Here is a 57,671-nt window from a genome sequence, read left to right on the forward strand (position 1 = left end):
GGCGCTTCGCGCCGCCCATCCTTACCTATTTAGCACTACCCCGTTTTCTAAAATCGCTGTAAGTTTTCAAAAGTAAAAAAGATCCAACGTTGTGGCGCAAAGCGCCACAACGTTGGATCTTGGCTTTTAATGTCTATTTTGATATTGGGAAGGGCTTATCTAGAGATTACAAACCACTAACGGCACGTTCTAGATTAGCGCGAGATTGGTTATAACCAATGATTGCTTGGACTCGGTTGACATCAGCGCGGGTGAGGTCAGACTCGGCGGTGATCACCTCTAGCTGTGTGCCGACACCAGCATCAAGGCGCAAACGGGCAAGTCGCAATGCCTCTTCTGCCTGCTTGACGGCGATCGCGGCGGTTTCGATCTGTTGAAAGCGCGATCGCTGATTGATGTACGCCTCTTCCACATCATAACGAGCTTGGCGGGCTGCCTGCTCAAATCTCACTTCTGCAAGGGCTTGGTCGGCTTTGAATTGGTTCACCTGTGCCGATGCTCTGCCCCCATCATAGAGACTCCAGTCTAGCCTTGCCCCTAACTGATAGCCCGTACCAATACCACCACCACTACTAAATTCGGAGGCAGTATTAAAATTGGCAAATACACTTACCTGTGGACCTAATCTGGCGAGCGCAGTACTAGCGCGATCGCGGGCAACCTCACGCTCTAGCTTACGGATATCCAGTTCAGCACGATTTCTGACCGCTAAGAGAATAGTCTCCTCTATGGGCAGTTTCCACTCAGACACAGGGGCAATCTTATCGGCGGCGGTGATTTCTAAAGTCGCGGGATAGTTAATCTGACGTGCTAACTCTCGCCTTGCCACTAACTGAGCCGCTTCCGCATTGAGTAGTTCTTGCTTGGCATTGGCAAGTTGCACTTCCGATTGCAAAACGTCAAATTTAGTGCCAACCCCTGCCCTTTCCCTCGATTTGGTATCCTCAAGGCTTTTTTGCGAATTTTCTACTGCTTTTAGCCGAATCCGAATCGTTTCATCGGTATTTTGCAAATTGTAATAGGCTGTAACGATGCTGAGGCGTACTGCTTGTTTCGCCCGACTTAGTTCTGATTCGGCAATCCGCAAATTGTTTTCAGAGGCACGGATCGAATTGTCATTTACCCCCGAATCAAAAATATTGTAATTAATGCCTAATGTGCCAGATAGGGGGTTGCTAATGGTGTTGTTGGATAGATTGTTGTTGTTGTTGCTGAGGCGGGTTTGGGCAGAGTCGTTGTAGCTATATTGCAATGAACCTGACACAGTGGGCGATCGCCCTGCTTCTGATTCTTGCAGTACTGCTCTCGCTCGCTCTACGGCAATCCTTGCCTGAATCACATCGGAATTATTCTTCTCAACTAAGTTCAGTAACTCCTCAAGGGTGACGGGGTTAGAACGCTCTAGCTTAACTTGGCTAGGCGTGGTGGGTACAACTAAGGTCTGGGCGGGATCAAGCTTGCCTGAGTTCGTGACTGTGGCATTGGGATCGATCCGCGCAGGCTCAGTAGAGGAGCTAATGACAACTGGTGGCTTAACTACGGTGGTGTCAGGCTCTAGCACCACCTCACTCACAGGATTAAGTTCGAGATTAAAATCAGGATTAAAAGCTATTGGTAATTCTTGAGCATTGGCTGTCCAAGCTGGAATCAGAAGCGACAAACTCGCACCAAATGTCAACCAACTCGAAGATATTCGCATAAATTTAGTCTGTCACTCCTCAGATTTATCAATAGCTTATAACGTAATTCAATTAGTGCATCTTCCGATAGCCACTACATCACAATCATCGTGCAATTGGTTGAACCTTTATTTTCATATAACACTTTAACATGATGTAGTTATACAAAATTTGGGAATTTTAATATACACTCAGTCTTTGGAATTTTAAACACCTGTAGCGCTTTTAGTGAATACCATATGAATATTATTGCATCTCTCACAAATTCTCTAACTTGGAAGGGCGACGCGCTGGCGATCGCGGTGTTTGCAAATCCTAAATCGCCCAAAGATGCGGCATCTCCTGAAATTGCTTCTGAAACTGCCTCTGAAACTGCCACCAAAGGTTTTGAATTAAGTGATGCTCTCAAAAAACTCGATATGCAGGTCTTGGGCTGCACAATCAGCGATCTGGTGACTGAAGGTGAATTTACGGGCGATCGCGGTGCTAGTGTGAGCGGTCGAGTGGGGATTGATTTTGCGGTGCGTAAGGTGATTTTGATTGGTTTGGGGGAGCCTGCCAAAGCCAGTGCCGATGATTGGCGCAGGGCTGCGGCGATCGCGGCTAAATGGGCGCATAGGGAAAAGATCAAAAGCTTAGCCCTCGCTTTTCCTAATTACAACCAAGATGTGGCGGTCACAAGTCAGGCGATCGTAGAAGGTATCCTATTAGCAACCCATCAGGATAAACGTTTTAAATCCAAGGATAAGCAGCCTTTACTGTTAACACAGGTGGAAATTTTAGAAACTGATCCCAATCTAGCAACACCAGCGATCGCCAAAGCTAAGCAAATTATTGATGGCGTAATCTTAGCGAGAGAGTTAGTATCTGCCCCTGCCAATGTGGTTACGCCGATTACCTTAGCGGACACAGCGCAGGCGATCGCCGCCGAGTCAGAATATTTTACCGCCAAAATTTTAGAAAAGGCGGATTGCGAGGCTCTGGGCATGGGCGCATTTTTGGGGGTTGCCCAAGCTTCAGAACTGCCGCCTAAGTTTATTCACCTCACCTATAGTCATGGCATACCCAAACACAAACTGGCGATCGTGGGTAAGGGCTTAACCTTTGATTCGGGTGGGCTGAATTTAAAAACGGGTGCAGGTAGCAGTATTGAACTAATGAAAACCGATATGGGTGGTTCGGCGGCTGCGTTGGGGGCAGCGAAGGCGATCGCCCACCTGCAACCAAAGGATATCGAAGTTCACTTCATCGTTGCTGCCTGTGAAAATATGGTTAGCGGTCGCGCCATGCACCCAGGGGATATTTTGACCGCCTCCAATGGCAAAACCATTGAGGTTAATAACACAGATGCCGAAGGACGCTTAACCCTAGCCGATGCCCTCGTCTATGCCGACAAACTGGGTGTGGAGGCGATCGTCGATCTGGCAACCCTCACGGGTGCTTGTGTGGTGGCTTTGGGTGAAGATATTGGCGGGATGTGGGCAAATGATGATGCTTGGGCAGAGGCGATCTCTGAGGCGGCGAAAAATTCTGGTGAAAAATTCTGGCGGATGCCCCTTGAAAAGCCCTACTTCGATCAACTTAAATCCGTGGTGGCAGATTTTAAAAATACGGGTTCCCGCGCAGGTGGTGCAATCACGGGCGCATTATTTTTGCAACAATTTATCGACAAAACCCCCGCTTGGGCGCATCTTGATGTGGCAGGTCCCGTTTGGAGCGATCGCGAGTCAGGTTACAACAATGCTGGTGGCACTGGTTTTGCTGTTCGCACCCTCGTGAATTTGATTAGCGCTTACAGTGCTTAGAATAGATCGGTTCGGTGGGCGAAGCCCGCCGAACTGATGTTGGGTTCGAGCGCAAAGCGCTATAAATACCGCAAACAAGCTACGATAACAAAGACATCAGCAAAATCTAGAAATCGATCAAAAATTAGTATGGTAGAGCGTCCTATAAAAAAGGCAGACCGTCAGCCTAAACCTGAAGACAATGACGGCAATCAAGCCAAAGAATCCGACAATAGGCGCTCTGACCGCAGTGGAGGCAAAGAGTCGCGGGAAAAAAGAGGTAAGCGTGATTCCCGTAAGGAAGAGGTGAAAGCTCCTGTAAATTTGGCGCTCATGCGTGGACCTAAACCCACTAAACCCAAACCCGAAGCGATCGCTGAGGAAGAAGTAGTTGCGGAAGAAGCTGCCGTTGAAACTGTTGAAGTTACTGAAGAAGCATAAAGATAGCTAATTCGGTAAATTTATCAATTGTTTCTGCTCACAACCAAAAAAGTCGAAGATCTACATCAATTAACCAAGATCTTCGACTTTTTCTGTAAATATACTGATGGATTGAAAACCAAACCCAGTATGGGTTTTTAAATAAAGTAATGGCTACGCCATTTCCTTATTTTGGTATTAACCTATAATGCTGTCAAAACACCTCACGATCTAATCCCCATGTCCCAAGATCTGCTGACTCAGATTTATAACTCCTTTGATCCGTTTGAGCCATTGCCTGCGGGTGATCCTGCCTATGTGGACTGTGCAGAGGTGCGGGGCGATACGAATATTTTGGTGGACTTGGGGAATAAGTTGTTGCGATCGCAGCGCATGGTTTGTCAGCTATACACAGGGCATCGGGGCGGTGGTAAATCGACAGAACTTTTACGGCTAAAGGATCATTTAGAAAAAAATGGCTGTGTGGTGGTTTATTTTGCGGCGGACGAGGATGATATCGATCCTGAAGATGCGGAATATACGGATATTTTGCTGTCTTGCACAAGGCATTTATTGGAAGGACTGAAAGATGCTGACCCTAAGCCGATTTTGGGATGGTTGGGCGATCGCTGGAACGATCTTAAGGATTTGGCACTAACAGAAATTAGCTTTGATAATTTGAGTATTGAAGCGCAAATCACGCAATTTGCCAAGTTAACAGCCAGTATTCGGGCAATTCCTTCGGAACGACAAAAGATTCGTGACAAGGTAAATCCCCATACGATTACGTTGCTCAATGCCCTGAATGAATTTATTGAGGATGCGAAGCAGAAACTACCTAAGGACAAAACTCATTTAGTGGCGATCGCGGATAATCTTGACCGTATTTCGCTAATTCAGAAAGAACATGGGCACACAAACTATGATGAGATTTTTTTGGATAGAGCGCAACAGTTGCAGGGGTTAAATTGCCATGTGATTTACACAATTCCGATTTCGATGGTTTATTCGAGTCGGGCTTCTGATCTGCGCGATATTTATGGCGATCCGCAGATTTTGCCGATGGTGATGGTACAGACCCCTGAAGGGGAAACCGATGAGGTGGGGACTGCTAAAATTATCGAAATTATTACGAAGCGGATTCAGCGACCTGAGATTAGTTTAGTCCCTGATATTTTTGCCAGTAAAGAAGGCTTGCAGAGACTCTGTTTAATGAGTGGTGGTCATGTGCGGAATTTGATGCTATTAGTACGATCGGCGATTGATTACATTGACGCTTTGCCCATTACAGATAGAGCGATCCAGCGTAGTATTACGCAAGCAAGGGATACATTTCGCCGCACGGTGGAGCAAGAGGAATGGCAACTTCTGGCCAAGGTGTCTCATGACAAACAAATCGATAATGCTGAGGATTACCGTAAATTGTTGTTCAATCGTTGTGTGTTGCATTATGTCTACTTTGATGATGATGGAGAACTTCAGCCTTGGTATGATGTGCATCCCTTGATTAAGAGTATTCAGCAGTTTAAGGATGCGGTAGAAAATTTACGTCAAGATAAAACTGAACAGCAGTGAAAAATGATGAAGTCAGAAGCGATTGATTGGGAGCAAGATTTACCGTTAGATGCTGATGAAGCATATCAATCGCTAGTGCGATCGCTTAGGCGTACTGACGGCTTTGCGTTGTTGTTTGTACGTTGTTCTCCAATTCAGGGCGAACAAATTATTACTGATATTGGTAATGATTTAAAAGATAAAAATATTCAAGTATTGGAATTAAACGAATCCATTGATAATCTCTATGACCGTATTGCCGCTTTAGATGATCTGGAGCATCTGAATATTCTCTTTATCAAAGGGATCGAGCAGTCGATATTTGCCTACGAAGATCGGGAAGTCCATGATATTAATCTTAGAAGCCGCAGTTTGCAATATGGCGGCACATGGCAGAATGTCCCCCGTGTTTTAGGTCATCTCAATCTCAGTCGCGAACGCTTTCGTGACAATTTTAAATTTTGTATTGTCTTCCTTTTACCAGAGTTTGCCCTGCGCTATTTCATTCGCCGCGCCCCCGACTTCTTCGATTGGCGATCAAATATCTACGACTTCCCCACTGAAAAGTCTCTGGTTGATCAAGAATCTTTGCGTTTAGTTTCAGGTGGAAGTTTTGATGAGTATGAGCAATTAACGAATGAGCAACGCATTACCAAGCTGTGTCAAATTAAATCCTACATTGATGAAAGTGCGGATTCCACACAAATATCAGAACTTTGGGCTGAGAAAGGATTAATCCATGCATCTGCAAAGGAATACGAAGAAGCAATCACTTCCTATGACCAAGCTTTACAAATCAAACCTGAAGACGACTACACATGGATGTACCGAGGTAATGCTTTATCTGATTTAGGAAGAAACGAAGAAGCAATCACCTCCTATAATCAAGTCTTGCAAATCAATCCTGAAGACTATGAAGCATGTTACAACCGAGGCAATGCACTATTTAATTTAGGAAGATACGAAGAATCTATATCTGCCTATGACAAGGTACTTCAAATACAGTCTGACTTCTACAAAGCATGGCACAATCGAGGCTTTGCACTATCTTATTTAGGTAGAGACGAAGAATCGATTTTCTCCTATGACCAAGCATCGCAATTCAGTCCTCACAAACACGAATCATTTAACATGCGTGGTAATTCTTTATCCGATTTAGGAAGATATGAAGAAGCGATTTCCTACTATGACCAAGCCTTGCAAATCAAACCTGACTATCACAAAGTATGGAATAACCGAGGCAGTGCGCTAGGTAATTTAGGAAGAGACGAAGAAGCAATAGCATCTTTTGACCGAGCCTTACAAATCAAACCTGACTACCACGAAGCATGGAATAACCGAGGCAGTGCGCTAGGTAATTTAGGAAGAGACGAAGAAGCGATGGCATCTTTTGAGCAAGCCTTGCAAATCAAACCTGACTACCACGAAGCATGGTACAACAGAGGTATTGTGCTAGGTGAGTTAAGAAGATACGAAGAAGCAATCGCTTCCTATGACCGCGCCCTCCAAATCAAACCTGACAAATACGAAGCATGGTACAACAAAGCCTGTGCTTATTCTCTGATAAATGCGATCGAACTTGCCTTAGAGAATCTGCAAAAAGCAATTCAACTTAATCCTGATGAGAATAGAGAAATGGCAAAGACCGACTCGGATTTTGACAATATCCGCCACGATCCACGCTTTCAAGCCTTGATACAATAGGAGAAAAACACATGATTACAACTACAGAAATCCTTCAAACCATTCCCAAACTCTCTCAAGAAGACTGCTTCCAAATAGCAAAAATACTTTTACAAGGACTGCTAACTCAAACAAACCCCACCCGCACCCAAATCAACCAACAACTCAAAATCGCCGCCTTACTTGCCGTTGACGACTACACCAACGATCCAGAGATCCATCAATTCATATCATAGGAAAATTAAAATTATGGTTCAACTTCTCCGAATCTCTGAAGAAACAAGCCTTGAAAAACTAGAGCAAGACTTTCTTTTACAACGTAGCGACGATCGCAACTTCTTTTTAGAATGGCAACAGGATTTACCAAATCTGACAGAAAGCGATCCCGAAGACTTGCAACGGATTACCGAACTTTATGACCGCATTAATCGGCGATCGGTGGTTTCAGAAAATATCATCAAAATGGCGATTTTATCCCCATTACTCGATCTTGCAGGATTTTATAGCTCCCAATTTGCGATCGCTGATGAAGAATCCATCGAAATCACCACCAATGACGGTGAAACCATCTATCGAGGACGCATTGATATTCTCGTAATCCAACAAAGTCTGTGGGTACTAGTCATCGAGTCCAAAAGTAGCAGCTTCTCCTTACACAAAGCACTGCCCCAAGCCCTAGCCTATATGTTAGCAAGCCCCAACTCAACCAAACCTACTTTCGGTTTAATCACTAATGGCGGCGAATATCGCTTTTTAAAACTAAATCATCCCAATTCACCTACCGAACCACCACAATATGCTCCATCTTCTCTATTTTCTATTTCACCCCCAGACAATCATCTTCCGACTGTATTACAAATTTTGCGCCGCATTGCCAAAATAATTGCACCTTGACCAGCAAATAGAAAAAGCATCAGAACTTCAACAAATTAAATAACTTGTATGTGCGATCGAGCCAAGCGCACAAATATTTCTCTATCTCAGCGCGATCTCCTGCGCCATCAAATCTATAAAATTGAATGGGAAACAGGAACAGTAATTAGTGCGATCGTCAGAATGTTTATTTAATCCAAATAGTTTTAATGTTCACAAATTCCCGAATCCCTTCGACCCCAAGCTCGCGCCCAAAGCCCGATCGCTTGATGCCACCAAAGGGAACGCGGGGGTCAGACTTGACCATACCATTGACAAAGACTGCTCCTGCTTCGAGTTGCGCGATCGCCTGTTCGATCTCTTGAGCATCATTAGTCCAAATACTCGCACCTAAGCCAAAGTCCGTGCTGTTTGCCAAGGCGATCGCCGCATCCAGATTTTCTACGCGAAATACCGCAGCCACAGGACCAAAAAATTCGGCATAGTAGGGCGGCGCACCCAAAGGTATGTCTGTCAAAATTGTGGGCGCGTAGAAATTACCTGTTTGAAAGCCATTGGGCTGATGGCGATAGCCGCCACAGAGGACTTTTGCACCCATGTCGGCGGTTTCCTTGACCAGAGTTTCCAATTCTTGCAAAATTTGCGGTGTTGCTAATGGCCCCACATCGGTTTCAGGCTGCATAGGGTCGCCAATTTTCAATGCTTTGAACTTTGCCACAAATTTTTCTAGGAATTGATCGGCGATCGCCGCTTCCAAAATAAAGCGTTTAGCGGCGATACAGGTTTGCCCATTATTCATCACTCTCGCGGTGACAGCAGTATTGACAGCCTGTTCGAGATCCGCACTTTTGAGAACAATAAAGGGATCGCTACCGCCTAGCTCCAAGACCACCTTTTTGAGATGATGCCCAGCGATCGCTGCCAAACTCTGCCCTGCGGCTTCACTGCCCGTCAAGGTTGCCGCCTTAATCCGCCGATCTGCCAGTAAACCTGCCACCCGCTCCGCGCCGATCAACAAGGTTTGAAATGCGCCTTCGGGAAAACCTGCGGTGTGGAAAATTTCGGCGATCACTAAGGCACATTGCGGCACATTAGAAGCGTGCTTCAGCAGTCCCACATTCCCCGCCATCAAACTCGGTACAGCAAAGCGAAATACCTGCCAAAAGGGAAAGTTCCAAGGCATCACCGCCAAAATAATGCCCAAGGGTTGATAGCGAATAATTGTGCGACTAGCATCGGTTTGGGCGATCGTATCCGCTAAAAATATAGGCGCATTTTCGGCATAAAACCGACAAAGATGGGCGCATTTTTCCACCTCAGCGATCGCACTTTTGAGGGTTTTTCCCATTTCTAGGGTCATAATGATCGCCAATTCCGTCTTGCGCGTTTCTAAAATCGCGGCGGCTTGATGCATCCAATGGGCGCGATCGCTAAAACTGGTATGCCTATATGTCGCAAAGCTGCGATCGGCAAGGGCTAACCGCCCCTCAATCTGTTCATCGGTGAGGGGTGCAAAGGTTTTCAAAACTTCACCCGTTAGCGGATTGACCGAGGCGATCGCCATGCTTTTTCTCCACTTCTGTTTACTTTGACACCCATCTACGAAAGCGACAACACTCTTGTAAATTATCTTGTAAATTAAGAGTTACACCTAGTAAGGTTGGTATAAGGTTGGTGTAAGGTTGGTCAAATCGAGAAATGACCTAGCCATTTCTTGATCTAGTAGTTAGATCTTACAACAATTACCAAACAAAAATTGTCAAACAAACGCTGAGTTGGATTTTGAGAAGGTGGCAGATTTGACTATGAGGGAGACAAGTAGAAAGGAAGAAGGAAAAAGTAGAAAGGAAAAAGTTACAAGCTGTTACAGTGCAAAGCGCTGTGCGATCGGGAATGGGGTGTAGAATGTGTCAGTCACACGCAGGTTTTTGTGAGGGTAAATCCATGACGCTGCAATCTTTAACTTCTAAAGCGATCGCGCCAGAAATCCACGAAATCGACTATCCCGATAGTGACGGTAATCCTATGTCTGACAATACTGAGCAGTATCGCTGGATTGTGATGCTCAAGGAAAATTTAGAGATCATCTTTGCCAATGAGCCTAATGTATTTGTTGCAGGAGATTTACTCTGGTATCCTGTGCGCTATACCCCAAAGCGCATGGCTCCTGATGTGATGGTCGTATTTGGAAGACCCAAGGGACGCAGGGGATCATATAAGCAATGGATGGAAAATAATATTGCACCACAGGTTGCCTTTGAGATTTTGTCGCCCAGCAATAAGGATAGGCGTGGATTAGAGTCTTTAGAAGACAAGTTTAATTTCTATGAAACCTATGGGATTGAGGAATATTACGTTTATGATCCTGACGATCTTGTACTGTCAGGATGGCAACGCATTGGCGATAGGTTTGTTCCTATTGAAATGCAGTCTGCATGGGTGAGTCCTTTACTTCAGGTGCGTTTTGTGTGGCAAGCTGGAAAAGAGTTGATGTTGTATCGTCCGAATGGTCAGCGTTTTTTGAGTTCAGTGGAGCTAGAGCAGCGAGCTACTTCTGCCGAGCAGCGAGCTACTTCTGCCGAGCAGCGAGCTACTTCTGCCGAGCAGCGAGCTACGTCTGCTGAGCAGCGAGCTAGTCGTCTTGCCGATCGCTTACGTGCTTTGGGTATCGAGCCAGATGATGATCAATCCGTTGAAACAGGTTTCAGATCTTAGCCCGTAATTTATGACTTTCATGTTACGCAGAACGTAGATGATGAATCTCTTGCTGCTAGCCAATCAAGGCACCCCCCCATACTGTTTACTGAACTGTCAAGAGGCTTCATTTATGTCCAAATCGACTAGAACCCTGTTTACCTCGCTATTAACTTCTTGTTTAGTTGGTCATTTTGGCTTGATTCTGGTCAATGGTGAGCAATCAGCTTGGGCGCAAATCACCCTCGATCGCAGCACTGCCACAGAGGTGAATGGCAACGTGATCGCCCCAGTGGGATCTGGCACGGTCAGTGGCGGCAATTTGTACCACAGTTTCGATCAATTTAATGTCCCGCAATCTGGCGTAACTTTTGGGACTGGTAATTCCACGGTTGATGGCGGCAAAATTAATAATATTCTCAATCGCGTCACAGGCGATAATCCTTCCCAAGTCTTAGGAACCATTGAGAGCCGCACTGCTTTCCCTAATGCCAATCTCTATCTAATGAACCCCAATGGTGTTGTCTTTGGCAAAGATGCCAGATTAGATATTGGTGGGTCTTTTCATGTGAATACGGGTACGAGTTTGGGTTTTGCTGGCGATCGCTCCTTCAGCGCCGATAAAGCAAACTTAGAATTCCCTAGTGGCGATCCCAAAAATATTAAGTTTGGTATTTCTCAACCTGCGGCAATTATCAATCAGGGCAATCTCACGGTTGATGCGGGTAAAAGTATTACCTTCACGGCGGGATCGGTGATTAACTCAGGAATATTGACTGCGCCTGGTGGTAATGTGGCTGTGACTGCGGTAACGGGTGGATCGGTGGTGAATTTGCGATCGCCCGACTTGGTGCTGGGGTTAAGTGTGGCAAAAAATGCAGTGCCGACCGATTGGAATGGTGAAATTGCATCTTTACCGAAGTTAGCAGAGTTGCTGACGGGTAAAGTAGAACAAGGCGATCGCGTAGTTGTGAAGCCCGACGGCACATTAGCGATCGTGACGACTCCCACCAATGACCAATTACCCATCACCAATGGTACTACAGTTATTTCAGGAACTATTAATACCAGTTCTGCCAATGCTAATGGCGGTAATGTTGGCGTATTTGGCGATCGCGTGGCGATTGTTAATTCGCAAATTAGCACAACGGGAATTAATGGCGGTAAGGTTTTAATCGGTGGCGATTTGCAAGGAAATGGCAGTGTTCCTAATGCAGAATTTACTTATTTTGACCGTAAGTCTGTTGTGGATGTGAGTGCTTTGGAAAGTGGTGATGGGGGATTGGTGATTGTTTGGGGCGATCTTTCCACTCGCTTTTTTGGCTTAATTGTTGCTAATGCTGGCAATGTTTCAGGCGATGGTGGGTTTGTGGAAGTTTCTGGTAAAAGAAATCTTGACTATGGCGGTGCTGTCAGTACCTTAGCGCCAAATGGCAACCTAGGGACTCTGCTTCTTGATCCTACAGATATTACCTTAGTCGCAGGTGGTGGCTTTTTTGCAGCTTTGACTGATGTGGATAATTTTGCCGATCCTAACGGTACGGTAAACACCTTGAATGTAGGCTTAATCAATAATGCTCTCAGTAATGTAGTTCTGCAAGCTACCAATAATATCAACATCGATCAGCCTATCAATATTACTGGCTTAGGAATTAGTTTCACGGCTCAGGCTGGCAATAATATTAATGTCAATGAGAATATTACAACTAATCGCGGAAGCATCGCTTTACTCGCAAATAACGGCGCAACCGCCACTGGTACAGGTTCCATTCAATCAACGGGTACAAATATTTCTATTGTCACCAATGGCGCAAATTTTACGGCTACGGGCTTTAACTTCAGCAATGTAACCACAATTAATACCACCTCATCCACTGGGGGCGGCAATATCGATATTAACGTGACAGGTGCGATTAACGCGAATCCATCAACGCTTCTCTCTAGTGTTGCGGGAACTGGTACTGGCAACGCAGGTAATATCACTTTAAGAGCATTAGGGAATATTCAAGCTAGTGCTTTGCAAGCTGCTGATCTAGTTGGCGCAACTGTAATTAACGGCGGTAACGTCACGGTTGATGCGGGGGGAGATATCACCATTGGTACGCTTGGCTCGATTTCCACTCGCAGTACATCAGGCGGCAAGGCTGGCGAAGTATTACTCAAAAGTGGTGGCTCGATTACGGCTTTAGGAACTACAGGGATTAATACTAGTGTGATCGGTAGTTCATTTGGTGGTAGTCAAGCAGGGAATGTTACTTTTCAAGCAGGAACGACAATTAATACCGATGCTGTAATTGGCACTTCGATCAATAGCAATACTGTTACTGGCAATGCAGGAAATATCACCTTTACCGCAGGTGGAAATATTTCGGCTACAGGAGATTTGATTGCGGCGAACTTGGGTACAGGTAATGCTGGCAAAATTGATGTCACTAGTACCAGTGGCAGTATTACCAATGGCAATATTGTCACTAGTTCACTGGTTACAGCCAGTGATGTAACCCTAAGAGCTTTGAATAATATTACTACTGGTTACATTCTTGGTATAGGTGGCACTCAAGGCAGCAATGTCTCACTGACTGCTACTAATGGTAATGTTGCCATTTCTACTACAGGTTTGATTCCTAGCAATTTACTTGGAGTTAATCTTGATCCTTGTGTTGGCTCTAATATTTGTACGACTGCCAGAAATGGAATTAGCGGCAACATCACGATCGCTGGCAACCTCTCTTTAACTAATGCGACTAAGCTCCTTACCACAGGCACACCTACGGGCGGAGCGATCAATCTCCAAAATGCCAATATCAACGGTACGCAAAATCTAACTCTCGATTCAGGCAATGGAGCGATTAACCTTGGTAATATCGGCGCAAATACAGGTTTAGGAACGCTAACGATTAATGCGGGTAGTATTTTGGCGAATCAAGCGATCGCTGCAAATAGTATCTCATTTACCACCACAGGTAATCTCACAGTTAACAAAATCCAAACCAACTTAATCACCACAAACGCAGGTAATATTATTCTCAATAGTGGCGGTAGCCTCACGCTCAATGGTGATTTAGATGTATCTAGCACCACAGGTACATCAGGCTTAATCTCTCTCACCGCAGTAGGCGATATCTTTGCTAATGGTGGCATTACCTTCGATGGAAGAGTATTAGGCGGAAGGGATTCTCAGCCAATTAGCATCACAAGTCAAAATGGTAATATCACAGGCTCAGGCTTGCTAGATGTAATTACCACTGCCAGAAATGCAGGAGCCGTCACTTTCAAAGCTGCCAATAGTGTTCTATTCCGCGATATTAAAACCGATGGCAGTGATGGCACTGGCGGCAATGTCACGATCGCCGCTACCACTGGCAGCATCACAGGTAATACCATCCTTGCCACGTCACAGGGCATTAGCACAGGTTCGGGAAATGTCAGCTTGACGGCGGCTAGAGATATCGCAATTAAACAAATTAACAGCAATACCCAAAATGGCAAAGCAGGCGATATTAGCGTTAAGACGGCTCTTAGTAGTGGTATTAATGGACTTACAAATATCCAAGCCAATAGCCTCTCAGGGCAAGGCGGTAATATTACCATTGAGAGTGGCAGCACCTTACCAAATGCTGGTTTTACTATTTTGGCGGGAGGGGCGATCGCGGGTAGTACGATTGACCTTCGCACCGCATCTTTATTGATCGGCGGTGACTTGATTATTGACTCCCCAAATAGTGACATCCTCCTGGGAGAAACTAGCGTTCAGCCCTCTAACTTTGAAATTAGAAATGCGCGAAATGTCACATTGAGTCAGCGTTTACTTGCTGAAAAAGTAGATATTACGAATACAGGGATTTTGAAATTCACTGATGCTAATACTCTGATTGAATCGCCTATCTTCCAACAGCAGAGTGCTAGTGAAGTGCAATTAGCAGGAGAAATTAATGGAACTACGATTACCTTCAATAGTCCTGTGGTGCTGACAGGAACCGCGATCCTAACTGCCTCTGATTTTGGTGCTAATCAAGGTACGATCGCTTTTAATTCTACTCTCAGTGGCGGCGGTCGTAACCTCAAACTCAGCGCCAATGAAATTGACTTTGGTAGTAATGTATCGGGTATTAATGCCCTCACCCTTGCTCCTAGTAGCCCTGGGGTGAATATTCAACTGGGAGGAACTAATAATGTCGCAGGTACATTTACGCTTACCCAAAATGACCTGATTAATGTCCAGGCAGGGGGATTGGGTTCTTTAATTATCGGTGGTGATTATGGTGCAGAGATTAGGATCGTATCGTCTATTCCCACTTTCTTACAGAAGACGACTTTTCAAGCCGATGGATTTGGTGATGTTGATTTTGATACCACTGGACAGATCTCACAGGGAAGTATCATCGCATTGACTCCCGTTGCCACCAATGGCAGCGACACAATTACATTTATCGCCAGTCAAAATGTCAATATTAGCGATGTGATCAACGCAGGTAAAGATATTATCGTCACTAGCACTAATGCCAATGTCACCACAGGCAGACTGAATACGGCAACATCTAGCGTTCTTCCATCGGGAAATGTCACGGTCACTGCTAGTAAGGGTAGCGTAACTGTTAGTAGCATCGTCACGCAATCGCCCAATAGCAAAGCTGGGGATGTGACGATCCAAGCATTAAATAATATTCAAACCACTGACAGTACGATTATTAATCGATTCGGTTATGCGATCGCCTCTTTCGCTGGTGCAGGTAATGGCGGTAACATTTCTTTAACCAGTGATGCAGGGGCGATCGATGTTAGTTCAGGTCTTATAAGCACAGCTACTACTGCGGGTATATCTGGCAGTATCAACTTTAGAGCCTTTGGAAACATTATTACTGGTGCTGGTACAACGCCAAATCCTGCCGTAGCTTCGTTTGTCACGACAGGCGGCACTGGTACACCAAACTCTATCACCTTCACTAGCAGCAATGGCGCAATTAATACCAGTCTTGGCGATGTCGATGCAGGGGGCGGCGCGATCGCCTTTACAGCCCTAAATAACATCACCACATCAGGCGTATTTTCGAGGGCTATTAATGGCGGTTCGGTTAAATTGGAAAGTAGATCAGGGGCGATCGACAGCACCGCAGGCGACTTAACAACTAGCACCCTAGGCACTGGCACTGGCGGCACGATTAACCTCATCGCAAGCGGCAATATCACCACTAGGGGCATATTTACCAATGGCAATAATGGCAGTATCACCATTCAAAGCAACAGTGGCGGTATTAACACTAGCCTCAACGATCTTGCGAGTACGGGCAGCAATAACAATATTGCCCTCACAGCCTTACAAAATATTGTGACTCGATCCATCTTTGCTCAAGGCGATCGCACTAACATTGCCATTACCAGCACAGGCGGAAATGTTGATTTAAGTTTAGGATTTATCCAAACGGGAATTGATGCGTCTCAAACTGGCAGTGGCGGCGCTCTCACGATTAAGTCAGCAGGGAATATTTTGACAGGAGATCTCAATGCTCCTAATCTCTCAAGCTCAGTCGGTAACGTAGGATCGGTATCCTTAACTAGTGATACAGGATCGATCGCATTTACAGGAATTAGCGCAAGACGTGCAAACGGCAATGGTAATGGTGGCACGGTTAATATTCAAGCCAATGGCAATATCACCTCCACAGGGGTGGTCTCCTTTGCAGGGGTTCCTTCCATATTTAGCTTAACTACAGGCGTATTCAGCGTTGGTAATGGCGGCACGGTGACACTCACTAGCACCAATGGTTCCATCGATACGCGATCGGGAACGGTCAGCACCAGTTCTACCAATGGCACTGGCGGTAATATCGCTTTTACCAGTAATACAGGCGCGATCGCTACGGGCAACCTTTTGAGTAATGGCACAACCCAAGGCGGCAATATCTTGATTGATGCGCGTACCCAAATAGATGTGGGCAGGGTTAGCAGCAGCAGTTCACAGGGCGGTGGCGGTAATGTCACCCTTGACCCGATTGGGAATGTGACTTTTACCACCATTGACGCGACAGGTAATACGACCCTAGGCGCAAGTGGTGGCAATGTGAATATTGTCTCCACAGGTGGCAATGTTTTAGGTACAGGGCAGCTAATTGATAGCCTTGGTATTTGTATAGGTGCAACTATTTGTACCAATGGCACAGGCACTGTCTCCATTCAACATGGGATTACCTCCCCCTTTAATCTCAATGCCTTCTTAGTGGGTGGCGCAATTACCAATGGAACCTTCGGCACGATTAATGTTGGGGGCTTGGTGATTGGCGCGATCGCTATTCCTAATCCTGCTGGCTCCTTTGTCCAAGGCAATCTCACCGTCACTCCAGGGGGAATACCTTCCACCACACCAATAGCTACAGTCCCCGTAATTGAGTTTTCTGGAATCAAAGAGAGTAGGAGCGAAGTTCCCCGTGATCGCTCTAGACCGACAGTTGATACTAGTGACGTTGACCGTGATCGCGCAGGTCGGGCTTTGGAAATTGGTGACTATGGCGGTGCATTTGATGCGATCGAGAGTGCCTATATCTCCGCCTATGAGAACTATTTGGGCGAAACCCTGACTTTGCAAGTTAAAAATATTGAGCAACTGCAACAGGAACTTGATGATGTCTCAAAGCTTTCTGGCAGTGTGACCACGGCAGTTTACCCGATCATCATGGGCGATCGCCTAGAGCTATTGATTATTCCGCCCAAGGGCATGAGCAAACCCTTCCGTGAGTTTGTCGCCGATGCTAAGCAGAGCGCAATTATGCCTGTAATTATGGACTTTGCCAATAATATCCGCGATACTGGCTCCGAAGACTATATGGAGCAGTCTCAACAACTCTACAACTGGCTTGTCCGCCCCTACCGAGATCGCCTGCAAGCACTGCAAGAGCAATATCAAAAGTCTGACCTGCAAGCCAACCCTAAACAATCCGCACCAAAGCCAAATCCCCAAGCAGCAACACAACTACCACCAACCTTAGTATTTGTGATGGATGGCGGCTTGAGGGTAATTCCTGTTGCGGCGCTCCATGATGGCAAAAGGTTCTTAATCGAAGAATATGCTCTTGCTAACCTGCCCTATCTCCGTGCTACGCGATTAGAAAAACGCGATCGCACTCTCAATAATGTTTTGGCGATGGGCTTAACCGAATCAGTGCAAGGCTTTTCGGCATTGCCTGGAGTGAGAATTGAGGTCAGCACCATTAGTTCTCAAGTGTTAAAAGGAAATTCTTATTTCGATCAAGAATTTACGGTTGACAATCTGCAAGAGAAGCGGCGACAGGGCAACTATGGGGTGCTGCACCTCGCCACCCATGCCCAATTTCTCAGTGATGATTCTAAGGGTGCATTTATTCAATTTTGGAATGAGCGCCTATCCATCGATCGCATTCCCAAACTACGCTTTGATAACCCCTTGATTGAAATGCTCACCCTCAGCGCTTGCCAAACTGCCGTTGGTCAAAATTTGGGCTTGGGCGGTCTAGCGGTCAGTTCGGGTGCAAAGAGTGTCCTCGCTTCTCTATGGGAAGTATCGGATACAGGCACTGCGCCTTTGATGATTCAGTTCTATAATAGTTTCCCAGAAAATATTACTAAGGCGATCGCCCTACAAAGGTCACAGATCGGAATGATTAGCGGCGGCGTGACGATTAAAGATGGCAAGATTATCGGCATTCCTAATTTGCCACCTATATCGCTCGCCAAAGGCACAGAGAGCAATATATCCATTCAACATCCCTATTTCTGGTCTTCCTTTATCCTGATTGGCAATTGGTTATAATGCCACTCTGTTGCCTTATCCATGCCCTAAACTCACGGATTAATTTGTTATCATCATTGGCTGCTAACTGCCCTAAAAATTGATTTAGAATCGCGCCAGAAACCATTGGAAATGCAAGACTAAATTCACATTCCAAATATTCATTGGCTTGCAGTTGATAGATGCAAATCCTTGAACTACTATATCTCCATATTTCAGGCACACCCAGATCTCGGTAAATGGGAAATCTCCGCTTGCTAGGGCTTGTAATATCAACTTCAACGACTAAATCTGGCGGGGGATCATTGGCAAGGTCAATGTCACGTCCATTCATGCGATCGCTATTTTGAATATAAAAACAACAATCTGGCTCTACACCTACAGCCAAGTCTGCGCGGCTTAATGTGGTAGAACCAAATCCGCGAATGCCTAAATTTAGCTCTTCTGTCAATGCCACAATCATTCTTTCGAGAATGTAGTTTACAGTTTCATGCAATCCCAAGGGCATTTTTATTTCTAAAACTCCATGATCGTAACTTAAACGGATTGAGCGGCGATCGCCCATATCGGCAAGCATAGCTTGATAGGTTTGCCAACTAATATTGGGCAGTACAGCATGATTAAAAGGCACAATTTCGGGTTTAGATATTATTAGTGTCATCGCTGCTCTTGATATTTCACGTGCTAAAAAATATGTCTTTTTACGTTAAGGGAATTGTGCGGTTGCCCTGTTGATCTTACTGATTATTTCTCAATAATAAGCAAATGAGACCCCTAAATATTTAGGGGTCTCATTTACTAGAGGTATGATTTACCATGAATTCAATTTATAGGCGATCGCCTAGCGTTACACGCTTACCATCGCGAACTAATCTTGCCATGTTTACATAGAACTTTCCGCCAACGGTTGGAGGCACAGTACGAGTAATTGCACCCTTAGCATTTCCTGCCATTACGTTCTCAAAATCTTTCAAGACCTTATTGGCATCGTCATTACTTTCCAAAGTGAAAATCAAACGAGAATTAATACAACGCTTCTCGCTTGAGGACATATCAGCCGCAGCACAGATTACGGGTTGGCCATTCAGCCATGAGTTGGTAATATAACTTAATCGAGTAGTACCCAAGTTTTGCATTCTCTCGGATACAATTTTGCATCTAGACTCTGGAGAATATTCTCCAAAGTAGGTGGATTTCCATTGAATAACAGGAACACCGACCCTGCCTTCATCTCCATTGCGAATAGCAAAAGTAGTAGGTAGACCTGTCTTAGGGTTACGGTAGCAAGCAAATGAATGTGAGCCACTCTCGTTTTCCTTGATTTTGCTTTGGGCAGAGGCAGTACTGAAAGCACTACCAAAGAAAGAAATCAACGCAAAGGAGAAGATAGTCAGTTTCAGTAATTTTACTTTTGGCATTTTATTAATTCTCAAATTTTTACCTATCTGTTTGCGGTTAGATAAGTCATTGATTAAAATCTTTGACATATAAATTATACCCATATTTTAGCTAGAGTAAACACATAAAAGTTACAAGTAAGTTATATTGTTTGGTGCTAGAAATAGCTATCTTATGAACTTTATGAACTTTATGAACTAGGCTTACATTGTTTAGCTATATCTGCCCTCACTTTTAAAGGTTTCTTGAATTGAAATGTTGCTATATTAGGGAATATATATTTAATATTATTTGGCTCCAATACTGAAGGAATACCCAGCAACAGAGTCTTTGAGGTTGGAGCGTAATAATTTAAATTTAAGGGAGTTAACTTTTGCGATTGACTAATTACAACGCTAATGGGAATAGCCCAAGATGAACTACTAATGATATTGCGTATAGGTAAACAAGGCATAGTCTTGTCCTGAAACCTTTGTGGCACAAGCGCCCAACGGCTTCGTCCATTAATCGCCACAAGACTACCGTTTATGTCTAAAACAGGTCCACCGCTCATACCCCTCTCAATGTCGTTGGTATATCCCATTTGATAGGCTTGCGTAAGCGGCTTGTCTAGTTTCAGACTTATATTCCCCGATGTTATTTTAAATCCATAGGGTCTGTTACTATTAGCAACCTCTAAAGGGAAGCCCGCCGCAAAGGTAAAATCGCCCTCTCCTATAGATTGATAGCTGCCCATAGCAACTGTCTTATAAGTATTCTTACTTTGAAATTGAAGTACCGCTATATCGCTACCTTTAGAACTCAAAGACTCTATTAAGATTCCTTTATGCCTCACTTGGTCAGGCGTAACTATAGTAATTGCTTGCCCAGGTTCAATAACATGATCATTGGTTATGACAGTATAGGTCTGATCTTTGACATTAACTAATACGCCAGAACCCCAATCAAGTGGAGCGGCAATAACCTTGACAGTTACTGTCTTGGCAATATTTTCTAGATGCGTCTGCGTAACCATAGCAATGAGGCTACTAAAATCCTCAAAAGCTCTCACCTGTGCATATTTTACTTCAGTTGCTTGAGCCTGATTTAGACCATTAATGCCGACAAGCAAGATGAGCCAACCAAATCCAATAGAATCCCCGATAGTTTTGTAAACATTCACGATAGATTTGCAATAATTATTTGTTAAATAGTTGATTTAGGGGGGGGATTTAGGGAGTTATTTTCCCCGACTCGCGTACCTTGACATCAGATGGTAAATCTGGCACATCATCATTCTGAAATTGCTGCGATTGGGGGGCGATTTTCTCAGAGTTTTTCACCGTAACATCAGGTGGTAAGTCTCTCACGACTTCATTCACAGGAGGCTGTGGAGGAGCGCCCTGTATTGGTGGCGTATCAACGCTAGTATCAGTTGGATTGACTGGTGTTGTCGTCGCTGGGGATGTTTGTGCCTTCTTGCATTGATTAGGGAAATCACTTCTAACTTTTGTATAGTTATTAGTCAAGTCCTGTGCTTCAGTGTATATGGGTGAACTAGGAGCAAATCGCTTCAATCTAGCGATCGCGTCATCAAACACCTTTGTTACTTGAGTCTTTTGATTGCAGTCAATGCTTTTCAGCTTTTCGATGTTGTCATAGGCAATTAAGGAATTTTTGATCTGCTGAAGTTTGTCTTTGTCGTCAATGTTGGCGGCATTGATGTTGGCGATCGCCCTGTTAATCTCTATTTTCTGATTTTCATAGGCTGATATCGCACGATCAATTTCAGCAATACGTTGGCTGTCATTACTAGGATTTTTCTTAGACTGTTGCAACTTGTTTAATTCTGCCTCAATCTTTTTGAATCGTGATTCTAGTCCAGACTTGTTAAGTCCATTTAGTTCATCTGCACTCAGTTCAATTATCCGAATACTTGATGTACCACTAGGGGAATCTGTAGGGGTTGGTTTAACAGACTGTTGCTGCTGATTTTGTAAGTATAGATAAAACCCTCCTCCACTGGTTGCAATTACAAGCAACAAAACAGGCAAAACCCAGATCATAGACTGGGGTGGAGTTGATGGAGCAGTAGCAGAAGAATTGCTACTATTCTGTGTGTTTACTTGAGATCCTTCTGGTTTGGGTTGTCTACGATCATCATGTTCAGTAGGTGGAGTTGCAACTTCTGGGGTTGTGGTTTTAGGAGTGCGATCTCCCAACTTTTTACTCCCCAAGCCTCTAGATGACGTACTCGCCGCTTTAGCCCCCTCATCTATGTTTGTTCTTGCTTCTTGGTTATCTAATTCAGGCTTTTTATTCATAAATGTTATAAATATTGATGACTAATAGATTAGTTCTTATTCTTGATGAAAATTTCGACCTAAAAACTTGACTCTAGCTAGACCACTATTCTGTCCTTGCAATCATTCAGTATAGCAACCAGAATATATTTGTATACATATGCGTAGATAATCGAACTAAGATTTAACTTTTGGCAAAAGTACTTATAAATAAAGCACTTAATTAAATCATCTTCACCTATGAAATTATTATACTCATATCTCGTTAACTATTACCAATGGTTACATTTTTTGTAACCTCTAGCCTAGGTTCGCTAAAACTGATACTTCATGTTGAAGTATAGGGATGAATCTTGGAGATTGTTGGTTTTGTCTGATAGTCGCAAGAAAGGAATAGCATAATCTAAGCGCATGGTTAGTCCCTTAAGAGGCTCTAGGATTGCAACTAATCCGCCCCCTGCAATAAAGTTTTGCTGTGGTAACTGATTGGGGTTGCGAGGATGATTCCAAATAGCGCCAAGATCGACAAATGGACCAAATTGCAGTTTTGACGATTCATCGATCTCGTCACGGAGCAGTACCCAACGATTTTCTAGGGATAGCCTGAAACCATTATCGCCAACCCTAACATTTTGGCGAAATCCTCTTACAGACTGTGCGCCGCCAATAGCAAACTGCTGCGATGACAGTAACGGATCGGAGGCTAATTGGGTATCCAAAGATGCTAGTAAAAACACATTTCGTCCTAACCCTTGCAGTCTCTGAATTTGACCGCTCCAACTCAGGAAATGGCTCGTGGGAGCATTAGGGTTATTAACTTTGTTACTGCTGACATTGAATATTCCTAGCCCTGTACCCAAATTGAACTGAGAGCGAAAAGACCAAGCGCTATTGTTAGGCTCTCTGAGGGTATATTCCTGTCCAAACTTGATTACCCCTGTACGGGTTGAACCATCGGATTCGGGCCCAATCCCAAAAGGAGTCTGCAAGTCGTTGAATAAAAATGTTTGACCCGTTTGATAGGCATAACCCAGAGATAATGCAAATTCATCAACCCGCGATCGCGCAATGGGCTGTCTAAAGTTTACTTCATACAAAGTTCCTGCACCACGAATACCAAGGGCAGCAAAGTCAGATTGCGTTATCCGAAAATTGTTGGGAGCGACCCGAAATGATAAGCGCCCATCCTGATGGTTGACAGGGATCGAATAGCTAATATCGTATTGGTTAAGTCCATTGCTGGTAGAACGATAATAGGAAAAGGCTAGTTGATCGCCAAAATTCGTTAAATTACTTACAGACAGTCCTGCCCCAATTCGCTCAGAACCAACGGATACTGGCGACTCGTTGTCAAAACTCACAAATCCTTGAAATTGATTACGCTCTTTAACATCCAGCACTAGTTCAGGCTTTCTACTAGAATCTTTGCTAGTTGAGATCGTTCCTCTAAATTCCTTAAAATTAGGATCGCGATTCATAATTACTAGCCCTTCTTCTAGTCTACTTGCATTGAAAGGGCTAGTGATATATTGCTGAATACGTGGCAATACGTAATCTCGACTTACATTTTGCAGTCCTTCGATAGTAGTATCTGCACCCAGTTTTTCGAGTTCGCCCTCATTAATTTTGATTTCAGGAGGATCGACAGTATCATCTAGAGTTGCAAAGGAGTTTATATAGCCGTTATTTACATACGTTTCGGTAACTGCGTCAGTAAGTTTCTGAAGCTCGGCTTGACAGGTTTTGGGGCTGGGGGTTCTGAAAAAATCTTTTTCGAGTTTCCGCAGTTTCTCTTGGAGGACGCTTGAGGTTGTCCTGAGTGGAAATTGCGGTCTATTCAAGGGTCGATTACCCTTGCATGGGTCGTCATCTTTATGATTTAGTTGCTTTGGCTCTGCCTGCTTAGGTGATAAAGTCTCGCCATAAGTACTCTCTAACGTTATCCCCATGGCGATCGCACCCATCGCGCCAAAAGTCACACACCGAACTGCCCAATAGTTTCCAGAAAAAGCCATATCCTAAGCCTCACATTTCACATGATAAAGTTACCACTGAATTTAAAAAATGATCGATCAAATTTTTATTTGTTTTGATTTAGGTAGTTACAAAACTATTTATATATGAACTTAGTTCATGTATAAACCTTGTTCATAAGAACAAGAAATAATTAGGCTAAAGTGAATTCTGAAATTTATGTGTGTGTCTTAAATTACCAAACAATAAATCAAAAGTTAGGTATAATTCTTTGAAGTTCAAGGCTTAGTTTTAGGAGTAACTAGTTGTGAGAAGGAAAGGTAAGACTGGTGGTGGTTCAAACAAGCCAAGGGGGAATAGTGGCAAAAAACCTGGTATGTTTAATCGACCTAAAAGTGGGGCAAGTCCCAAATCCAGTTCCCCTTTCCGCAACCCAACCAATAAGGGCAATCCGATCGCACTAGTCTTAGGCATATTTTTCGCTGTCGCAGCGATCACGGGAACAATTATTGCAACTAACCCCAACTTAATTTCTCAAATTGCTGGTGGATCTATCTCTTGTAGTGAAAGAAGCGTTACAGTCAATGCCTTATCTACAAAAGAGGCAATACCAGTTAAATTATCAGTTAGCCCTAACTTGAACAGTGCCGAGATTATGCCTGTTAAGTTTACTAGTAAAGGAAACAATGAGGTTGGCAAGCAATTAAAAACTTCTGCAAACTTAGCCGCCGTAATGACAAGTTTCTTATTGGGAGAGGATCTAAGTAACTGCCAATTTACAGTCGAAACACAGACAGACAAAGATGTTGACGGTCCCAGCGCAGGAGCATTATTCACAGTTAGTTTTTTATCCCTAGTTAGAGGTGATAACCAAGCGATTAATCCTAAAGTAACAATGACTGGCACAGTGAATCCTGATGGAACTGTAGGACCCGTGGGAGGTATTCCGGGAAAGCTGAAAGCTGCTGACAATCTCAGGGACAAAAAAAGTTTAGGTAATATCACAGTAATCATTCCAAGGCAAAGCGATGACAAAATCACACAAGCTGATACAGAGCTTACTAATCTGAGTGTTGAAATTGCTAAAGATATATATGGTGCATACAAACTTTTAACTGGCAAAGAAATTCCTCGATACTTATCTAAGGATATCTCCCTTGAAAATCTCAAGCTATCAGAAGATATAAGCACTGTTATTGGTTCCAAGATTAAAGAGATTGAAGGATCGTATAAGACAGTAGCTGCGATACCTGATCTTATTGCATTAAAGGAATCTACCAAGAAAGAGCTAAGTGTGATTGGTCAAGTCAAGGATGCTTACTACAAACAATTTGAAACTTATAAGAAAGGCGGCAATGAAGAAGTTAGTAGTGCATTTAACCGTTTAAACCAAGCAAACTTTGCAGCGTCTATTCACAAAAATATTGCTGAGTTTGCAAGCATAGCCGAAAGTAATGATAGGCAAAAGCTTAAAAATACCGCAGAGAAGAATTTTGGGGAAATTCGGCAGCTAGTTCAAGAACAAATCAGAAACCTAGAGAAATCAACAAAAGAAAATTTACCATTTACTTCCTTTGTTGATAGTTATTCGCATTCAGCGCGTGCGAAGTCTTTAGTAGAATTCTCAGATAAATCACCTAGTGAGATAAGTGAAGATAATTATCTAATATGGGCTTTAGGCAATTTATTTGTGCCAGAGATGGCTAGAAAATACCTTAACCAGTCTAAAGTTTCACTTGATATTGGTAAAGCCGTGAAAGCTCGTGGTAATACTAGTAACTTAAACAAAAAAAAGCTCATCGCTTTGGCGAAGATTTTAGACAGGGCAGCCCGATCTAATATTGAATATCTAAAATCATTAGTGGGAGAGCCTAACAATTTAAGTTACTACCTAGCTTTTTCGCTTAAAAACTTGTCTGATGATTTAATTAAGAAATTAGAAAAGATCGGTAGTGATGATGCCAACTTAGCAGATGTTTATGACCTAACAGGATCGGCATTATCCTCTTATTTAGAGTCTTCAATGCTCATATATAAGTACTACTCGCTACAGGCTGGCACACTAAAAGCAACCGACATTTTTGGAAATTTGAATTTTAGTAATATGAATCCTAAACTAAGTTTTGAGCAGCAGCAAGCGGCTATTCGCGAAATTAAAGAAACAGTGAAAACAGTTTCCCAAGAATCTGAGGATGATACTAAGAAGTTTATAGCTGTTTTAAAGGACAAAAATCTAGGCTATGAAGTACCAGCATTTAACTATTGGCAATCGCAACCGATGGCTCGTAGTGAGGATGTTAATGAGCAGCTAGATAGCATATCTGGCTTTTGGGCAGCCAATTTTGAAGCTAGGATTGCACTTATGGCTGCTGGTATTAAGCCTTAGTGATTAATGATAAGCATAAACCTTAAATAAACAAATATGGCACAGTTAGATATAGTGAGTTTGGGAATTAGCATCCTGCTTGAGGCATTTAGTGCATTCGTGGCTAGTGCGAATATTAATACATCGGGCGTTGCTAAATTTGTATGCGATCGCAGCCTTGATAGTATTCCCACAACCTATGTAGTGATCAAATCAGAGCGCCGCCCATTTATTCGGTGGGTGGCAGACTTTGGCGGTGTGGACTATACCCCCATGCGCCGTTGTAAAGAAGTAACTTCGCGAATGCAATCACTGCGATCGCAAGGTAAATTACGTTACATCACCAGTGGTGAAATCAATGGCGAAAGGGTAATCTGCACTGCATCTTCGCCACAAAATGCTAAGAGTAAAATATGTACTGCTCTCTTGATTACTCTCAAACCAACAGATTCTGCTAATGAGGTGTTAAATCAACTTTTTGATATTAAACAAGACAAGCCGATAATTAAGCTTGATGGTACTAACGATGAGAAGCTTGATGTCAGGAACAGTGGGTATATAGATGTCGATAAGTTTTTTGATTCTTTCTAACTTTACTAAAATCAAGAAAACAATCGGCGTTTGCTATTTTTAAGAAACTAAGGAATTTGACATAAATCATGAAAAACAGACCTAAAATACAAAAAACTGAAAAAGAGCCCGCTCAAAAATTTAGTATCTCCAAAAGATTACTATCTTTTTCTATGATTGTTTTTGTTTGCTTAACGGTATTAGTCCTTATATGGTTTCTTTTGAAATCTTTTGGCTTTAACTTTAATCCTAAGCTTGGAGATAGCAATAAAACTTTTACAGTTGGCGCACTAGTGACAGGAGGTGAAGATGGTAAAAAGGGTTATGAAGAATTGGAGAAATACCTAAACGACAGTTCTCAAATGAAATTCAAGCTAGATCCTATTGCGATTTCTAAGGAGAATGCCCTCAAACAAGCTAAAGAAAAAATTGAGAATGCAGAGTGGGATATTGCATTTACCAGCGAACCTTTTACATCGATCGCCGCGATCAATGAAGGATACTTTTTCGTTGCTCGAATGACACAAGATGCCCCAATAATTCAGTCTGCTGTGATTGTCAAAAATGAAAACCTTACTATTAAGAAAGTTGATGATATCAACAAGACTACCAAGCTAGCTATTAGTGATCCGAATAATGTTGCGTTTTACTATATGCCCATATACGATCTCTATGGCAGAGCATTTCAAGGCGTTCCTCTGCCTGCCCCATTCTTAAAAAATTCAGTCGAAGCACTTGAGTCTGGTCAGGTTGATGCTGCCGTAGTCTTGTATGGCAACGGTCTCAAAAATGAGCTTACGTCAAATATAGTTACAAAAATTAATCGCGGTGATTATCGTGTTATCAGCCTTAGCAGACCAATCCTTCCTGGCTCTGTTTACATTTCGCCAAAACTGCAAGAAGAGCGTAACTTCATAGAAAAGTTGTTACTAGAAGCACCAAACACGATAAAGGAAGGAGCAAAGTATGCAACTGGTAAACGAGAAGAAGATTACGGATTTTTTAAAGGTTTACAACGTAGAGTCGATAACGTTTTAGACTGCTCTGGCACAAATCCACGCACAACAAATCTGTACGATCTCAGTGTTAAGAACTGTCAGGAAAATGTCGAAGGAATAGTATCTAGCGTTAGACAAGTTGAATTAAACAAGATTGAACTGATTGTAAGAAGTTCTAGTACTGAGTATGGAGTGCTGTTAAGCCAAAATGATCTGATTGAAAAACTCAGTAAAGCTTTTGGGCTAAAAAATCAGCGATCGCTTGAAGCTTTATATACAAATCTAGATAAAATGAAAATTAAAATTGTTAATGCTATGCCAAAAGATGATATCAAGGGCGGAACAATTTATTTTGACTTCACTGATAATGCTTCAAAAAATGCCAGTCTGGAGATCATAAAAAAGGATAAAGCTTAAAAAAAAATCTTCCACCTCAAAAATAGAGGACTAAGGATATACTTAAATCCTCTATTTTCTATTATTCAACAATTTATTCTCGCCAAAGCTCTAGAAATTAATTTCTCTATGAATTAAATTAGTGAATTTCAGCAACGAAACATAGCTTTGACATTAGTTTATCGTCTTTAGGGCGATCGCTATTTGCTGTCACCACAAGTTGATGCAAGCCATTTAATAATTGAAAGACGTTAAAAGTTCTTGCTCCATCATTTTTGTTACTTTCATCACTACTCCATTCTTTAAACCAAGGAATAAGCGGCAACTTATCAAGAGTAGACTTTATAATAAATTTGTAAGTACCATCTACGCCACTCTCTATATTAAAATTGACTTCAACTTCAGTCTGTTGACTGCTAAACCTGACTTCTTTTGCTTTTACAAATTGCTTAGCAGCATCATTTTTGACTAAATCCTTTACAGAAGCATCAAACTTACTTGCTTCCACAGTATGCTCAAGCTCTCTTGCAAAAGCAGCGACTGTATGAGGTAAAGCTGCTTGTTGATTTATTTTGTAACTATAGCTATAGGATTTGTTGGGCAAAAGTCTTAGTATCTGCACCTTACTAGATTCTGGTTCACCAAGTTCTGTAAAAGCACCCTTGTAATTGATCCCAGTGACAACGCCATCGGTTTGGGTTGGGGGTGATTTCTGTAGGTCTAACGCAATGGCAGAATCAATAGCCTTGTTGTCAAAGATTACAAATTTACTGCCTTCAGCAATATCTGGTTCAGATTCAACTAAGCGTTCATAAAGATAATTGATATTGGCATATCTACCCAACATCAAAATATAAAAGGGACGATAGGATTTATCCCCATTTTTTTTGCGCTCTGGCAAATTAGTATTCCACTCAAAAAACTCATTATTATTGCCCACGTCATACACCGTGCCATTAAATTGACTACGCTGAGCGAGTACGCCCACAGAAAATCCCGCATTAAGATATTTTTGTTTGAATGATTCAAGAATATCTCGGATATTTTGATTGTTTTCCGTCATATCAGAGACAATCAGAACTAAGCTGTCGTTTGAAGGCTTATCTGTTTTGACAACATTATTGATCTGACTATTGGCAAACCAAGGATAGTTTGTGTTCACCTCTTCTGGCGTTTTAGGATAAAATATCGGCTTCTGGGCGTTCAAAAAATCAGTAGGTGTTAGTAGGTCTCGTCTATCATCGCCAAATCGATAAAACTGAATCTGTGCATCTTTCCATTTGCCAGTTATCGCCGTATTCAGACTACGTAACGCGCGGATATAACGGCTCCCCTCGATCGCCACAAACCCATTCATAGAAGGAGTGCCATCTACATACACCTTAGCTTGAATTTTCTTGGAATGTTCTTTAAATTGAGCATTCTGAGAAAGCGCAGGTACATTACAGTCGATCGCCAAAGCTTTCGGCTTAAGCAAAAATGCAGCAGCGAACATGGCGGCGATCGCCATCAAAATGATAACAATAATCACAAATCCATTATTACGTCCTCGGCTGGGACTTTTTCCACGTCCATTTGGAGCTTTCATATCGTGATTACTAGACAAGATCGATGGTAATCATATACTATTTATTCAGGCTAAGCATATTTTTCGTTAGCTAAACTTAATTCTTTGAATCAAGCCTTTGATTAATTGATCAAAATAATCTTAGGATTAGAATATGATCATGCAAGTCCAATTTGATGATACATTTATCTAAGCAGCATTGTAACGATCAAAATCATTGATTTGTCCAATATTACTTAATGACTCAATGATATGAATTCAGTTCACTAAGTTCATACTCAACCGTTAAGTATATTGAACAGTCAAGACAAGGCGTTTAGTTAATGCTTAGTTAACAACTAACCATAAAAAAATACCAAAAAGATAAGCCTGTGCTAAAGATTATTGGAAGCCTCGTAATATCTCTCATTTTTTGGGCAGCATTCTTACTGTTGTTTCAAAATGGTGTTATCCCTATTGAAAAGGGAGGCGCGAGTAATGTCGCAGGTGCATGGCTTGCTAGCACTTTCATTCCCAGTTCTTTAATTGTTATGGGTGTAACCCTATTCGCGGCTGGTATATGGTTCTTCCTATCGTCAAGATCTCAAGATGATGAAAGGTGCTATGAGCAAGTAAAATATTGGTGGGGACTGCTAATGCTGCCTCTAGCAACCATTGGTGTAGTTACTTTTGCCTATCGGGAATCCTTAAAGGATGCGGTAGTATACATATTAATCAGTCATGTGCTTCATGTGATTTGGATCTATTGGATTGGCACTTGCTTGAGTTCTCAAAACTTTGCTAAGTACATACTTCCTGGTTCCCGCAAGATCCGTAGCATCGCCTCTTCTATCGGCATTCCTGTTTAAAAAATTACTTCTTTGAGCTTCAGCTATGACCTTATATTTGATTGCAATTGGTGGATCAGGGGCGCGTTGTGTAGAGTCAGTTATACACTTGGCTTCTACTGGGTTAATGAGCGATGACAAAATCAAGGTGTTGTTTGTAGATCCTGACAAGTCAAACGGCAACTACATTCGCACCTGCAATCAACTTAATGCTTACAATAAATGTAGAAAGTCAGTATGGCAAGCTGGCGACCCTTGTCAGTGGATGCGTACAGAAATTGTCAATCTGGGTATATCCACTGTAGGGGCAGGCGGCAATAGTTTAAAAGGTTTTTTTAACTACAACGCCATGCATGATAGTAATTCAGTGCTGACAGACCTTTTTGATGTACTTTATACTGATGAAGAGCAGAATATAGACTTATCGGAAGGGTTTCGGGGGAGACCAGCCATTGGTTCTGCTTTTATGAGTCAATTAGATTTTGAAAAGCTTAAAGCTGATCGTTATCAGGGTAACTATCCAGACTATATTAGACCTTGGGCATCATTCTTAGAAGAAGTTGATAATGCGATCGAAAGCACAACCGTCAAAATTCTGCTGTGTGGTTCAGTATTTGGTGGCACTGGAGCATCTGGATTACCAGTAATAGCGAGATTGCTAAATGATTTCTTTGTCGGTAGAAATAGCATAGGTGCGAAGGGAACTCCTAGGGAAAACTTAACCTTAGGCAGTATTTTAGTTCTTCCTTACTTTAACTTTAAAGTTAGTGGAGCAGATGTTCCCAGTGATGAGGTATATGCACGCGCACCAGAATTTGCCTTGAATACGCAAGCAGCAATGCGTTACTACAAAAGCCAAATGCAAGATATATGTGACGTGTTCTACTGTATCGGTGATCAAAATCGGGCAGAATTTGATTTTAGTGTTGGCGGGGAACAGCAGGAAAATAGGGCACACATTGTTGAGCTATATGCAGGACTTGCGGTTAGGGACTTTATCTATAGCGATAAACCAACTGACACTGAAAAGATTGTTTTTGCGGAGCGCCGCTTTGAAGATCGTATAGGCTGGCTAGACTTACCGTCAGAGCCAGATAGCATTGAATATGCACCGATTAATGATTACTTTAATTACCCAGATGAGCCAGTAGTTAGACACGCACTGCGAAATGCAGTTAGATTTGCTTTTGTGTGGTACAACAGTATTGTTGGTCAACTCGAAGAATATTGCCTTGGCAATCAACCTAAGGGCTGGATGAACGCTGCAAGCATTTGGCTAAATCCGTTTTTTAATGTTGATGGTAAATCTAATTACTTGCCTGAGATCAATAATCCTGCAACAGAAACAAGTGAAGCAGCCCCAATTAGTCAGTGGTGTAATAACTTTGCACTGTGGTTAGATGACTTACATAAATCTGACGATAATGAGTTCATTAGTCTGTTTGCTATGGATAAAGTGACATCACCAGACGAAATTAATTTTGGTCGTTTGGTGGGGGATGATTCCCGTTCGGAAGCAGAGAAAGATGCTGATCGCATTGATCTAATAAAGTTGCGGTTAGACCCAGACTCGGATGATGGTATTGACCTAAGCTTGATTGATGCTAGAGGTTATGTTGGCTTAGCCAAATTTGCATACGTTGTTTGTGGATTGTAGAAACTGCTAGAAATCACATAATCGGCTAATCACACACAAGAAAAGTTTTTGTTTTTTTAAAGAGAGGAAATTACAATGGCGCAGGCAACAGATAAGTCCATCTTCATGCTACCTAAGCTTAGAGACAGTAAGGTAAAACATGGGGCAGCAGGTAAATGGAATCGTCAGTCGGCAACAGCTTTTGATGATGTTGCCCGCAGTATTGATGTGATTGTCAATACCGAGGTTGCCAATGTAAACTCAATTCCTAGTATGTGGGCGCATCCTTTGGCGCTGCAATCAGTTTTATCCAGTAATGATTACAACGATCGCATCCGAATACCACTGATCAACCAATGGCGGGGAATGCTAACAGCGATCGCCCTTGCCCCAGATTTTCAAGAAGTGGGAAGACTCACAGCAAAATTTATCGATCTAACAGATCCTGCATATAGAAATAATAAGTTTATCCAGTCACTTTTCCGATTAGCCCCAAGCACCAACGAATGCTTGTTCGCTCTGGAGCATAATCTTAATCCTTGGCTGCAAAGTTATGTATTTTGCTGGAATGGTCGTGCGATCGGCATGACCTCGCCTAGCACAATTGTTTGCCCCGCCGAAGACGCTAACTGGACTGGTTTACCTTGGTTTGTCAATGGTCAGGTGCAATCTCCTGAACGCTATCTAAATAACGATCAAAAAATAAGGTTATCTAGATGGTTAGTATATCTGCGTAGGCAAATATCCGCAGACAGCTTGGGCATTCACAACCAAATTTCTACATTGATTAATGAGTTTATCGATGCGCTTGGTGGCGACAAAAACCAAGCCCTAAACCCTGCTACAGAACTGCTAAATGATGATACATATTTCGGAATTTTAATTGAAATAGCTTTTTATGCCTCTATTCTCCGCCCCTCTGACTTACTCGGCGGTGTTAAGTTCTTCTTGTCTGGCAATGATCTATATTTTCTGCGTCGTCCCAACGCTTTTCCCAATGCAAATATTCCAGATAGCCTTAAAAATCTAACTTTCGCTGGTTCACCAATTTCCGTGATCTTACCGATTGAGCCAAAATTTTTCAATCGTGATGATGCTGCTAACTTACTCCAAACTCTAAAAGTCGAAAGCCTCAAGGCAAACACAGTTCTCAAGTTTAGTATTCAGATTGATGGACATAATCTTGAAAAACAATATGAGCTTAAAAATGAGAATGTGATCTCTGGCTTGCCAGTTGCTGAAATCTGGCCAAACTTTACCAGTCCAAATTGGAAAATTTATTATTCCTACTACTACGATGTAGATGAGACTCAACTGAATTTTGAATTTTCTAACATCACGAACCCTCAAGTAAATATACATAGATTCAGTACTTCGCAAGTATCTCGACTTGATAGTTTCCCTAAACATATAGCTTGCTATTATCATGATCGTGTTATTGGGGCTATCGCATTGAAAACACCTGTGGCTGTACTTGAAACTAATAAGCAATGGAATGTAGGTGTTGACTTTGGTACATCATTTACTAATGTTTACAAGAAACAGGGTGAATATGATGAGAAAATGTCTTTCGATGACTTGCATTTTTCTATTACACTGAGTGATCCTGACACTAGGACTTCTTCACTAACAGAGAACTTTATTCCACTAAGCCAAAAGCTTCCCATAGCTAGTCTTTTGTCAGTAAAAAATGGGCGAATTCCAGTTACTCGCCACGGGAATGTTGACGCAGAGATTATTTTCGATGGACGTATTTATGTCCCCAGTGCAATAAACAAGCTTGATGATGGCAAGGATTGTTTGATCAGTAACCTCAAATGGAATAACCTCGATAATCAAGAGCCGATGCGTTTATTCATAGAGCAATTAGCTTTACAGGTTTCTGCTCAAGCAGTAAAGAGTGGAGTAAGTCAGATCCAGTGGGCACTTTCTTATCCGACAGCATTCTCTCGTAGGGACAAGAGTAGCTATGTGGATATCTGGAATGACTGTTCCGAGAAGCTTTTTGCTATAACAGGATTAAGATATGAAGATCTAAGAGCAAATAGTAATGCTCACTTTCGTTCAGAGAGTTTAGCAGTTGCTCACTACTTCTCCTCCAAAAAGGGTAAGTCTTTGCTAAATGCAGCCTGTATCGATATTGGTGGGGGAACTTCTGATATCTCAATCTGGGAGGAGCATAAAAATGGTATTGTCCCTGTTTATCAATGTTCTGTGCAACTGGCTGGGAAACACTTGTTTAGTGATATTATGAGGCGTGATCCAGAGTTTCTGAGGCACATTAATTTTGCTACGGATGATACTCTAATTAACTTAAGAAATTCTAAGTCACTATTTGCAACTGCGATGGACGCTTTAGCTAAAGAGTGTGGTGATGAATGGCTTCGATCTCGTCGTAGGAGACTACAGGGAAACGAGCGCTTGTACAAATATTTGCAGATACTTGCGATTGGCATTGCAGGACTTCATTATTATGCTGGATTAGTTCTACAAGTTCTTCACAAAGAAGACGCGGACAGTCCTAGACGATATAAAGCTGGTAAGCCTGTTAATGTATATTTCGGCGGTAATGGATGCCGACTCTTGAATTGGCTATCTGATACGGGTAAGTTTGAGAATGATGAAATTGGCGAACTATTCCAAGAGATGACGATCAAGGCTTCAGAATTTCAACCCCTATCTAAATCCAATGCTATCAGCGATCAGCCCAAAGAAGAAGCTGCTTGCGGATTAGTAGTAGGGCAAAAAAGATTGGGTGATCCATCTGGATCTGAACAGGATTTGATAGCGGGTGAACCATGTAAAATAGGCTCTAGGGTATTTACTTGGAATTCATATATAGCTTTTGATGCTGATATCTCTGAATCGATTGATACATTACAAGTTGTCACAGATCCAAATGATTTGGTAAATCTTCCTAAGTTTATATATTGGTTTCAAAAGGGTTTGAGAAGGAGGCGTGATATTCAAATTCCAGTCATCAAAGGATATAGCTTGGGAAATGCCCAAAACGATGATGATAACCTAAGAAACACTGTCGCAGATAACTATATCTTTTGGGATCGAGTGGTTGATAAATTAAGAGATTCTCTGATCCTAGACAATGGTGCAACTACGGAAAATATTCGTCTTGAACCTCCATTCATTCTTGCACTGAAGGCTTTGATAGAAGTACTTGCAGAGGAATGGGTAAGCAGATGATGAAATATAAACACTACTTTACTAGACATGTAATTTTATTTACTCAACTGATTCTGTTGAGTGGTTGTGGTCTATTGGGAAATAATCCTGAAAATGTTGCTCCGAAAACTAGCAATAGTGCTGACAATAATGGCAATGTGTCGACAGATATTTCGCAACAATGTTTAGATGGTTTAATAAAAGGAATTAGTGATTATGAAAAGAAAATCGGTAAGTTGCAATCAGGTGGAAGCATTTCTGAATCATCAATTGCAAGACAATCCGAAAACTTATCAAAAGATTTAAAAGCAATCGCAAATTTGACAATCTGTTCAAATGTAAATAGTAATTCATTAAAGGAAATTATCAATGACATTAAGGGACTTGATAACCTTGTATCGCTAATGTCTGATACTGTAAAGAATAAGAAAGAAATAGAATCTGCCTTAGGGGACAAAGTAAAATTAGAGCCATCCGAGATCAGTAAAAGTGATCAAGAAACGTTAGAGACAAAATTTATTAAGCATACAAATGAAAAAATATCAGAGATACTTGGAACTCTTAACAATTTAGTTAAAGCACCAGTTAGGTTGACTGATAACCAAGTTAAAAGATTAGAAGAACAGGTTAAGGTATTGCAAATCACGGTAAGAAGTTTGAGAGAAGAATTAGGTAAAAACGCAAATAATGATAGCGAAACATCTCAAAATTTAAATAATTTTAAGTCATTTGCTAATACCATGATATTAGGTTTAACAGCTACTGTTGCTTTGTTTGGGTATATATTATTTAAAAAATATAACTCATCTTCTGACTTATCTGTTAACAAACCAGCAACTAAGCATAAGCAACAGGAAAAAAATACTAGTTTAGAACCTAATGATGTACCTAGCCTTTCTAAAAAAAGGTTGGGTGGTGAACACAATACATCAACACATAATAAAAAAACTAATGATCAATATCTAGGCAAATCAAAAAGCTACCTAGGTAACATTGAGCGCGAGTTGAAAAATGATAGAGATAATTCTAAACCATCAACTACTGACCATCACAACATAGATTTGTCAGGTAATTATGAATCAGATTCTGATGATTCATCCAATCAAACCAAAGCAGTTTCCCCTAAATACTTGCCAGCGTATCCTGTCGAGAAAATGCAAACTAAACAGCCATTAACTTATGACTTAGCAATTGAGTATTATCAAGATGGTAGATATGAACTACTTCGACCCTATACCGAAGGTTACTACTCAGCCACATCAGAAAGTATTATGAGTAATCGTGCTTATTGGGGAAATCCTCTGGAACTCGAAAAATTTCCTGACGGGCTATTCTGGATTGTTAAAACTATAGAGCCTTACCTTGTATTGTTTCCTAATCCTACTAAAAAAATTGAGGATAACCGTATTCGGAGCATTGAATACTTCTTTGAGTCTAATTTTAGTAATGTAAATTATAGGAATTTAATTGTTATTGCACCCGCTTATATGATTATTGTGAGTGGGAGGCTAGTGATGCAACAAAAAGGGCAAATCGAATTCACTTACTAGAATTGGGGCTTCTGTGTGGAAATTTCTGCTCATATCCTCTAACTGCAATACATAAAACAATACAAATGTTAATATTCATCAATTTTGCCCCAACTGACGGGGATGCAGTGTTAGCATTCAACATAGTTAAAAATTGATTGCACAAAAGCTTTAGGAGCGCATTTTGACATTACGAGTTGCTGTTGTAGGTGGCGGACCTGCGGGTTCCTGTGCGGCTGAGACCCTAGCTAAGGCGGGGATTGAAACCTATATATTTGAGCGCAAGTTGGACAACGCCAAGCCCTGCGGTGGAGCAATTCCGCTATGTATGGTTTCTGAGTTTGACCTGCCTCCAGAGATTATCGATCGCCGCGTTCGCAACATGAAGATGATTTCACCGAGCAATGTTGAGGTGGATATCAAGCTAGACAATCCTGATGAATATATCGGGATGTGTCGCCGTGAAATTTTGGATGCTTTTTTACGCAATCGGGCGGCAGATCTAGGCGCAAAGCTAATCAATGCCAGGGTGCTGGATATTAAGATCACTGAGAATGGGAAGCAGCCCTATGTAATCACCTATTCTGACTTTAGCGAAGGCAGTAACGAAGGCAAAATTCGTACCCTTGAGGTGGATCTGATTGTTGGGGCTGATGGTGCTAACTCAGTGGTGGCAAAGGCGATCGATGCGGGTGACTATAACTATGCGATCGCCTTCCAAGAGCGCATCCGCATTTCGCCTGACAAGATGGAATATTACAAAGACCTTGCGGAAATGTATGTGGGTGATGATGTATCCCCAGACTTTTACGCATGGGTATTTCCTAAGTACGATCATGTGGCGGTGGGTACTGGCACGATGCACAAGAACCAGCGCATGATCAAGCAGTTGCAAGCGGGGATTCGCGCCCGTGCTTTGCCTCGCATTGAAGGTGGCGAAGTCATCAAGGTTGAAGCCCATCCAATTCCTGAGCATCCCCGTCCTCGCCGTGTGGTAGGACGTGCGGCTCTCGTTGGCGATGCGGCTGGCTATGTTACTAAGTCGAGCGGTGAAGGCATTTATTTTGCAGCAAAGTCTGGACGGATGTGCGCTGAGGCGATCGTGGAGTTTGCAGAAGCTGGTAAAAGGATTCCCACTGAGGCGGATCTCAAGGTTTACATTAAGCGTTGGGATAAGCAGTATGGCTTGACCTACAAGGTATTAGACATTCTCCAGAATGTGTTTTATGCCACTAATGCTACCCGTGAGGCATTTGTGGAAATGTGTGCCGATCGCGATGTGCAGAAGCTCACCTTTGACAGTTATCTCTATAAAACCGTTGTACCTGCTAATCCTTTAACCCAGTTAAAGATTACCTTTAAGACGCTCGGTAGCTTGCTGAGAGGCAATGCTTTAGCACCTTAGCTAATTCTCATGAATATGGAAAATCGCTCCTAGCGATCCTAGTAAGGGTTCTGCGACTTTCACTTTGCCGTAGTCTAGGTGAAAGTCGCAACATCTGCTGTGGAGAGATTAAAAATTTGATTTTGTTGATCTCGCATTTTGTGTTAGCTTAAGTAGACGCAACTTAAAAAATCTCTAAGGGGTATAACGGTTTAACATGGCTAAGCGCCGCAATCAAAAGAAAGAAAAAGCTCTTCGCAACCAAGCGTATGCACGCAAGTTTCGCAAGCGCACGCCCATCGGTCGTTTCGGACGCAGAAGACCAATGGGTAACTATAACGATCCTGAAGACTCTGAATCTAATGGTGCAGCCGATACTGGTGCAGCCGATACTGGTGCAGCCGATACTGGCGCTATGTCTGGCAAGTTCTAGACTGAAGGCTGGCGATCGCTCCTGCCAATATCTCCTAGATCATGAACAAAAGTTTTGCCCTTGCCTTGCATACCACCACTTCAAAATTGGATCTGACGATCGCTGCTATCAAATATGATGCCGACCGTTGTCCTTACGCCTACAATATTCACAAGCAGCAGTCATGGGAACTTGGCAGAGATTTATCTGTGCGGTTACACGACTGCTTGTCTGTGTTTGTGGGCGATTTGTCTTGGCAGGATTTTAAGTTTGTGGCGATCGCAACGGGGATCGGCAGCTTCACTGGTATGCGCATTGGTGTGGTGGTAGCCCGAACCCTTGGCGAACAGTTAGACATCCCCGTTTATGGCATTGACTGTGACACCATAGAAGCGCGATCGCATCAGGAGCTTCCTCCTCTAGACCGTAGTAGCAGTTTAATTGCTATTGCATACGAGCAATGGCGATCGCAATCTTCAACCCAAGATTTTTCAAATTGGCGAAATGTCCTGCCAATTTATGAAACAGACTGATATTTTTGAAAGCTGATATTTTTGAAAGCCTAGCTTGGTCATTTGGTTAGCAAATCCTCAAAATGCTTACCATTGGCAAGTGATAGAATTACAATGCTAAGAGTATTGCTAGCGGTGAATAAAATTAAATTTTCTTGACTTGCGATCACATACTCGCGGCATTGGGGAAATCTAAAATTATTACCTCAGCATATTCAATGCCATATTCATCTAAGACGGTAGTTATTACAGCTTGACCTATGCTTCAAGACGCGATCGCCATTCGTCATTATCAAAAAATTACCGACTCCCTAGTCGAAATGTCAGAGCGCGGTTATCGCACAACTGACGAGATGAGACTTTTTTTAGATGGCTACCTCTCAGCTTTGCGAATTACCAAAGCTATAGAAATCCACCATATACATCGCCTCGAAGAAGAGGTGATCCGCTTTTTGTATGACACCTCTAACTTTGAATCACCCTATGAGTTTGAGATGGAGGTTGAACGGGGGGACAGATAAATGCTATGCCTTAGCCCTGCACTAAGCGGCGTTTGAAATCGATCCACTTGACCCAACTCAATATTTTGAGATTCGCAAAATACACTGAATTGTTCGCTTTCATCGGTTAGCCATTGACCGCGATAAAGCACTGCGTTGCCCTTTTGATTTAAAAATGGCAAACAGTATTTTGTGCAAATATCAGGCTTGCCAACGGCGCGGATAACTGCAAGATCAAATTTCCGATGATATTTTACTGACTGTGCTAAGGCTTCTGCCCGTCCAGCTATGGCGATCGCATTGCTTAGTTCAAGCTCTTCAATTACTTGCTGCACAAAGTTAACCTTTTTCTGGGTGCTATCAATCATAGTGACTTGCCAAGATGGTTTGGCGATCGCGATCGCTAAGCCAGGAAAACCTGCACCAGTGCCAATGTCAATCACCTGTAACCGTTCTTGCTCCTGCAAAGCCCAGATGCCACGCAGGGAATCCCATAGATGCTTTTCCCAAAAGTCATTAAACTCGGTAATGCGCGTCAAATTTTGTTGACGATTTCCTTCTAAAACCAGCCTGTATAGTTGAGCAAACTGCTCGTTTTGAAGCTGGCTTGGCAGCCAATTGAGCGTGTCGTGGCACTGAGCAAATAAAGGTGCAAATAAAGGTGCAAGGGGCGGCACAATTTTGGAGAAGGTGGGGGAAGGTTCGGCAATATCTTCCCTTTGATGTGTTTGAAAGTTTGTCATTAGGGGCTAGGATTAGTTATCGTTAAGTTTTATGTAGCAGTGCTAAGCAGTTTATCTAAGTTTGCCACACTCAAAACTTTAAAGAGCTTTTAAAAATATCTAAGATACTTAAAAAATTTCTAGACATAAGGTAAAAAATGATGACCGAACAAACCAAGACCCGCACCGCTTTTACTAGAGATGATCGTGGCATCCTCAACAACTGGGCGATCGAACCTAAGATGTATGTTGAACAGGGTGAAAGCCGCTTTGGGTTTACTGAATATGCCGAATTGGTCAATGGTCGTCTAGCTATGGTGGGTTTTGTCGCATTAATTGCGATCGAGCTTGTGACTGGCAAAGGTTTCTTGCAGATCATTGGTTAATTTCAACACAATGGAGGGGGTAGGTACTATGGCAGTGCCTACCCTTTCTGCTGTCTAGGGTTTCTCTAGCTCTTGTTTTTGTTAGTTTTATTTTTTGTTAATTTTTGTTTTTTTACCATTAGGGAGAAAAATATCATGGAAATGTCGCCATCGCCAATTCAGTTTTTAGCTCTAGAAGAAGTACAGGCGATCGATCAAGCCATGCTTTCACCGATGGCAAAATTTATGACTCGGATTACAGTTTCGTCTTTACGGATTGTTGCAAAAATTGCCACGGATTTGAGTATTCATGCTGAAGAGCTAGAGTCTATCCAGATCGTGCAATGGGTTGAACGCGACTCATATATTCGCAAAGAGCAAGGATTGGCGTCGGCATTTTTGCAATGGGATTCGCCTTACCCTGATATTGACTTTGCTGATACGAGGCAAGATCTAGTGACATCGGCACAACTTTCTAGCCATGAGAAGTTTTTGACGCGGATGGTGATTTCGGCGATGCAGGTGTTGAGGGAGATCGCGCTGGATTGCGGTGTTCACATTGAAGATTTGACGGTGGATCAAATAATTATTTGGACGGAGCGTGATGCCAAAACGAGTAAGCCCCAAACAATGTAATAGGGGGGTGTTGATCGCGCCTGCAACTTTAACCTTGGGTAATTTCCAAAATTTCAGTAAAGATCGGCGCAGCCAGATCGCTAGGTCGATCGCTGAGCCAGAGCCAATATTCAAAATTGCCTGTGCGCCCTTGAATGGGTGATGGCGTTAAGCCTTGAAACTGCCAGCCTAGCTCTTGAGCGGTGGCTAATACTTGGGCGATCGCCTCGGCTCTTATTTTTGGCTCCCGCACGATGCCATTTTTGCCCACCTGTCCTTTTCCTGCTTCAAATTGGGGTTTTACTAACAGCAATGTTTCACGGGGCGATCGCAATAGCGCCCATAGAGCAGGCAAAATCTTGGTTAAAGAAATAAAGGACAGATCCAGCACCGCAAAATCGGGGATTGGATCAGTCTCACCATACAGATTTTCAGGGGTGAGATGGCGCAAGTTTGTCCTCTCGCGCAAAACCACCCTCTCATCGCTGCGAATCTCCCAAGCCACCTGCCCATAGCCCACATCCACCCCATAGACTTTGCTTGCACCTTGCTTGAGCATACAGTCTGTGAATCCGCCCGTAGAGATACCGCCGTCAAAACAAATGCGATCGCTGAGATCCACTGCAAACGCTGCCAATGCCCCCGCTAGTTTTTCGCCACCACGGGAGACAAAGGGCGATCGCTCCTTCACCAAAATCGCCGCATCTTCCTTAACCTCGGTGCCTGGTTTATCGATTATGGCTTGATTGACCTGCACCCAACCCGCACGAATAAATTTTTGCGCCTGTTCACGGGATGGCGCAAGCTCTAGGTCTACTAAAAGTACATCGAGACGTTTTTTCAATTTTTAATTTTATTGTAATTCTCTCAACGCCCAGATCCATAACTCTTTTGCTGAATTTGCCAATTGTCTTTACTAACAATGTTATCTGCTGATGCAAACCATAGAGAAACGTTATTCGCCAGTCCACATCAAATTGCTATATTCCATATTAAATTTTAATTTCACACAACATTAATTAGTCCCTTAGAGAGTCAATTATGAAGCTAAATCTTGCATTTTTTACTTTTTCTGTGGTTGGAATCTATATGACTGGAGCGGCAACTGCCCAGATGCACAACAATACTTTTGCTGGTAGGGTGGATCAAGTTTGGGAGGATGGGTTTCGGCTAAATAACGGAAGTCGTTCTATTGTGGTTGATGCTTACGATCTGTGTGGTGACTATACAACTCGCCACATTAAATTCGGGGAACAAGTAACTGTGGTGGGTGAGTTGGAAGGAGGGGAGTTTGACGCTTTTTCGATTACAAGATCAAGTGGAGAAAGTGTCTGTAGGTAGATTTTTTGGCGGTCTTTTATATTAAAAACTAAACCCAGTAATGGTTTTCAAATAAAGAAATGGCGTAGCCATTTCTTTATTTGACATGATCAGGGATCTTTACTCTGTCGCTAGTTCGCCACCAGCAGGAGGCTCGCTAGTTTTGCCAAAGGCAAGGCGCAAAAATGGCGGTGCTAGGAAAGTGGTCAAAATCACCATGATAATGATTGCCACTTCTAGGGGCTTGTCGATCGCACCACTCGCAGTGCCAATACCTGCAAATACTAGACCGACCTCACCACGGGGAACCATACCAATACCGATCGCTAAACGATTGACATTAGGCACACCAAAAACTACCCAGCCTGTAATCACCTTGCCCATAATTGCCACTAAGATTAAAAATCCTGCAATTAACAGACCACTGCGGTTTTCGGAAATGGTGGGGTTGAGAACCGATAGATCCGCTTTTGCACCAACAGTAACAAAGAAAATCGGGACAAGCAAATCGGCAACGGGCTTAATTAATTCATCTAATTCATTTCGGGCATCGGTTTCATCGAGTACTAAGCCTGCGGCAAAAGCTCCCAAAATTGCTTCTAAATGGATGGCATTGCCAATAAACGCCATGATATAGGCAAAGATAAAGGCAGGGATTACGATATTACCGCGTGTTTTGAGACTGCTAACCAAAGCCACAAAGGTTTTATTGAAGATACCACCCAAAAGAATTGAGCCGAATAAAAAGGCGATCGCGCTGATCAATAAAATAAATACATTGGTGATATCGACTTCACCTGTTTTCGCCAAACTAGCAACCACTGCCAGCACGATGATCCCCAATACGTCATCGATTACGGCTGCACCGACAATAATTTGACCTTCCTTAGACTTTAGCTGACCGATTTCGGCGAGTACTTTTGAGGTAATGCCGATACTGGTGGCGGTCAGGGCGGCTCCTGCAAAAATGGCAGGAATCGCTGCCACATGGAAGAAATACATCAAGCCAATTGTGCCGCCAGCAAAGGGGGCAATTACACCAATAAAAGCTACGACAAAGGCTTGAATCCCTACTTCCTTGAGTTGGCGAATATCCGACTCTAAGCCAATTTCAAACAGGAGGATAATTACCCCCAACTCTGAAAGCACACTAATTACTTCACTCTGCTGATCAAAAACATGATTAACCGCTTCGGGGGTGAGTTGGTTGAGACTCTGCAATATTGTCATGATCAAAGAGTCAGCCGCCGTAAAACCACCCTCAGGGAAAATTACTAACCTTAGCGCTGATACCCCCACAATTACCCCCGCGACTAGCTCCCCTAGCACGGGGGGCAAATCTAGCCTCTTGGCGATTTCGCTGCCAATTTTACTGGCAAGGTAGATTACGATTAGGGTCAGCAACACGCCTGAGAGTATGATTGGCGCACTTTCTGATTCCATTGTGGCGATGAAGGTATGGGGCATCGGTAATGTTGATATGGATGGGATTATGGATTGGGCGATCGCTGCGATCGAAAACATAAGCTATTTACCTTAATTATGTACAGTTTTTATCAGTGTTGTCCTACTTTCATGAAGTAATACAAGATCAATAAATGGCTGAGCTATTTATTGATCTTGTATTACTGAGTTTGGCAAATCGGTTCAACAACCGTCTGGTCCACAGAAACTATGTCCATACAAGACTTCGGCGTTACAGATATAGGCAATCCCCGCAAAATCATTGAAATATGTCACAGCGACCTGATCGGCAATATTTTCAGCCATCTCCCGATTTTCGGTCAGTATCTCGAACTTTATATTCGCTTGGACATCAGAAACGTTAGGTTGTCCCGATGAACGCACATTACGACTACCTTTACCACCAGTCTCCATCACTGTATATCCTTTCGCCCCAGATTCCTCAATGATATGGGCGATTTTTTTCAATAGAATCTTTTCCGTGACTATGACTAGCTTGTTGGCTTGCTTTGCCATGCTGCTTATCTCCTTAGAATATGCAAATTAAACTAAAAAACATACAAACTAAACTACTTAATCTTCCCATTCAAGGGAATACAGAAAGACTGAATCAGCCTAGAATTACTTGCCGCCAATAGCTTGAGCTAGACCGATAAAGAACGGTATGCATATGCCGATCGCCACTGGTGTACCGATGGCTGTAGATGCACCTATATAAGCAGATGGGTTAGCTGAGGGAATGCCAGCTCGCAACGTAGGCGGACCTGAGATGTCTGAACTAGATGAGGCAATGACAGCTAAGACCACTACACCACCAATGCTGAAGTTCATGGTGTAGTGAGCAATCATGCCGAGACCAAAGGCAATTAAACCATGCAAGAATGGACCTATAATACTATACACGACATACCACTGAGCTACCTTACGCAGTTCGCCAAGCCTTGACCAAGCCTCCATCCCCATGACTAGCATTAAGATTGAAAGCAATCCGCGAAAAGCGGGATCATAGAAGCCTTTATAGACGCTTTCTGGTCTGGTGAATATTCCAAGAGCAAGACCTAGCAACATGGCTGATACGGCAGGACCTTGCAGGCTTTCCTTGATAATTGGCCATATCTTAACCCGATTATTCGCAACATCTTTCTTCTGACTAAGATACTCCTGTCGGCTGTTGGGGTAATTGGGCTGATCGGAATCATTCCCTGACGTAACGGGCTGATTGCTCAAAGATTCCTGCGTGGTAGAAGCAGCGACACTATTCTTTTTCTTATTGAGATAGATGTTTGCTACAACAATCGCAGTTACAAGCGCAGGAATATCCATGAAGGGGTAGAGAGCACCTGCCCATGCTTCGTATGGAATGTTTTGTTCTTCGAGAAGTGTCAGGGCGGCTGCCATGGTAGAACCGCTCACCGCGCCAAACAAACCGCCAGTAGCGATCGCATCTACAGTTTTGACCTTCGGGAAATTAGCTAATGTATAGCGAGCGATGAATACAATCACAACCCCCACGAGCGCGGCAATCAAGATGGGTAAGACCATCTCTGTCAGGTTAGAATTGCGAATCGCAATTCCTCCAGTCAGACCAATTTTAGTGAGCAGCATAAAGACAATGATTGAACAAATTGACTCTGGAATTACTAATTCGCTACCAAGAGCAGCAATGAGCATTCCACCAATCAAAAAGCCAAGGGTTGGGGATTGTAGCTGCTTAACAAAGTCTGCTAGAAAAAGGGACAAGAAATCCATGAACACCTCCTCATTTTGTGTACTCTGGTGAGAATTATTGCAATAGATAAACTGAATGATTTTTAAAGATTTATAGCTGTAAGTAGATGAGCATAATTAAATCAAAAACCCAGAGAGCTATAGCGCAGACTGCGCTTACGCTATAGCTTTTTGGGTTTCAACTTTTCTTTTGCCTAGCTACTTAATCATTATTGTTAGAATCCAAAACTAGAAAACGATGGTTTGCGCTACCCTTCAATTTCTATGTTTCGATTTGTACTCACACAAATGACGGTCACTATATAGAGAGAAGCCCTGAACTAAAAAGGTGTTGCACTATTTGTCAGTTCAGAAAATATTGCTAGGTTTGGTCTTCAAAAAAGGAAAGTATTGTCGCACTGTCCCAAATTAGTAAATATCGAGGTATTTCACTCTTACAGCAATAGAACTTTAAGTCTGCTTTCAAGGAAACAAAAGAAGTTTCCATAACATACTATCAAGAATGAGTGCTGAGGGATTTCAATCTCTAAAAGACCAAAATGTAAATTGCAATTGTTAAATTATTTTTACATTTTTAAATGTACACTAATCCAAACAAATTAAACCATTGACTAACCAAGAAATAAATTGCAGTTATCATAGATTTTTATCTATGCTTTTTTGAATGGATTGGTAAATCTAGCCAAAAAATCTTTGAAAGCTCTGCCTCGCAACGCTTTCAAAGATTTTTTGGATTTGGGTTTAAGCGCAAAGCACTGTAACTACTTACTATGCAACAGATCCACAGCGTTGCTTAGAGCTTCAGTGCGATCGCTCTTAATATGTTCGCTAGAAATCAGTTCTAAAATACCCAGCTTCTCCAAGCGCTTAGAGACTTTAGCACTTGCACCGACAAGATAAATCTGCAAACCGCGATCGGCAGCATCACGAATTGCATTTTCGATCGCCAAGGACGCGGTCACACCCATGGATGGCACATCGGTAAGATCCATTACCAAGACATCAGCATCCTTCATCGCATTATGCTCACGGGCGATCGCCTTCGATAGTCCAAAGATCATTGAGCCACTGAGATAAAACAACAAGACCCGCCCCCCTGCTTTGTCTAATAGCTCCTTTTGTTCTTTAGTCAAACGGGCATCATCATCAGCATCGGAAATCAGCCTAACCTCTTGCGACTGCAACTCGCTCAGGCGCTCAATGGTGAGAATATTCGCAATAAATACACCGATACCCACCGCCACGATTAAGTCCACAAATACCGTCAGCAGTAGCACACCGTACATGATCAAAGAGCCTTTGATCGAAATTTTGTGCGATCGCTTTAAGAAACTCCAATCGAGAATATCCAGACCCACCTTGAGGGCAATACCTGCTAAAACTGCCATCGGGATTGGCTCCGTATATTTCGCTGCACCCAAGACGACCACTAGCAACACCAATGCACGGGTCAAGCCCGAAAGTGCCGAAGTTGCCCCCGTCTGAATATTCACCACTGTTCCCATGGTTGCACCTGCCCCAGGCAAGCCACCGCAGATCCCTGAAACGATGTTGGCAATACCTTGACCGATTAATTCTTTGTCAGATTTATGCTCGGTACGGGTAATGCTATCGGCAACGACTGCTGTTAAAAGTGTATCAATACAACCGAGAATCCCTAGCATAAAGCCATCGACCAGCATGATTGTCACTTCATCGGGTCCAAATATGGGCAGACGGAATTGCGGCAAGCCGACGGGGATTGGTCCCACATCACTGATGCGACGAATGCCAGTGACATCTTTGAATACTGTAACGGAGATGACCGTGCCGACAATTAGGGCGATCAATTGTGGGGGAACGATTTTCTTGATCTTCTTAGGGGTTAAGAAAATAATGGCGAGGGTAACAACACTCAGAATTACTTCAGGCAGATTATCGGGAGAGGCTGCTTTAGAAATTAAATCGGGAATAGATAAGAAAGTACCTAAAACGCCATTTTTAGGTGGAGCCTGCCCTAAAAATGGGGCAATTTGTAAAATCACCAAAATCACGCCAATACCTGACATAAAGCCAGAAATGACGCTATAGGGCATCAGGGTAATGTATTTGCCAAGTTTGAAATAACCAAATACGATTTGGCAAAGTCCCGCAATCATCACTACGGTAAAAGCCATTGCCAAACCGTTTTCAGGATTTTTGGTGGTTAGAGAAGCAACGATCGTGGTCATAACCACGGTCATTGGCCCTGTAGGCTCCGAAATCAGGGTAGGTGTACCACCAAATAGAGCTGCAAAGAAGCCTACACAGACTGCACCATATAGCCCCGCGATCGGTCCTGCGCCAGAGGCGACACCGAAGGCAAGTGCTAGAGGTAAAGAGACGATCGCGGCGGTCAGACCGCCAAACATATCGCCCCGTAGGTTATCAAACTTTATTTTGTTTGTTATTGCCATTTTGCTATTGATTGTGAAAGCATTGTTAATGCTAAAAAATTAAAAAAAATTTAAATTTAGAGGTACTGAGACATCAGTAAATTTAGACTACGCTAAACATTGGTGACAGTCAATCATTATTATACTTATCATAGGTAAATATAAATCATATAATCCTGATGAATGCAGTAAAAAAGCAGAGGCAACTCAAGATGGGTTTATGTGCGAACCGAAATAACCACAGCTATAATTCATAGATAAACCCGCTACAACATTTGTCAAACGTACTCTATGAATACTGCTCCCTATGGTTCTTGGAAATCACCGATTAGCTCCGATTTAATTGTTTCTAGCAGTATTCGCTTGGGGGCGATCGCCCTTGATGATGGCAAGGTCTATTGGAATGAGGGGCGACCTACGGAGGGCGGACGCAATGTGATCATGGGTTATGACGATCGCAGTTACATAGAGATCACTCCCAAGGATAAGAATGTGCGATCGCAGGTACATGAGTATGGCGGCGGCGAATATTTGATCGAAGATGGTAGGCTTTATTTCTCTAACTTTAGCGATCGCGGCATCTATCGCCAAGTTGGGGACAATGCGCCCCAGAGGTTAACCCCTGAAAATAACTGTCGCTATGCTGATTTTGCATGGAGTCGCAACTATGGGCGCTTGATCTGTATTTGCGAAGATCATACTTACGCCAATTCAGAAGGGGGCGAACCGACTAATAGCCTTGTGGCGATTAGTACGACTAACGGGGAAGACATTCAAGTATTAGCAGCAGGGGCTGATTTTTATGCATCCCCAAGGCTTAGTCCTCAAGGCGATCGCCTCGCATGGTTGAGTTGGCAGCATCCAAATATGCCTTGGGATGGTACGGAACTATGGGTTGGCGATCTGCTGGAAACAGGATCGGGAATTCTCACCATTGAGAATCCGCAATTAGTGGCTGGCGGCTTCGCCGAATCTATTTTTCAGCCCGAATGGTCGCCCGATGGCAAGCTCTACTTTGTCAGCGATCGCACGGGTTGGTGGAATCTCTATGCTGTGGATTTGAATGAATTATCTAATATTCAACCACTCTGCAATATGGCAGCAGAATTTGGAATGCCCCAATGGGTATTTGGCATGAGTACCTATGGCTTTGCAGGAGATGGCAAGGTGATTTGCAGCTATAGCCAAAATGGAAAGTCCTATTTAGCAAAGCTTGATCCGCAAAATTTAGATCGGGGTTTGCAGATTATAGATGTTCCCTTTACTTCTATTTCTGGGTTAAAGTGCCAAGGCGATCACTGTGCCTTTCACGGTGGAGCGAGTACAGAAGCATCGGCGATCGTGCTTTTGGATTTGACCAATGGCACTTGGCAAAAAGTGCGCGTTGCCTCAGATTTGCAAATTGACCCCGCCTATATTTCCGCCGCCCAAGCCATTGAGTTTCCCACGGAAAATGGTTTAACCGCCTATGGTTTATTTTATGCGCCGAAAAATGCTGATTTTCAAGGAGAAACCCATGCCAAACCGCCATTATTAGTCAAGAGTCACGGCGGACCAACCGCAGCCACCTCCAGCAGTCTCAGTTTGGGGATTCAATATTGGACTAGTCGCGGCTTTGCGGTGCTAGATGTTAATTATGGCGGCAGTACGGGCTATGGTCGCGCCTATCGCGATCGCCTCAAAGGGAAGTGGGGCATTGTTGATGTTGATGACTGCGCCAATGGTGCCAAATTTTTAGTGACGCAGGGCTTAGTCGACGGCGATCGCCTTGCCATTTCGGGCGGCAGTGCAGGCGGCTATACTACCCTCTGTGCGCTGACCTTTCGCGATGATTTCAAAGCTGGCGCAAGTCACTATGGCATTTGCGATCTCGAAGCCTTGGCAAAGGATACCCATAAGTTTGAGTCGCGCTATCTCGATAGTCTGATTGGCAAATATCCCGAAGAGAAGGAAATCTATATTCAGCGATCGCCCATCCATTTCACCGAGAAACTATCCTGTGCGATCGCCTTCTTTCAAGGTCTGGAGGATCGGGTCGTGCCGCCCAATCAAGCGGAAATGATGGTGGAGGCTTTGCAAAAGAAAGGACTACCTGTGTTATACGTCCCCTTTGAGGGTGAGCAGCATGGTTTCCGCAAATCCGAAAACATCAAGAAAGCCCTTGACAGTGAGTTTGAATTTTATGCCCAGATTTTCCAATTCACTCCCGCAGATGTCTTACAATAATTAGCGCTCGGCGACTAGCAAAAATCGAGTATGTGTCATGGTCTTTTCGGCGCGGAGAGTTTGGATCTGTTCCGCCAGCCTAGTACTGGCAATAATTACATCGGGTGGTGAAGATATCACCCGATCGTGTAGGTTGTCTGTAGGGGCGATCGTAGAAGGGATAAAATCCTGATTTCGCAGCATTTCCATCAGCAAATCGATCGCCTCAAAATTATCATCCACCACCAAAACCTTTTTGCTTTTACTCACCTTGCTCGATAACAATAGCTCCACCTCACGCAGTAATAGGGCAGTATCTAGAGGCTTCGTAATATAGCTATCAATTCCTAAATGCAATCCTCTTTCTTGATCGTCTAACACTGACACAATAATAATCGGAATATTGAGGGTGGCGGGATCGGATTTGAGAATTGCGGCAACATCATAACCACTAATGCCCTGCATGATAATATCAAGGGTAATCAAATCGGGGCGATTTTCGCGAACCTTAACGATCGCCTCCTGTCCATTAGCTGCCTCACTCACGACATAGCCCGTTGCTTCTAGCTCCTGTCTCAATAGGCTCCGAATACTTGCATCGTCATCAATTACTAGAATATTTTTTGGTGAACCAATGACAGAACTCGGTATGGAGCCAGCAGTAGCATCTTGAATAGATTGCTGCTCATGGTTATAGAGCGCTCGCTTCTTCAACTGTTCAATGAGAATCTCAAAGTTAATCGATGGTAATGGCTGGCGATCGCTATTCGTTGCCATCGAGATCGGCAAAGTAAAGGAAAATGTGCTGCCTTTACCAACTTCACTTTCTACCCAAATCCTGCCGCCATGATGCTCGACAATTTCCCTAGAAATCGGCAAACCTAGCCCCGTGCCTTGCGGTTTATCGGTCAAAGTATCGCCCACCTGCTTAAACTTCTCAAATACCTTTGGTTGATCCGATTCAGAAATGCCAACCCCTTGATCAATTACGCTAACGATGACGCAAGGATTAGTCAATTGCTGATACTGCACTAGACAAGTAACCGTGCCTTGATCGGTAAATTTAACGGCATTAGAAATCAAATTAATTACCACCTGAATCAAGCGATCCTTATCCCCATAGATTACAGGCAAATCTGCATCAACCTCTCTCACCAAGGTCAAGCCTTTCTGCTCAAATAATGCCGATGTCGCCGAGATTGCCCGATTGATTACCTCCGTAATATCTAAGTTATCCATATTCCATTGCATCTTCCCTGCTTCGATCTTGGCAATATCCAGTACTTCATTGATCAACTTGGTTAAGCGCATTCCTTCCGAAACAATAATTTCAATATTTTCTGTCACTTGCCGTACACTGCGCTTCACCTTTTTATCTTCGGTTGTTATTAAAGGAAAAATAGACTCCTCTAGCTTTTTCTGAATTAATTTTGCAAATCCTAAAACCGAAGTTAGCGGTGTTCGCAACTCATGGGATACTGTGGAAATGAAGTCTGTTTTCATGCGATCAACTTCCTTCTCGGCTGTAATATCACGAATCAGAATTACCGTCCCTAAATAATCTGCTTTACCCTGAGATCCCTGACTATGACTATGGAAATTAACACCAGTCGTAACGGTGTTCTCTAAATCACTAGTTTCCTTAGTCGTTAAGTTCTCTCTAAAGATTGCGGTTGCCACTGCCTTGGCAGTACGGCGGTCGGGCAATGCAAATTCTTCACTAAAAACCTGTTGAGGATATTCTCTCGTATTCATGACTAGGTTAGTCATTTCGGCGGTTCTAAAAATCTCCTTATAACTAGTTGCATTTTCGATCGCTTTACTACTAATTCCCAACATTCCCGTAAGTGCGGGGTTGAACTGCGTAATCCGATTCTCCCCATCTACTACCACCAAACCATCCACCATATTATCGATGATCGCCTTGATTTCACTGGTGCGTTGGGCAACTTTCTGTTCTAGGGTACGGCTATAGTCAGCTAACTGCTCGCCAGAGCTTTTGAGTTCCGAAGTCATTTGATTAAAGGCGATCGCCAAAATGCCGATCTCATCCTTAGTCATTACAGGTGCTTGAGCATTGAGATTGCCGCCCGAAACCTGATTAGCCGCATCCGCAATCACCAAAATTGGTTGAGTAATCCGCCGCGCCAACAAATATACCGCCACCAGCAAAATACCCGCCGAGCTTAATCCAATCAACAAAATATCCCGCGCCAACCGATTTGCAGGTTCAAAAGCTTCATCTTGACTAACTTCTGCAATAATTGCTAAGTTTTGACTAGTTGACCATCGAAATACCCCCACCACAGGCACTCCAGCATAATTGGCGTAAAGACCGAAACCGTCCTGTTTAGCCAAGGCAAGATCAATGGCTTCGCTCTTAACCTCAGCGATCTGTGCTGTATTCGGTTTATCCTTCCCTTCTTGCCCTTCTACTTCCGCTTTCTTCTCCTCCCTTGAAATAAATACACTACGCTTGCCCGCCCGCCCGACTAAATAGGTGGCACTGGTCTTCCCTAAACCAGTACGCTCACGGATCAGATTATCAATATCCTGCAATGCCAGATTAATCGAAACTGCCCCCATTGCTAAATTTTCGCGATCAAATACATTTGTGGCAAAAGTGATTTGTGCTTTACCCGTTGCAGGGGAAATATAAAAGTTAGGAACGACCGTATTAGCACTCTGTTTAGTAAAAAAAGTCGTGGGATCACCAAGAGGGCGGAATTTGCCAACTAAAGCACTATTTTCGCTAGAAAAAACCACAAATCCACCGTTAGTAGTGGCGATAATACTGGTCAAATTTGGCTTGACCGCAGTGACTTCTGCTAGGAATTTGCTGAGACGACTATAGGCACTAATATATTCTGGTTTATTAGTGGGATTAGTTAGCAGGATATTTAATTCATCTCTGACGGTTGGCAATTGCACTAATAGCAATACATCCTTGCGCTGACTGCTAACCCATTCATTGAGTTGAAATTCTTTTAGCGAAATTGCCACTTGCAAACGGTCAATTACAGAATTTTGGAGAGCATCACGCGATCGCACATAGGCAGAAAACGCGACAATGCTTACGGTCACGGTCGATAGGACTGAAAAGTAAGTTACGAGTTGTAAAAGTAAGCTCTTGCCCCAAAAATTCATTTTGTCCTCTATCCCAATTAAATCTAGAAGTTTATTTAAGAGTTTTATTTAAAAGTTTTATTTAAAAGTTTTATTTAAACTCGGTAATCCCAGAAACAACGTAACTGCTTCTGATTACTATTTCCAATTGCTGAAGATATCGACAATATCAGCGATCGCTTTATCAGCAGCCTGCTCCACTGATGCTTGATTTCGCAAGATTTGCAAAATTCCCTTTGCCCAAATATTCCGTTCTAAAACAACACTATAGGCTGGATTAACTGCCTCATAGGAAGGTCTAGTCGGTTGTCGCAGCAATTGATTAATCACTGCGGCAAAGTGAGGATCATTATCCTTCCAAAATTCATCTTCAAGTAACTGAGGCATCACAGGAACCATGCGCCCTTTGCTCCCTTCACGAATAAAGCGCCCTATCACCTCTGGCTTGAGAAAATATTTCATAAAGCTCTTAGCATCTTCCTTATGCTTAGATTTTTCAAATATTACTAACTGCTTAATTCCTAAAATGGATTTGAGAACTTTGCCATCGGGTTTGTCGGGCAGCGCGGCTGTGACAATACGATTGAAATATAGATCGCGGGAAGATTCGTTATATTTGTTTTTCGGTAATTTTTGGGTCAAGGGAATCGATAGGGTACTATTGACGGTCATTACCGATTGGCTCTCTAAAAAACTGATATTGTTACCAGAATCTGACCATTCCGTAGCCCTTGGCGGTACAAATCCACCTTTATAAAGATCGCTATATTTTCGTAAGGCATTGATGATGTTGGGGCGATTGCTAGGATCGCTAATTATGAGCTTGCCATTGTCATCAAGTATCTTGACATCATATGCTTCCAAAAATTCTTCAAAGCCCAAAAATGTATCGGTTCCTAGGTCAGACATCGCCAAGGCAAGGGCATAGACATCTTCGGAGTTACGCTTGCTACGCAAATTTTTCTGGACGGTTTGCCAAAATTGCCAATATTGATCCCAATTTTTGGGAATATCGGTGTCTTTAAAACCTGCCTCTTCTAGTAGATTGCGCCAATAAAAGATATGGACTGTTTGCTGTCCAATGGGAGCTGCGTAGTAACTGCGCTTATTAAAATTACCGTTTTGATAGTTAACGGTTTCTAAGGCAACGGGCAAGTATGCGTCCTTAATGGGATTAATCACGTCCGCAACATCTGCCAGTTCATTTTTCCAAGCTAGACGCGGGAATAAATTAGTGTCGCCAGTGGTGCTGTATAAAAGATCGGGAGGATTGCCAGTTTCTAGGGCTTTGACGACTTCTGAGTCGAGGAGATTGGCGGGTATTAGTGTAATGGCAGCTTTTTTGCCACTTTCTTTTTCCCATCCTTCCACGATCTGGGCGATGAGGGTATTTTCTTCTGTGAGAAATCCTTGGGGCCACCAAATCCGAAACATATCGGTTTTGGTGTTGGGAACTGATGCGTTTAAGGTTTGCCCCCTGTTGCGTAAGGCATCAGCATCGGTGAGGGAGCCAGTCGTGGTTATGATGTTGTTGCTATTAGGGACAGCACTACAGGTTACTAGTCCTAGGGTAACTGCAAATATCGCCAACCAGTTGAATATGCGCCTATACATCACTCACCATCCTAATGAATTGTCTTAAAAGTGTGACTTGTCTATGGTTTTGATTCCTGTCTTGATTGCTATAAATTTTGCAACGGTTATCGCAAGATTTATTTACAGCGTAAAGCGCTGACTCAAAAACATTTCTGTACTACTCAAAGCCTGAATGGGCTGTACCGATCGCTAGGGTATGAGCAATTGCTTTTAGACTAGTCATAGCTATAGTTGGTTGTGGGCGATGGGTGGAAGTTGTTGGCGATCGGGTCGCCCAATTATCCCTCAAATTACCTGCTAAGTCACCTGCCAAATTACCTGCCAAATCACTGGGCAAATCACTGGGCAAATCACTGGGCAAACTTCTGGCAAACTGATCATATTTATCGGCTGTCTCAGTGATCCAGATGCTAGGGATATGCGCCCGATTAGCCATCAGGATATCTGAAGCTAACATATCACCAATAACTAAACATTTCTCCAAGGATACTTGTGTCTTTTCCTTAATTATATCTAGCATGATGGTGTTGGGCTTGCCGATCGCAAAATCCACATTTTTTTCGGCTGCCGCCGCGATCGCCGCCACGATTGCCCCACAGCCTGGAAGCGACTGCCCTCCTTCTGTCGGGAAGTTGGCATCAAGGTTACAGGCAACAAATTTTGCGCCCTTATTTAAGGCGGTCAGGGCTTGGGCGATCGCCTGATAGTTACATTGTGCGTCCAATCCCACTAAGACAGCGCCGCAATGATGAGCATCACCAAGATTTAACCCATAGTTTTGCACCTCCTGTTTTAGGGCTTCAGTGCCAATCACCAAGACCCCCTGTCCGCCGTCAATGGCATGATCGGCGATGAAGCTTGCGGATGCGGAAGCTGAGGTGAAGATTTCTTGGCGATCGCAGACAATGCCAAGATTGGTTAGTTTTTGCCAGATCGCGAGGACGGAGCTAGCGGAATTGTTGGTTAAGAATATAATCTGCTTACCAGCCTGCCGAAACTGTTCAATGGCAACATCTGCACCAGCAATCATTTGTTTACCTTGATAAACCACGCCATCAAGATCAATGATTAAGCTAGAACATTGCTCCCATGTTTTTTGCAATATCGTCTGAGCCTCATTTGCCATAACTACCTGCTGTAATTTAATGATTGCGGAAGATCGACAAAAACAAGTTTTAAATTTTATTCCTTCTCTTTTAGAGCGTGTTTGAGAAGTCTCTTATTTCAGAAGATTTAAGCAGACCTGACATAGGGGGCTAAATCATTCCATAGATGGGGAAACTGAGTCTTGATCTCATCAGCATGGGCGATCGCCATATCTCGATAGTCAAACCCAGGGGCAACCGACTCCCCCAACAAACCATATTCACCTGACTCCAGCACAGCCGCTTTCCAGTAACCTTTAGGAACTAGTAACTGCGGCACTTGTCCCTGAGCGAGATCCAGCCCTAGTTTCGCTCTATGCAACTTCCCCTCTAGATCAACCGTGATATAGGTAATCGGTGAGCCAGCATGGAAATAATGCATGATATCAGACTGATTTTTATGCAAATGATCAATAGGGCGATCGTCTGTCAAGAGATAATAAATGGAGGTCATCACTGCCCGATTTTGCCCTTCGCGAGATGTGGTAATTGTTTCTGATGAGCGATGGGTTTCGGCAAAGTAACCGCCTTCAATATGCGCTACTAGAGATAGCTGGGCAATCCAGATGTGTTTATCCATAGGATCAAGGGACTAATAATATAATTTGATTCATATTAGAGCTTTTAAGAGAATGTTTGAAAAGTTTTGATCTGCCTAGAAGTCTCCATTAAAAAGGGAGACTTCTTTAATCTTTCCCCTTACGAAGGGGGGGGAATGGGGATCAATCTATGTTTTTAGCGAAGACCGAGACTTTTCAAACAGGCTCTGAGCTGATTGACTGACAAAAGTGTCTGTAAGCCTTGTCAGACAAGATGTCTGACCCACAAAAGCAGAATCCTTGTGGAACGGGCATCTTGCCCGTTTATGGTTAAGATGTGTCAGTCAATCATGGCTCTGAGATTCCTTCAAAATCTCTTCTGTGCTTTGCTTGATCGGCTTGATCGGCAATTTCTGTAAGAATATATCTATGAAAATTCGCAAAATTGATAAAAAT

General features: G+C 43.0%; 43 protein-coding genes (1 of these 43 running past the window's edge). 25 read left to right on the forward strand and 18 right to left on the reverse strand.

The window, feature by feature from the left end; all coding sequences use genetic code 11:
• Positions 1 to 166: 166 nt before the first annotated feature.
• Positions 167 to 1,699 carry a TolC family protein gene (locus H6F44_RS00865; RefSeq protein ID WP_190349029.1) on the reverse strand — a complete coding sequence of 511 codons (1,533 nt, stop codon included), beginning with the start codon at positions 1,697 to 1,699 and terminating at the stop codon, positions 167 to 169.
• 219 nt (positions 1,700 to 1,918) lie between these two features.
• Here H6F44_RS00865 and H6F44_RS00870 point away from each other — a divergent pair, with 219 nt between their 5' ends.
• From H6F44_RS00870 to H6F44_RS23455, 7 genes are all read left to right on the forward strand, one after another.
• Positions 1,919 to 3,484, forward strand: a complete 1,566-nt coding sequence (locus H6F44_RS00870; protein WP_190349030.1) for a leucyl aminopeptidase — start codon at positions 1,919 to 1,921, stop codon at positions 3,482 to 3,484.
• 129 nt (positions 3,485 to 3,613) lie between these two features.
• Positions 3,614 to 3,904, forward strand: a complete 291-nt coding sequence (locus H6F44_RS00875; RefSeq protein ID WP_190349031.1) for a hypothetical protein — start codon at positions 3,614 to 3,616, stop codon at positions 3,902 to 3,904.
• Between the two features lie 219 nt (positions 3,905 to 4,123).
• Entirely contained in the window at positions 4,124 to 5,458 is a 1,335-nt protein-coding gene (locus tag H6F44_RS00880; RefSeq protein ID WP_199301931.1) for an AAA family ATPase, read from the forward strand.
• A 6-nt stretch (positions 5,459 to 5,464) separates the two neighbouring features.
• Positions 5,465 to 7,141 (forward strand): tetratricopeptide repeat protein, encoded by a 1,677-nt coding sequence (locus tag H6F44_RS00885; RefSeq protein ID WP_190349032.1) that lies wholly within the window; start codon positions 5,465 to 5,467, stop codon positions 7,139 to 7,141.
• A gap of 11 nt (positions 7,142 to 7,152) precedes the next feature.
• Positions 7,153 to 7,356: a hypothetical protein gene (locus tag H6F44_RS00890; RefSeq protein WP_190349033.1), complete on the forward strand. Its 204-nt coding sequence runs from the start codon at positions 7,153 to 7,155 to the stop codon at positions 7,354 to 7,356.
• Positions 7,357 to 7,369: 13 nt separating this feature from the next.
• Positions 7,370 to 8,014, forward strand: a complete 645-nt coding sequence (locus H6F44_RS00895) for a type I restriction endonuclease (RefSeq protein WP_190349034.1) — start codon at positions 7,370 to 7,372, stop codon at positions 8,012 to 8,014.
• A 48-nt stretch (positions 8,015 to 8,062) separates the two neighbouring features.
• Positions 8,063 to 8,188 carry a hypothetical protein gene (locus tag H6F44_RS23455; protein WP_277874091.1) on the forward strand — a complete coding sequence of 42 codons (126 nt, stop codon included), beginning with the start codon at positions 8,063 to 8,065 and terminating at the stop codon, positions 8,186 to 8,188.
• On the opposite strand, the gene H6F44_RS00900 is transcribed toward H6F44_RS23455, so the two are convergent.
• Positions 8,181 to 9,557 carry an NAD-dependent succinate-semialdehyde dehydrogenase gene (locus H6F44_RS00900; protein ID WP_190349035.1) on the reverse strand — a complete coding sequence of 459 codons (1,377 nt, stop codon included), beginning with the start codon at positions 9,555 to 9,557 and terminating at the stop codon, positions 8,181 to 8,183. The genes H6F44_RS23455 and H6F44_RS00900 overlap by 8 nt on opposite strands.
• A 380-nt stretch (positions 9,558 to 9,937) precedes the next feature.
• Here H6F44_RS00900 and H6F44_RS00905 point away from each other — a divergent pair, with 380 nt between their 5' ends.
• The gene (locus tag H6F44_RS00905) at positions 9,938 to 10,708 is read left to right on the forward strand and encodes a Uma2 family endonuclease (RefSeq protein ID WP_190349036.1); all 771 of its coding nucleotides are present in this window, start codon (positions 9,938 to 9,940) and stop codon (positions 10,706 to 10,708) included.
• A 112-nt stretch (positions 10,709 to 10,820) separates the two neighbouring features.
• Entirely contained in the window at positions 10,821 to 18,467 is a 7,647-nt protein-coding gene (locus tag H6F44_RS00910) for a CHAT domain-containing protein (protein ID WP_190349037.1), read from the forward strand.
• On the opposite strand, the gene H6F44_RS00915 is transcribed toward H6F44_RS00910, so the two are convergent.
• The 5 genes from H6F44_RS00915 to H6F44_RS00935 form a co-directional block, all read right to left on the reverse strand.
• Positions 18,442 to 19,107, reverse strand: a complete 666-nt coding sequence (locus tag H6F44_RS00915; RefSeq protein WP_190349038.1) for a Uma2 family endonuclease — start codon at positions 19,105 to 19,107, stop codon at positions 18,442 to 18,444. The two genes, H6F44_RS00910 and H6F44_RS00915, sit on opposite strands and share 26 nt — an antisense overlap.
• Positions 19,108 to 19,273: 166 nt before the next feature.
• Positions 19,274 to 19,864, reverse strand: a complete 591-nt coding sequence (locus H6F44_RS00920; RefSeq protein WP_190349039.1) for a COP23 domain-containing protein — start codon at positions 19,862 to 19,864, stop codon at positions 19,274 to 19,276.
• A gap of 170 nt (positions 19,865 to 20,034) precedes the next feature.
• The gene (locus tag H6F44_RS00925; RefSeq protein ID WP_190349040.1) at positions 20,035 to 21,006 is read right to left on the reverse strand and encodes a S1 family peptidase; all 972 of its coding nucleotides are present in this window, start codon (positions 21,004 to 21,006) and stop codon (positions 20,035 to 20,037) included.
• Between the two features lie 49 nt (positions 21,007 to 21,055).
• Positions 21,056 to 22,147: a hypothetical protein gene (locus H6F44_RS00930; RefSeq protein WP_190349041.1), complete on the reverse strand. Its 1,092-nt coding sequence runs from the start codon at positions 22,145 to 22,147 to the stop codon at positions 21,056 to 21,058.
• Positions 22,148 to 22,440: 293 nt separating this feature from the next.
• Positions 22,441 to 24,141 carry a ShlB/FhaC/HecB family hemolysin secretion/activation protein gene (locus H6F44_RS00935; protein WP_242016381.1) on the reverse strand — a complete coding sequence of 567 codons (1,701 nt, stop codon included), beginning with the start codon at positions 24,139 to 24,141 and terminating at the stop codon, positions 22,441 to 22,443.
• Between the two features lie 266 nt (positions 24,142 to 24,407).
• On the opposite strand from H6F44_RS00935, the gene H6F44_RS00940 reads away from it, so the two are divergent.
• The 3 genes from H6F44_RS00940 (at position 24,408) to H6F44_RS00950 (ending at position 28,450) form a co-directional block, all read left to right on the forward strand.
• Positions 24,408 to 26,486: a S16 family serine protease gene (locus H6F44_RS00940; RefSeq protein ID WP_190349042.1), complete on the forward strand. Its 2,079-nt coding sequence runs from the start codon at positions 24,408 to 24,410 to the stop codon at positions 26,484 to 26,486.
• Between the two features lie 36 nt (positions 26,487 to 26,522).
• Positions 26,523 to 27,056 carry a COP23 domain-containing protein gene (locus H6F44_RS00945; RefSeq protein ID WP_190349043.1) on the forward strand — a complete coding sequence of 178 codons (534 nt, stop codon included), beginning with the start codon at positions 26,523 to 26,525 and terminating at the stop codon, positions 27,054 to 27,056.
• A 68-nt stretch (positions 27,057 to 27,124) separates the two neighbouring features.
• Positions 27,125 to 28,450: a PhnD/SsuA/transferrin family substrate-binding protein gene (locus tag H6F44_RS00950; protein ID WP_190349044.1), complete on the forward strand. Its 1,326-nt coding sequence runs from the start codon at positions 27,125 to 27,127 to the stop codon at positions 28,448 to 28,450.
• A 118-nt stretch (positions 28,451 to 28,568) separates the two neighbouring features.
• Here the strand turns inward: H6F44_RS00950 and H6F44_RS00955 are convergent, their stop codons facing one another.
• Entirely contained in the window at positions 28,569 to 30,017 is a 1,449-nt protein-coding gene (locus H6F44_RS00955) for a hypothetical protein (protein ID WP_190349045.1), read from the reverse strand.
• Positions 30,018 to 30,367: 350 nt separating this feature from the next.
• Between H6F44_RS00955 and H6F44_RS00960 the strand changes: the two genes are divergently transcribed.
• From H6F44_RS00960 to H6F44_RS00995, 8 genes are all read left to right on the forward strand, one after another.
• Complete coding sequence (locus H6F44_RS00960) at positions 30,368 to 30,844, forward strand: hypothetical protein (RefSeq protein ID WP_190349046.1); 477 nt, start codon at positions 30,368 to 30,370, stop codon at positions 30,842 to 30,844.
• Between the two features lie 25 nt (positions 30,845 to 30,869).
• Entirely contained in the window at positions 30,870 to 32,480 is a 1,611-nt protein-coding gene (locus H6F44_RS00965; protein WP_190349047.1) for a hypothetical protein, read from the forward strand.
• A gap of 75 nt (positions 32,481 to 32,555) precedes the next feature.
• On the forward strand, positions 32,556 to 35,660 hold the full coding sequence (locus H6F44_RS00970) for a cell division protein FtsA (protein WP_190349048.1): 3,105 nt from the start codon (positions 32,556 to 32,558) through the stop codon (positions 35,658 to 35,660).
• On the forward strand, positions 35,645 to 37,189 hold the full coding sequence (locus tag H6F44_RS00975) for a hypothetical protein (protein WP_190349049.1): 1,545 nt from the start codon (positions 35,645 to 35,647) through the stop codon (positions 37,187 to 37,189). Before H6F44_RS00970 ends, H6F44_RS00975 begins: the two co-directional genes overlap by 16 nt.
• A 163-nt stretch (positions 37,190 to 37,352) precedes the next feature.
• Positions 37,353 to 38,573, forward strand: coding sequence for a geranylgeranyl reductase (gene chlP / locus H6F44_RS00980; RefSeq protein WP_190349050.1), 1,221 nt, complete (start codon positions 37,353 to 37,355; stop codon positions 38,571 to 38,573).
• A 196-nt stretch (positions 38,574 to 38,769) separates the two neighbouring features.
• Positions 38,770 to 38,985 (forward strand): hypothetical protein, encoded by a 216-nt coding sequence (locus H6F44_RS00985; RefSeq protein ID WP_190349051.1) that lies wholly within the window; start codon positions 38,770 to 38,772, stop codon positions 38,983 to 38,985.
• Between the two features lie 41 nt (positions 38,986 to 39,026).
• The gene (locus H6F44_RS00990) at positions 39,027 to 39,497 is read left to right on the forward strand and encodes a hypothetical protein (RefSeq protein ID WP_190349052.1); all 471 of its coding nucleotides are present in this window, start codon (positions 39,027 to 39,029) and stop codon (positions 39,495 to 39,497) included.
• Between the two features lie 239 nt (positions 39,498 to 39,736).
• Complete coding sequence (locus tag H6F44_RS00995; RefSeq protein ID WP_190349053.1) at positions 39,737 to 39,997, forward strand: DUF6761 family protein; 261 nt, start codon at positions 39,737 to 39,739, stop codon at positions 39,995 to 39,997.
• Here the strand turns inward: H6F44_RS00995 and rsmG are convergent.
• Entirely contained in the window at positions 39,958 to 40,719 is a 762-nt protein-coding gene (rsmG, locus tag H6F44_RS01000) for a 16S rRNA (guanine(527)-N(7))-methyltransferase RsmG (protein WP_190349054.1), read from the reverse strand. The two genes, H6F44_RS00995 and rsmG, sit on opposite strands and share 40 nt — an antisense overlap.
• Before the next feature lie 140 nt (positions 40,720 to 40,859).
• On the opposite strand from rsmG, the gene H6F44_RS01005 reads away from it, so the two are divergent.
• Positions 40,860 to 41,084 (forward strand): chlorophyll a/b-binding protein, encoded by a 225-nt coding sequence (locus H6F44_RS01005; protein WP_190349055.1) that lies wholly within the window; start codon positions 40,860 to 40,862, stop codon positions 41,082 to 41,084.
• A gap of 135 nt (positions 41,085 to 41,219) precedes the next feature.
• Positions 41,220 to 41,699: a hypothetical protein gene (locus tag H6F44_RS22735; RefSeq protein ID WP_199301933.1), complete on the forward strand. Its 480-nt coding sequence runs from the start codon at positions 41,220 to 41,222 to the stop codon at positions 41,697 to 41,699.
• A 28-nt stretch (positions 41,700 to 41,727) separates the two neighbouring features.
• On the opposite strand, the gene H6F44_RS01015 is transcribed toward H6F44_RS22735, so the two are convergent.
• Positions 41,728 to 42,522 (reverse strand): TlyA family RNA methyltransferase, encoded by a 795-nt coding sequence (locus H6F44_RS01015; RefSeq protein WP_190349056.1) that lies wholly within the window; start codon positions 42,520 to 42,522, stop codon positions 41,728 to 41,730.
• A gap of 245 nt (positions 42,523 to 42,767) precedes the next feature.
• Between H6F44_RS01015 and H6F44_RS01020 the strand changes: the two genes are divergently transcribed.
• On the forward strand, positions 42,768 to 43,019 hold the full coding sequence (locus H6F44_RS01020) for a hypothetical protein (RefSeq protein WP_199301934.1): 252 nt from the start codon (positions 42,768 to 42,770) through the stop codon (positions 43,017 to 43,019).
• 99 nt (positions 43,020 to 43,118) lie between these two features.
• Here H6F44_RS01020 and H6F44_RS01025 read toward each other — a convergent pair whose 3' ends face one another.
• The 4 genes from H6F44_RS01025 to bicA form a co-directional block, all read right to left on the reverse strand.
• Positions 43,119 to 44,465 (reverse strand): cation:proton antiporter, encoded by a 1,347-nt coding sequence (locus H6F44_RS01025; protein ID WP_242016388.1) that lies wholly within the window; start codon positions 44,463 to 44,465, stop codon positions 43,119 to 43,121.
• A gap of 180 nt (positions 44,466 to 44,645) precedes the next feature.
• On the reverse strand, positions 44,646 to 44,978 hold the full coding sequence (locus H6F44_RS01030) for a P-II family nitrogen regulator (RefSeq protein WP_190349059.1): 333 nt from the start codon (positions 44,976 to 44,978) through the stop codon (positions 44,646 to 44,648).
• A gap of 105 nt (positions 44,979 to 45,083) precedes the next feature.
• Positions 45,084 to 46,211, reverse strand: coding sequence for a sodium-dependent bicarbonate transport family permease (locus tag H6F44_RS01035; RefSeq protein ID WP_190349060.1), 1,128 nt, complete (start codon positions 46,209 to 46,211; stop codon positions 45,084 to 45,086).
• Positions 46,212 to 46,951: 740 nt separating this feature from the next.
• Positions 46,952 to 48,625 carry a bicarbonate transporter BicA gene (bicA, locus tag H6F44_RS01040; protein ID WP_190349061.1) on the reverse strand — a complete coding sequence of 558 codons (1,674 nt, stop codon included), beginning with the start codon at positions 48,623 to 48,625 and terminating at the stop codon, positions 46,952 to 46,954.
• A 270-nt stretch (positions 48,626 to 48,895) separates the two neighbouring features.
• Here bicA and H6F44_RS01045 point away from each other — a divergent pair, with 270 nt between their 5' ends.
• A complete protein-coding gene (locus H6F44_RS01045; RefSeq protein ID WP_190349062.1) occupies positions 48,896 to 50,830 on the forward strand; it encodes a S9 family peptidase in 1,935 nt (644 codons plus the stop codon).
• Here the strand turns inward: H6F44_RS01045 and H6F44_RS01050 are convergent, their stop codons facing one another.
• The 4 genes from H6F44_RS01050 to H6F44_RS01065 form a co-directional block, all read right to left on the reverse strand.
• Positions 50,831 to 53,956, reverse strand: coding sequence for an ATP-binding protein (locus H6F44_RS01050; RefSeq protein ID WP_190349063.1), 3,126 nt, complete (start codon positions 53,954 to 53,956; stop codon positions 50,831 to 50,833). It abuts the gene before it with no gap.
• Positions 53,957 to 54,073: 117 nt separating this feature from the next.
• On the reverse strand, positions 54,074 to 55,549 hold the full coding sequence (locus H6F44_RS01055) for an ABC transporter substrate-binding protein (protein WP_190349064.1): 1,476 nt from the start codon (positions 55,547 to 55,549) through the stop codon (positions 54,074 to 54,076).
• 139 nt (positions 55,550 to 55,688) lie between these two features.
• A complete protein-coding gene (locus tag H6F44_RS01060; protein WP_190349065.1) occupies positions 55,689 to 56,657 on the reverse strand; it encodes an HAD-IIA family hydrolase in 969 nt (322 codons plus the stop codon).
• 107 nt (positions 56,658 to 56,764) lie between these two features.
• Positions 56,765 to 57,256 (reverse strand): cupin domain-containing protein, encoded by a 492-nt coding sequence (locus tag H6F44_RS01065; protein ID WP_190349066.1) that lies wholly within the window; start codon positions 57,254 to 57,256, stop codon positions 56,765 to 56,767.
• 388 nt (positions 57,257 to 57,644) lie between these two features.
• Here H6F44_RS01065 and H6F44_RS01070 point away from each other — a divergent pair, with 388 nt between their 5' ends.
• A protein-coding gene (locus H6F44_RS01070; RefSeq protein WP_190349067.1) for a GNAT family N-acetyltransferase crosses the window boundary here: on the forward strand, positions 57,645 to 57,671 show its 5' portion. 1,218 nt of this gene lie beyond the right edge of the window; 27 of the gene's 1,245 nt are visible here — the first part of the coding sequence; its start codon is at positions 57,645 to 57,647; its stop codon lies off the right edge, out of view.

Origin of the sequence: Pseudanabaena cinerea FACHB-1277, from assembly GCF_014696345.1 — a bacterium.
Lineage (GTDB): Bacteria > Cyanobacteriota > Cyanobacteriia > Pseudanabaenales > Pseudanabaenaceae > Pseudanabaena > Pseudanabaena cinerea.

Bases quoted from the DNA above. Each gene is read 5' to 3' on its own strand.
- H6F44_RS00965 (WP_190349047.1), top strand. From the start codon at position 30,870: ATGACCTTATATTTGATTGCAATTGGTGGATCAGGGGCGCGTTGTGTA.
- H6F44_RS00930 (WP_190349041.1), bottom strand. From the start codon at position 22,147: ATGAATAAAAAGCCTGAATTAGATAACCAAGAAGCAAGAACAAACATA.
- rsmG (WP_190349054.1), bottom strand. From the start codon at position 40,719: ATGACAAACTTTCAAACACATCAAAGGGAAGATATTGCCGAACCTTCC.
- H6F44_RS01030 (WP_190349059.1), bottom strand. From the start codon at position 44,978: ATGGCAAAGCAAGCCAACAAGCTAGTCATAGTCACGGAAAAGATTCTA.
- H6F44_RS00955 (WP_190349045.1), bottom strand. From the start codon at position 30,017: ATGAAAGCTCCAAATGGACGTGGAAAAAGTCCCAGCCGAGGACGTAAT.
- H6F44_RS00875 (WP_190349031.1), top strand. From the start codon at position 3,614: ATGGTAGAGCGTCCTATAAAAAAGGCAGACCGTCAGCCTAAACCTGAA.
- H6F44_RS00970 (WP_190349048.1), top strand. From the start codon at position 32,556: ATGGCGCAGGCAACAGATAAGTCCATCTTCATGCTACCTAAGCTTAGA.
- H6F44_RS22735 (WP_199301933.1), top strand. From the start codon at position 41,220: ATGGAAATGTCGCCATCGCCAATTCAGTTTTTAGCTCTAGAAGAAGTA.
- H6F44_RS00975 (WP_190349049.1), top strand. From the start codon at position 35,645: ATGGGTAAGCAGATGATGAAATATAAACACTACTTTACTAGACATGTA.
- H6F44_RS23455 (WP_277874091.1), top strand. From the start codon at position 8,063: ATGTGCGATCGAGCCAAGCGCACAAATATTTCTCTATCTCAGCGCGAT.
- H6F44_RS00870 (WP_190349030.1), top strand. From the start codon at position 1,919: ATGAATATTATTGCATCTCTCACAAATTCTCTAACTTGGAAGGGCGAC.
- H6F44_RS00935 (WP_242016381.1), bottom strand. From the start codon at position 24,141: ATGGCTTTTTCTGGAAACTATTGGGCAGTTCGGTGTGTGACTTTTGGC.
- H6F44_RS00945 (WP_190349043.1), top strand. From the start codon at position 26,523: ATGGCACAGTTAGATATAGTGAGTTTGGGAATTAGCATCCTGCTTGAG.
- bicA (WP_190349061.1), bottom strand. From the start codon at position 48,625: ATGGCAATAACAAACAAAATAAAGTTTGATAACCTACGGGGCGATATG.
- H6F44_RS00885 (WP_190349032.1), top strand. From the start codon at position 5,465: ATGAAGTCAGAAGCGATTGATTGGGAGCAAGATTTACCGTTAGATGCT.
- H6F44_RS01035 (WP_190349060.1), bottom strand. From the start codon at position 46,211: ATGGATTTCTTGTCCCTTTTTCTAGCAGACTTTGTTAAGCAGCTACAA.
- H6F44_RS01065 (WP_190349066.1), bottom strand. From the start codon at position 57,256: ATGGATAAACACATCTGGATTGCCCAGCTATCTCTAGTAGCGCATATT.
- H6F44_RS01005 (WP_190349055.1), top strand. From the start codon at position 40,860: ATGACCGAACAAACCAAGACCCGCACCGCTTTTACTAGAGATGATCGT.
- H6F44_RS01020 (WP_199301934.1), top strand. From the start codon at position 42,768: ATGACTGGAGCGGCAACTGCCCAGATGCACAACAATACTTTTGCTGGT.
- H6F44_RS00905 (WP_190349036.1), top strand. From the start codon at position 9,938: ATGACGCTGCAATCTTTAACTTCTAAAGCGATCGCGCCAGAAATCCAC.
- H6F44_RS00990 (WP_190349052.1), top strand. From the start codon at position 39,027: ATGAACAAAAGTTTTGCCCTTGCCTTGCATACCACCACTTCAAAATTG.
- H6F44_RS00910 (WP_190349037.1), top strand. From the start codon at position 10,821: ATGTCCAAATCGACTAGAACCCTGTTTACCTCGCTATTAACTTCTTGT.
- H6F44_RS00890 (WP_190349033.1), top strand. From the start codon at position 7,153: ATGATTACAACTACAGAAATCCTTCAAACCATTCCCAAACTCTCTCAA.
- H6F44_RS00950 (WP_190349044.1), top strand. From the start codon at position 27,125: ATGAAAAACAGACCTAAAATACAAAAAACTGAAAAAGAGCCCGCTCAA.
- H6F44_RS01025 (WP_242016388.1), bottom strand. From the start codon at position 44,465: ATGCCCCATACCTTCATCGCCACAATGGAATCAGAAAGTGCGCCAATC.
- H6F44_RS00995 (WP_190349053.1), top strand. From the start codon at position 39,737: ATGCTTCAAGACGCGATCGCCATTCGTCATTATCAAAAAATTACCGAC.
- H6F44_RS00900 (WP_190349035.1), bottom strand. From the start codon at position 9,557: ATGGCGATCGCCTCGGTCAATCCGCTAACGGGTGAAGTTTTGAAAACC.
- H6F44_RS00920 (WP_190349039.1), bottom strand. From the start codon at position 19,864: ATGCCAAAAGTAAAATTACTGAAACTGACTATCTTCTCCTTTGCGTTG.
- H6F44_RS00895 (WP_190349034.1), top strand. From the start codon at position 7,370: ATGGTTCAACTTCTCCGAATCTCTGAAGAAACAAGCCTTGAAAAACTA.
- H6F44_RS00880 (WP_199301931.1), top strand. From the start codon at position 4,124: ATGTCCCAAGATCTGCTGACTCAGATTTATAACTCCTTTGATCCGTTT.
- H6F44_RS00915 (WP_190349038.1), bottom strand. From the start codon at position 19,107: ATGACACTAATAATATCTAAACCCGAAATTGTGCCTTTTAATCATGCT.
- H6F44_RS01050 (WP_190349063.1), bottom strand. From the start codon at position 53,956: ATGAATTTTTGGGGCAAGAGCTTACTTTTACAACTCGTAACTTACTTT.
- H6F44_RS01055 (WP_190349064.1), bottom strand. From the start codon at position 55,549: ATGTATAGGCGCATATTCAACTGGTTGGCGATATTTGCAGTTACCCTA.
- H6F44_RS00985 (WP_190349051.1), top strand. From the start codon at position 38,770: ATGGCTAAGCGCCGCAATCAAAAGAAAGAAAAAGCTCTTCGCAACCAA.
- H6F44_RS01045 (WP_190349062.1), top strand. From the start codon at position 48,896: ATGAATACTGCTCCCTATGGTTCTTGGAAATCACCGATTAGCTCCGAT.
- H6F44_RS00865 (WP_190349029.1), bottom strand. From the start codon at position 1,699: ATGCGAATATCTTCGAGTTGGTTGACATTTGGTGCGAGTTTGTCGCTT.
- H6F44_RS01060 (WP_190349065.1), bottom strand. From the start codon at position 56,657: ATGGCAAATGAGGCTCAGACGATATTGCAAAAAACATGGGAGCAATGT.